This window comes from Promicromonospora sp. AC04 (genome assembly GCF_003058225.1).
In the GTDB taxonomy this organism is placed as follows: domain Bacteria; phylum Actinomycetota; class Actinomycetes; order Actinomycetales; family Cellulomonadaceae; genus Promicromonospora.
Window position 1 is genome coordinate 1 of record NZ_QBUG01000017.1, and the last position, 57,671, is coordinate 57,671.

Annotated in this window: 42 protein-coding genes and 2 pseudogenes (1 of these 44 running past the window's edge); 25 read left to right on the forward strand and 19 right to left on the reverse strand. The window is 66.5% G+C overall.

Annotated elements, in window-relative coordinates:
- The 3 genes and pseudogenes from C8K30_RS31540 to C8K30_RS30560 all read left to right on the forward strand — a co-directional run.
- A pseudogene (locus C8K30_RS31540) lies at positions 1 to 480 on the forward strand (hypothetical protein); the annotation flags it as partial.
- Positions 481 to 562: 82 nt separating this feature from the next.
- Positions 563 to 1,192, forward strand: coding sequence for a hypothetical protein (locus C8K30_RS30555; RefSeq protein ID WP_146197640.1), 630 nt, complete (start codon positions 563 to 565; stop codon positions 1,190 to 1,192).
- Positions 1,193 to 1,528: 336 nt separating this feature from the next.
- Complete coding sequence (locus tag C8K30_RS30560; RefSeq protein ID WP_146197641.1) at positions 1,529 to 2,518, forward strand: DUF6615 family protein; 990 nt, start codon at positions 1,529 to 1,531, stop codon at positions 2,516 to 2,518.
- A 15-nt stretch (positions 2,519 to 2,533) separates the two neighbouring features.
- Here C8K30_RS30560 and C8K30_RS29275 read toward each other — a convergent pair whose 3' ends face one another.
- Both C8K30_RS29275 and C8K30_RS29285 read right to left on the reverse strand, forming a co-directional pair.
- A complete protein-coding gene (locus C8K30_RS29275) occupies positions 2,534 to 3,415 on the reverse strand; it encodes a hypothetical protein (protein ID WP_108496438.1) in 882 nt (293 codons plus the stop codon).
- Positions 3,416 to 4,611: 1,196 nt separating this feature from the next.
- Positions 4,612 to 5,124 carry a hypothetical protein gene (locus tag C8K30_RS29285; protein ID WP_146197642.1) on the reverse strand — a complete coding sequence of 171 codons (513 nt, stop codon included), beginning with the start codon at positions 5,122 to 5,124 and terminating at the stop codon, positions 4,612 to 4,614.
- Between the two features lie 134 nt (positions 5,125 to 5,258).
- Between C8K30_RS29285 and C8K30_RS29290 the strand changes: the two genes are divergently transcribed.
- The 3 genes from C8K30_RS29290 (at position 5,259) to C8K30_RS29300 (ending at position 12,946) form a co-directional block, all read left to right on the forward strand.
- On the forward strand, positions 5,259 to 6,602 hold the full coding sequence (locus C8K30_RS29290) for a hypothetical protein (RefSeq protein WP_146197643.1): 1,344 nt from the start codon (positions 5,259 to 5,261) through the stop codon (positions 6,600 to 6,602).
- A gap of 146 nt (positions 6,603 to 6,748) precedes the next feature.
- Complete coding sequence (locus tag C8K30_RS29295) at positions 6,749 to 7,741, forward strand: endonuclease/exonuclease/phosphatase family protein (RefSeq protein ID WP_199230760.1); 993 nt, start codon at positions 6,749 to 6,751, stop codon at positions 7,739 to 7,741.
- Between the two features lie 252 nt (positions 7,742 to 7,993).
- The gene (locus tag C8K30_RS29300) at positions 7,994 to 12,946 is read left to right on the forward strand and encodes a hypothetical protein (protein WP_146197644.1); all 4,953 of its coding nucleotides are present in this window, start codon (positions 7,994 to 7,996) and stop codon (positions 12,944 to 12,946) included.
- Between the two features lie 714 nt (positions 12,947 to 13,660).
- On the opposite strand, the gene C8K30_RS29305 is transcribed toward C8K30_RS29300, so the two are convergent.
- Positions 13,661 to 14,353, reverse strand: coding sequence for a hypothetical protein (locus tag C8K30_RS29305; RefSeq protein WP_108496442.1), 693 nt, complete (start codon positions 14,351 to 14,353; stop codon positions 13,661 to 13,663).
- A 609-nt stretch (positions 14,354 to 14,962) separates the two neighbouring features.
- On the opposite strand from C8K30_RS29305, the gene C8K30_RS29315 reads away from it, so the two are divergent.
- Complete coding sequence (locus tag C8K30_RS29315; RefSeq protein WP_108496444.1) at positions 14,963 to 17,539, forward strand: DEAD/DEAH box helicase; 2,577 nt, start codon at positions 14,963 to 14,965, stop codon at positions 17,537 to 17,539.
- Positions 17,540 to 17,627: 88 nt separating this feature from the next.
- Here C8K30_RS29315 and C8K30_RS29320 read toward each other — a convergent pair whose 3' ends face one another.
- Both C8K30_RS29320 and C8K30_RS29325 read right to left on the reverse strand, forming a co-directional pair.
- Positions 17,628 to 18,125: a hypothetical protein gene (locus C8K30_RS29320; RefSeq protein WP_108496445.1), complete on the reverse strand. Its 498-nt coding sequence runs from the start codon at positions 18,123 to 18,125 to the stop codon at positions 17,628 to 17,630.
- A gap of 404 nt (positions 18,126 to 18,529) precedes the next feature.
- Positions 18,530 to 20,224, reverse strand: a complete 1,695-nt coding sequence (locus tag C8K30_RS29325) for a hypothetical protein (protein WP_146197645.1) — start codon at positions 20,222 to 20,224, stop codon at positions 18,530 to 18,532.
- Between the two features lie 270 nt (positions 20,225 to 20,494).
- On the opposite strand from C8K30_RS29325, the gene C8K30_RS29330 reads away from it, so the two are divergent.
- Positions 20,495 to 21,421 (forward strand): restriction endonuclease, encoded by a 927-nt coding sequence (locus C8K30_RS29330; protein WP_108496447.1) that lies wholly within the window; start codon positions 20,495 to 20,497, stop codon positions 21,419 to 21,421.
- A gap of 634 nt (positions 21,422 to 22,055) precedes the next feature.
- On the opposite strand, the gene C8K30_RS29335 is transcribed toward C8K30_RS29330, so the two are convergent.
- Together C8K30_RS29335 and C8K30_RS31545 are read right to left on the reverse strand one after the other, a co-directional pair.
- Positions 22,056 to 23,291 (reverse strand): IS481 family transposase, encoded by a 1,236-nt coding sequence (locus tag C8K30_RS29335; RefSeq protein WP_255415800.1) that lies wholly within the window; start codon positions 23,289 to 23,291, stop codon positions 22,056 to 22,058.
- 49 nt (positions 23,292 to 23,340) lie between these two features.
- The gene (locus tag C8K30_RS31545; protein WP_233257557.1) at positions 23,341 to 23,874 is read right to left on the reverse strand and encodes a tyrosine-type recombinase/integrase; all 534 of its coding nucleotides are present in this window, start codon (positions 23,872 to 23,874) and stop codon (positions 23,341 to 23,343) included.
- Here C8K30_RS31545 and C8K30_RS31090 point away from each other — a divergent pair.
- Both C8K30_RS31090 and C8K30_RS29345 read left to right on the forward strand, forming a co-directional pair.
- Complete coding sequence (locus C8K30_RS31090; RefSeq protein WP_199230761.1) at positions 23,836 to 24,180, forward strand: NUDIX domain-containing protein; 345 nt, start codon at positions 23,836 to 23,838, stop codon at positions 24,178 to 24,180. The genes C8K30_RS31545 and C8K30_RS31090 overlap by 39 nt on opposite strands.
- Positions 24,173 to 24,583, forward strand: a complete 411-nt coding sequence (locus C8K30_RS29345; RefSeq protein WP_108496449.1) for an NUDIX hydrolase — start codon at positions 24,173 to 24,175, stop codon at positions 24,581 to 24,583. Before C8K30_RS31090 ends, C8K30_RS29345 begins: the two co-directional genes overlap by 8 nt.
- Positions 24,584 to 24,820: 237 nt before the next feature.
- Here C8K30_RS29345 and C8K30_RS29350 read toward each other — a convergent pair whose 3' ends face one another.
- Positions 24,821 to 25,354, reverse strand: coding sequence for a hypothetical protein (locus tag C8K30_RS29350; RefSeq protein ID WP_146197646.1), 534 nt, complete (start codon positions 25,352 to 25,354; stop codon positions 24,821 to 24,823).
- Positions 25,355 to 25,487: 133 nt separating this feature from the next.
- Between C8K30_RS29350 and C8K30_RS30565 the strand changes: the two genes are divergently transcribed.
- The gene (locus tag C8K30_RS30565; protein ID WP_146197647.1) at positions 25,488 to 26,009 is read left to right on the forward strand and encodes a hypothetical protein; all 522 of its coding nucleotides are present in this window, start codon (positions 25,488 to 25,490) and stop codon (positions 26,007 to 26,009) included.
- Between the two features lie 1,140 nt (positions 26,010 to 27,149).
- Here C8K30_RS30565 and C8K30_RS29360 read toward each other — a convergent pair.
- Positions 27,150 to 29,597, reverse strand: a complete 2,448-nt coding sequence (locus C8K30_RS29360; RefSeq protein ID WP_369941689.1) for a P-loop NTPase fold protein — start codon at positions 29,595 to 29,597, stop codon at positions 27,150 to 27,152.
- Here C8K30_RS29360 and C8K30_RS29375 point away from each other — a divergent pair.
- Positions 29,583 to 30,754 (forward strand): IS3 family transposase gene (locus C8K30_RS29375; protein ID WP_369941692.1). Its coding sequence is split into 2 segments (ribosomal slippage): positions 29,583 to 29,861 and positions 29,864 to 30,754, totalling 1,170 coding nucleotides; the frame shifts between segments, so codons are not numbered across the junction. The genes C8K30_RS29360 and C8K30_RS29375 overlap by 15 nt on opposite strands.
- A gap of 13 nt (positions 30,755 to 30,767) precedes the next feature.
- Here the strand turns inward: C8K30_RS29375 and C8K30_RS29380 are convergent.
- Both C8K30_RS29380 and C8K30_RS29385 read right to left on the reverse strand, forming a co-directional pair.
- On the reverse strand, positions 30,768 to 32,255 hold the full coding sequence (locus C8K30_RS29380; RefSeq protein ID WP_108496453.1) for a WD40 repeat domain-containing protein: 1,488 nt from the start codon (positions 32,253 to 32,255) through the stop codon (positions 30,768 to 30,770).
- 564 nt (positions 32,256 to 32,819) lie between these two features.
- Entirely contained in the window at positions 32,820 to 35,468 is a 2,649-nt protein-coding gene (locus C8K30_RS29385) for a tetratricopeptide repeat protein (RefSeq protein ID WP_158281165.1), read from the reverse strand.
- A 365-nt stretch (positions 35,469 to 35,833) separates the two neighbouring features.
- Between C8K30_RS29385 and C8K30_RS29390 the strand changes: the two genes are divergently transcribed.
- Together C8K30_RS29390 and C8K30_RS30570 are read left to right on the forward strand one after the other, a co-directional pair.
- Positions 35,834 to 42,604 carry a DNRLRE domain-containing protein gene (locus C8K30_RS29390; RefSeq protein ID WP_146197649.1) on the forward strand — a complete coding sequence of 2,257 codons (6,771 nt, stop codon included), beginning with the start codon at positions 35,834 to 35,836 and terminating at the stop codon, positions 42,602 to 42,604.
- Positions 42,601 to 43,038: a hypothetical protein gene (locus C8K30_RS30570; protein WP_146197650.1), complete on the forward strand. Its 438-nt coding sequence runs from the start codon at positions 42,601 to 42,603 to the stop codon at positions 43,036 to 43,038. Before C8K30_RS29390 ends, C8K30_RS30570 begins: the two co-directional genes overlap by 4 nt.
- A 75-nt stretch (positions 43,039 to 43,113) precedes the next feature.
- On the opposite strand, the gene C8K30_RS29395 is transcribed toward C8K30_RS30570, so the two are convergent.
- Both C8K30_RS29395 and C8K30_RS29400 read right to left on the reverse strand, forming a co-directional pair.
- A complete protein-coding gene (locus C8K30_RS29395) occupies positions 43,114 to 43,470 on the reverse strand; it encodes an alpha-galactosidase (RefSeq protein WP_233257561.1) in 357 nt (118 codons plus the stop codon).
- Positions 43,471 to 43,997: 527 nt separating this feature from the next.
- Positions 43,998 to 44,624 carry a TetR family transcriptional regulator gene (locus tag C8K30_RS29400; protein WP_108496457.1) on the reverse strand — a complete coding sequence of 209 codons (627 nt, stop codon included), beginning with the start codon at positions 44,622 to 44,624 and terminating at the stop codon, positions 43,998 to 44,000.
- Between the two features lie 110 nt (positions 44,625 to 44,734).
- On the opposite strand from C8K30_RS29400, the gene C8K30_RS29405 reads away from it, so the two are divergent.
- From C8K30_RS29405 to C8K30_RS29450, 10 genes are all read left to right on the forward strand, one after another.
- On the forward strand, positions 44,735 to 45,313 hold the full coding sequence (locus C8K30_RS29405; RefSeq protein WP_108496481.1) for a biotin transporter BioY: 579 nt from the start codon (positions 44,735 to 44,737) through the stop codon (positions 45,311 to 45,313).
- A complete protein-coding gene (locus C8K30_RS29410; RefSeq protein ID WP_369941696.1) occupies positions 45,310 to 46,428 on the forward strand; it encodes an AMP-binding protein in 1,119 nt (372 codons plus the stop codon). Before C8K30_RS29405 ends, C8K30_RS29410 begins: the two co-directional genes overlap by 4 nt.
- The gene (locus C8K30_RS29415) at positions 46,421 to 47,548 is read left to right on the forward strand and encodes a thiolase family protein (protein WP_108496458.1); all 1,128 of its coding nucleotides are present in this window, start codon (positions 46,421 to 46,423) and stop codon (positions 47,546 to 47,548) included. The genes C8K30_RS29410 and C8K30_RS29415 overlap by 8 nt, the downstream gene beginning before the upstream one ends.
- A complete protein-coding gene (locus C8K30_RS29420; protein ID WP_108496459.1) occupies positions 47,545 to 48,231 on the forward strand; it encodes an energy-coupling factor ABC transporter ATP-binding protein in 687 nt (228 codons plus the stop codon). The genes C8K30_RS29415 and C8K30_RS29420 overlap by 4 nt, the downstream gene beginning before the upstream one ends.
- Entirely contained in the window at positions 48,225 to 48,821 is a 597-nt protein-coding gene (locus C8K30_RS29425; RefSeq protein ID WP_108496460.1) for an energy-coupling factor transporter transmembrane protein EcfT, read from the forward strand. Before C8K30_RS29420 ends, C8K30_RS29425 begins: the two co-directional genes overlap by 7 nt.
- The gene (locus C8K30_RS29430) at positions 48,818 to 49,132 is read left to right on the forward strand and encodes a CHY zinc finger protein (protein ID WP_108496461.1); all 315 of its coding nucleotides are present in this window, start codon (positions 48,818 to 48,820) and stop codon (positions 49,130 to 49,132) included. The genes C8K30_RS29425 and C8K30_RS29430 overlap by 4 nt, the downstream gene beginning before the upstream one ends.
- A gap of 70 nt (positions 49,133 to 49,202) precedes the next feature.
- Positions 49,203 to 49,739, forward strand: coding sequence for a TetR/AcrR family transcriptional regulator (locus C8K30_RS29435; protein ID WP_158281167.1), 537 nt, complete (start codon positions 49,203 to 49,205; stop codon positions 49,737 to 49,739).
- Positions 49,736 to 50,134 carry a multidrug efflux SMR transporter gene (locus C8K30_RS29440; protein WP_108496463.1) on the forward strand — a complete coding sequence of 133 codons (399 nt, stop codon included), beginning with the start codon at positions 49,736 to 49,738 and terminating at the stop codon, positions 50,132 to 50,134. Before C8K30_RS29435 ends, C8K30_RS29440 begins: the two co-directional genes overlap by 4 nt.
- Positions 50,131 to 50,457, forward strand: coding sequence for a multidrug efflux SMR transporter (locus C8K30_RS29445; RefSeq protein ID WP_108496464.1), 327 nt, complete (start codon positions 50,131 to 50,133; stop codon positions 50,455 to 50,457). Before C8K30_RS29440 ends, C8K30_RS29445 begins: the two co-directional genes overlap by 4 nt.
- A gap of 189 nt (positions 50,458 to 50,646) precedes the next feature.
- Positions 50,647 to 51,840: an AI-2E family transporter gene (locus C8K30_RS29450; protein WP_108496465.1), complete on the forward strand. Its 1,194-nt coding sequence runs from the start codon at positions 50,647 to 50,649 to the stop codon at positions 51,838 to 51,840.
- A gap of 95 nt (positions 51,841 to 51,935) precedes the next feature.
- On the opposite strand, the gene C8K30_RS29455 is transcribed toward C8K30_RS29450, so the two are convergent.
- From C8K30_RS29455 to C8K30_RS31555, 4 genes and pseudogenes are all read right to left on the reverse strand, one after another.
- Positions 51,936 to 52,583 (reverse strand): TetR/AcrR family transcriptional regulator, encoded by a 648-nt coding sequence (locus C8K30_RS29455; RefSeq protein WP_199230762.1) that lies wholly within the window; start codon positions 52,581 to 52,583, stop codon positions 51,936 to 51,938.
- A gap of 20 nt (positions 52,584 to 52,603) precedes the next feature.
- Positions 52,604 to 52,747, reverse strand: a complete 144-nt coding sequence (locus C8K30_RS30855) for a hypothetical protein (protein ID WP_158281168.1) — start codon at positions 52,745 to 52,747, stop codon at positions 52,604 to 52,606.
- 164 nt (positions 52,748 to 52,911) lie between these two features.
- Positions 52,912 to 53,631 carry a GTP pyrophosphokinase family protein gene (locus C8K30_RS31550; RefSeq protein ID WP_108496483.1) on the reverse strand — a complete coding sequence of 240 codons (720 nt, stop codon included), beginning with the start codon at positions 53,629 to 53,631 and terminating at the stop codon, positions 52,912 to 52,914.
- Between the two features lie 540 nt (positions 53,632 to 54,171).
- Positions 54,172 to 54,354: pseudogene (locus C8K30_RS31555) on the reverse strand (TetR family transcriptional regulator); the annotation flags it as partial.
- Positions 54,355 to 54,502: 148 nt separating this feature from the next.
- Between C8K30_RS31555 and C8K30_RS29470 the strand changes: the two are divergent.
- Complete coding sequence (locus C8K30_RS29470) at positions 54,503 to 55,789, forward strand: FAD-dependent monooxygenase (protein WP_108496466.1); 1,287 nt, start codon at positions 54,503 to 54,505, stop codon at positions 55,787 to 55,789.
- Positions 55,790 to 55,850: 61 nt separating this feature from the next.
- Here the strand turns inward: C8K30_RS29470 and C8K30_RS29475 are convergent, their stop codons facing one another.
- The gene (locus C8K30_RS29475) at positions 55,851 to 56,570 is read right to left on the reverse strand and encodes a M15 family metallopeptidase (RefSeq protein ID WP_108496467.1); all 720 of its coding nucleotides are present in this window, start codon (positions 56,568 to 56,570) and stop codon (positions 55,851 to 55,853) included.
- A gap of 86 nt (positions 56,571 to 56,656) precedes the next feature.
- Positions 56,657 to 57,671 carry the 3' portion of a CapA family protein gene (locus C8K30_RS29480; RefSeq protein ID WP_108496468.1) on the reverse strand. Its footprint extends 80 nt past the window's final position, so only the last 1,015 of its 1,095 coding nucleotides appear in the window; its start codon lies beyond the right edge, outside the window — the gene reads right to left on this strand; the stop codon is at positions 56,657 to 56,659.

Consider the following 57,671-nt stretch of genomic DNA (forward strand, 5'->3'; position numbering starts at 1 on the left):
CAGGGGCTCGGGTCGAACGGGGCTCCTTCGTTGCGGTCGGCATGCCTCCGGGCCCCCGCGCCCCTTCAGGTGCAGATAAGGTTGAAGGTCAAGCGCCGCGAGACCGTCGACGTCATCTGCGGCGCGGTGATCGGCACACGCTCAGGCCCGCAGGAAGTCATCGCTGGCCTCACGATCGACGGCGAGCTGCGGATCGTGGGACGGACAACGCTCCTGTCACCGTCGGCCCGCCGGACTCTGGCTCCGTGGCTCGCTCCACCAGCAGGGAAGCATCCGTGGCCGGCCCAGGTGCCCCGGACGGCGCTAGCGCATTTCCATGCGACCGGGAGGGACGTTGTCGAACTGACTCTCGTCGAGCCGATCGTAGTCGAGGTGAGGGCCGATGTGGGGTGGGACGGACAGAGCTTTCGGCACCTCCTGCGCTTCCTCCGGGTACGTCCAGACCTGCGTGTGGATGACGTCTCGATGCCCGCGGGCTGATCGCTGGTCTTCCGCCGCCCGCTAGGACGACTCTGTCGCGGAACCTGTTCCCTCGTGTCATTGACTCGCCTATGGTGCCGATATGACCAGTCTGGCGCAGTCGTTAGATGGGGCAAGCGGAAGCCTGACACCGGCAATCGTGATCTCGACCTGTGCTCTACTCTTCACCGTCGGGTCGTTCTGGTGGTTATACGTACGCCCCGGCCGGCTCCGCATGGTTGAGATCCGAGTCTTCTCCGCGTTCGTTCACGTTGATGAATCGGCGCTGCGAATCCCCGTGACTCTGTACAACAGCGGGCCGAAACCACTGGTCGTCGTCGACCTGCGTCTCCAGATGTCCAGCGCAGGACACACGGCAACTGCGGCGACGAAGCTCTTTCGCACGACTATCAAGCCTTCATCGGGTGACGTCGAGGATTTCCCTCACCCCTACGTCGTGCCCGGGCGCTCTGTTGTGACCAAGTTTGTCGACTTCGCAGCCGATCCATCGGTCATGACGACTGGAGAACCTGCAACTGTCGGATTGCTCGTTTTGATTTCAGGTCGCGGATGGCGAAAGGTGGGGGGCAGCGAAATCAGGACCGACGTGATCAGTTCGCCGGACGCATACATCAGCTACTCCAACGACCCCGCGCATTGGCCGACCGGCCAGCTTGACAAGGCTCGCTCAGCCTTGGTCTCCGTCCGATCGCGCATCACGCCAACAGAGTGAGGGCTCGCCCTTCGCGGGATCAGGCCTTATCGGCCCGAAGCCGACTCTGCAGGCATCAAATACGCCAGTTGTCCGCCCTGATACCGAGGTTCGCAGTGTCGAGCTCCCGAACCTTCAGCCTTGGGTCCAGATGGCGGACAGCTGCCGTAGATCGGATCCATCGGGACCCTTCGCGAGCCGACAAGTTCGCGCTGGTGCCGGGCCAGTTGCTCGCCCGTTCGCGTCGCCGCGCGGCTAGTACCGGCTCGAACGGGACGCCGACGGTTGGGAGGGACGGGCGGGGTGAACTCTGTCAAGACCTGCCCCATCTGGCCTGGGACGGCTCAGTATAGTGATATGTCCCCGCGATCGACGCATGACGCGATGCCCCCACGACAAGACCGACATGACTTCCTAGCGGCGCTGATTGAGCAAGCGATCACACTTGGCGTGCAGATCGCGGATGGTGACGCAGCCGGAATCTCGCAGGGAGAGACGACGATCACCGAGACCGCCCTCCTAAATTTGCACAGACGGCTGGGTGGGCAGCTAAAGACCAACAAGATGAACCAGAACCAAGAAGGTGAAAATGGGGCCGACTGGATCTGGTGTACTGGGGACGAAAACGGGTGGTTCTCGTTTTATGTCCAGGCGAAGAAACTGAAGGATGACGGGTACGACATTGGCTACAGGACCGATAAGTCGCGACTGAGGCAAGTGGACAAGTTGATCCTCGCGGCACGAGCCGCTGGCGTCATGCCGGTATACGTGCTCTACAACCCGGCAAGCGACATCGAGTCGTACAGCACACGAGCGTGCGCTCAAGTCCTCACGCGTCCGGCCTCTTCGATCACCTATGTCGCGGCAGTGGCTGCCAGCGGTCTACTGACACGTCAGCGCACACGCACCGTGCGCCTTGAAGACATGAGGCAGCACACGCACCCATGGTCGTGCCTGGCATGGTGCTTCGACGAGCCCGACAGTTGGTTGCGTGCGCTCACGGATGACCCGCGAATTCCGCCATCGCCGTTCGGGTTGCCCAGCGCGTTCTTCGCGCCGGGGGTGCCAGGTGCCATGGCGAGGCTCGCCGCATCGCCGGCGCTTGACAGACGGGGACGTCCAGAATCGGTGTTCGATGATGAGTATGTGGGTCAGCTCGTACGCGATCTGGTCGGAGGCGCATTCACTGAACAGCCACCTCTATGGGTGACGTCTCCAGGGGCTGCGCTGGAGCGGTGGCAATCGACACTGAGCGACCCGGCAAGCCAGACCCTCGAGGAAGGCGACGACTGGGAGGCTTATATGCCTTCGGTCGTGGTGAGTCAGCGATTCAGATCTCTTGAATAGCGGGACTGTCGCCCTTCAGTCGTGCGGCCCCGGCGCGGGAGCTTGCAGAGCGGCGCGTGGTTCGATGCGGAGCGCCTGCCCAGCAGCGAGTTGGAGAGCTAAATCGTCAGCCTGAAGGTGCCCGAGCGAAGTGATGCCGAACCCCGCACCAGTGAGTGCGGAGATTGCCCTCCTAGCCACCGTGTGGCGTTCGGCCTCCTCAGCGGCGGCTGCGGAGCCGAGGGAGAGCCACACACGTCCGTCGAACCCTACGGAGACTTGGACCGGCCCTGCAGGTGTGCAAGAGACTTCGGCGTCGGTGAGGACCTGTGCGGCGGCATCACGATGGTCGGCGGTGTCCTTCGTGTCGATAGCGCGCGCGGCCATGTAGATCGAATTGGCCAGCTCAGCAGCAGCCTCCCCAGCGGCGGTGACGTTGACTTGGTAGGGCCCCATGGAGACAGCGTCGGTGGTGACGTCGTAACGGAAACCCCAGAAGACGCGAGCCACATCGCGCCGTTCGTCACCAGCCTCGACCTGCTGGCTCTGCGGACCGTAGCCCAGGCCACGCGACCAGCTCTCGAAGTGGACCAGCCCGTTTCGGATTCGCGCGATGTTCGGCAGAGCCAGTTCGAATCGCTTGCGTGCCTGTCCCAGCGCCCGTCCGACCTCCGGGTGCATGCCGAGATCAGCCAGCGCCTCCTGCTCCAACGTCTCCGCCGTCAGCAACTGCGCCAGCGCGAGACACAAATGCCTCGCGTCGATCTGCCGGGAGTCGAACCCGCTGACTACTTCACCGCCAGCATGGATGCGCCCAACGCACAGCTCGACATCACGCAGTGCCCACTGAGCCTCCGATACGGCGATCGCGTAGGGGTTGTCTGCCGGTGACCAGCCGTCGACTGCGGTCTCGTCCATGATTACTATCCTCGTCCCCAAGACACCACCACGCTGGGCATTTCTACAGAGTTCGGCAGCCCCCTGAGCTGGCCTGCGGTCGGTACTGTCTCCCACGCTCATAGCGCTGTGTCGCGGTCGATGTCGTCTGCGTCGCGGTAATTGGCACCCCGTCGGCCCTTGAGCAGGTGGTGATGGGCCTTTCGATCCAGGGGCTGCGCGTCCCCGGGGGCGTGGCCTGTTGTCCCTGGCAGCTCGCCGATCTCTGGCTTCGTGGCTTGTCCCGCACGCGCGGAGCGTGCATGGCTGCAACGGCTGCCTGCGTCAATGCTGGGATGGTTCAGTTCCTCGCGGGGTGACGTCGACCTGATGCTGGTCGAGCCGTTCGTCGTCGAGGTGAGCGTCGACAACGGGTGGATGGCACCGCGTCCCGGCGTCTCGCGCGGCATAGGAAAATCGACGGTTCCGAATAACGGACGGTGCCAGGTGTCCGTCCTGACACCGAGGTCAGCAGTGTCAAGCCGCCAGGCCGCTGGGCGCGGTGAGTTCAGCCGACGAAACCTGACGCCGCCGCACCGCGCATGCTCCGGGCCCACACCCCTGAAGATGCGTCTGCAGTGATAGACGCTCCGGGCATCATCGAGAAGTGATCGTGGCGCGGCGGCCTCATGCCGCACCACGACCACGTCGTCCGGACATCGGACGTGTTGCCGGCGGCGTTCGGCATCGACGAGGACGTTGACACGCTTGCGTTCGGCGCGGGGCCAGGTCTCCTTGGTGACGAGGGTCCTGACGAGGACGATGTCGGCGGCGCCGAGGCAAGCCGGGACGCGCTGGGCCAGCCGAACGTGACACAAACGTGCCGCGTTGAGCGGCGCGAACCCGCTAAGGGCCGCGGCGGGCTGGCACCCGAGCGACGCGCCGGACGTGCGCGTGGCGGTGCGGAACTGCTCGGCCAGGAGCGATCCCTGGGTTCGAGCATGGCGTGTCGCCGACCCGTTGCCGGTCCTGCCCACAGCCGAGGCGTGGCCGCCGCACTAACAAAGCACTCCTGCTCACGACACGTCCAGCCGATGCTTCACCGTGAGCAGGTCACGGAAGCATCGCCGCTGACCTCTCGCGGGGCCCCTCACTAGGCATGACCTCACCACTGTGACTTATCGGACCATTGCCAGGTTCCGGACGCTCTGTCGTGACAGGTCAACCACGATGACGCCTCACCAAGGCTGTGGACCGTCGCCGTAGGGGTCGCTCTTCAGCTCGTGCAGCAGCCCATCTGTGGTGCGCCGCCACCAGGTACCTGCAGCGTCGCGGAACGTGAACTCCAACTGGACATCAGCGTCGGAGTCGAAACCAACGTCACGGGCCGGACCGACCTCGCGCGGCTTGTCGGTCGGCGTCAGTAGTCCCCAGGGCGCCAGCCGCCCTGGCCAGGCGCCCTTCGGCATGACGGTGACGAGGCTATACACCGGTGCGGTCGAAGCGTTGTGGAGCCGGTATCCGGCGAGCAGTCGTGTGTTGACGTCGTCGAAGTGGACCTCCAGCCAGGCGTTGACCAGCGCTGCCTGAGAAATGCGTCGTTCGGCTCGTTGCTCAGCCCGATCACGGCGGCCGCGCCAGAACTCCACGCCGCCGAACGTCAGTGCCACGACTACCGCGGCTGCCGTGGCCAGTGCGGTGAGCCACTCGACCAGCGTGGCAGGGTCATCGGCCATCATGGGTAGAAGCACGCGTGCATCGTAGACACGTCACGACGGCGGTCCTGCTTAGAGGACTACCCCGAGCAAGTTTGCAGTTGGTGCGCGACGGCTCTGCAAGCCCGAGCGTGGTTGAGCACTGGCACGTTCGGGCGCAGAATTCGTTGATGTCGACAAGCGAGCCGGACGACGAGCACGGCAGCGAGCCACTGACGCCGATCTACCCCTTCAACGCGCCGGGAGAGGCGATCTACCTCTACTCGGGACCTATCGGTGGACTGAACGGCAGTGGTCTGAAAGGGACGATTCGCCTGGTCCCATTCCCGTCACCGGAACTTCGCTGGCAAGTGCGTGCCCCGGAAACAGCGGGCCGCCACCCGAGGATTGGTCATGTGGGCGACCGGTTCGAACTGACCGCTGGCCGGATGACGGGGCACAGCACGGTCAGCAGTGCATCGTTCGACTCGGTCACCGGTAGTTCCTCGCACCTTGAGTTCGAGTCCGGCGACCTGCTGGAAAATGCCCTCGTGCACTGGATGAATCTGCCGAACTATCTCGGCAACGAGACGCTGCAATACACCAATAGTGACGGCAGTACGTGGTCACGCAGCCGCCTGGCCCTCGAAATCGACGGTTGGAGCATCACGCTCGATGGGCGACCGGATGGCGAATCCCTCTTCAAGGAAGATGTGGGATTGGCGCGTTACGTGCTCACCCACGTCATGGACCTTCGTCGCGCGGACGGCAGCTCGTTCGAGCTCGAAAGCGCGCGGCGGGTGATCGAGGCGCTGCGCCTGTCGCTGTCGTTCGCGGCCGGGCGCTGGGTCGCACCGACGCTCTCCGATGGGTTCGATACGACTGGCGGGAAGGCATGGCGCTCGTGGTCGAGTCCGATCTGCGCACCATACGAGCGGATCGGTTCACCGGTCATCAGCCCGATTGTCTTCGGCGATTTGGAGGCGTTTCTCGAGGTCAGTGTTCGGAAGCTCCTCGACGCTGATGCTGCCAACACGACCCGTTTTCAGATGCAGTTCGCTACTCAGACGTCCAACCTGGGCTTTGTCGAGAACCGGATCTTCTCTGCGTTTCCCGCGATCGAGAACCTTAGCTGGGAGACGTTCGTGCTCGGCGGAGTGGTCTCAAAGGCTGAGTTCGAGAAAACGAAGGTGTGGCCGACCGCGCGTCGTCTTCGAGAGCTCCTCGTCCGCGCGCATATTCCGATCGGCGTGGACGAAAATCGACTACCCGTCTTGCATCAGCTCGCGGCAGATAAGGGAGTTGACGGCCCTGGGGCGGTTACGTGGGTGAGGAACCAGTTGATCCACCCAAAGGATCTGCAAGCCCGTTTGTACACACGGGAGTCCCTGGTTGTGGAGGCGTGGCAGCAAAGCCGTGAGTACGTCTGCATGTTGCTGCTGCACGCCCTTGGCTACACCGGTGGCTACCTGAGCACCATCCCCCCGCACGGATGGCTAGGAGATTCTGCACCGGTGCCCTGGGCGGCGCAGTAGGCCGTGCAGTGCGCCTGCATGCAGACGTGGCTCTGATCCGGGCTTGCGACCGACGTTGAGAGGGTGAACCGACTGGTCAGCAGTATCTGCCCGTCGAGGCGGCGCTCATAGTAGGTGTCAGTAGTTCTCTGCTGGGGGAGGTCGACATGACGGTGGTCACCGCTCCACCAGCGGGTCTGGTTCCCTGTGCGGTCAGCGACGACGTGGACCGGTTACGAGCAGCGCTGGCCGCGCAGGTTCCGGCGAAGGCGAGCAAGAACCTGCTGATCGGGACGTGGAACCTGCGTGCGTTCGGCGATCTCACCCACAAGTGGCAGTCGACCCAGGACGACAGTCCCAAGCGCGACTGGCACGCCCTGGCGTGCATCGCCGAGGTGGTTCAGCGGTTCGACGTGACCGCGGTCCAGGAGACCCGGCGCAACACCACCGCCCTGTTCGCCCTGCTGCACCTGCTCGGCCCGCGCTACAAGGTCATCGCCTCCGACGTCACCGAGGGCGGCCCTGGCAACGGCGAGCGCCTGGCCTACGTGTATGACGCCGAACGCGCCCAGCCTTCCGGCCTGGTGGGGGAGCTGGTGCTTCCCGCGGCGGCGAGCAGCGACGTCGACCAGTTCGCCCGCACGCCCTACGCGGCCGGGTTCGTGCGCGAGGCGACCGAGTTCATCCTGACGACCGTGCACGTGCTGTGGGGCAAGAAGCCCGAGGACCGGATCGGCGAGCTGACTGCCTTCGCCGCATGGATGCGGGGATGGGCCGACCGGCCCGACGACTGGAACCAGAACCTGCTGGTGCTGGGCGACTTCAACCTCGACCGGATGGACGACCCCCTCTTCAAGGCGTTCCTGTCCACGGGGCTGTGGCCGCCTGCCGAGCTCAACGACGTCCCGCGCACGATCTTCGACGACGACAAGGACAATCATCAGTACGACCAGATCGCGTGGTTCAGTGATCCTGCACAGCCGGACGCACCTTCGCTCCTGGAGGGGCTGACCTATACCGGGACACTGCACCGGTTCGTTCGCTCAAACCTGTGGATGCTGTGCTCGAAGCCAGGGCCACGGTGGCGAACAACCGAGAGGCGGCCGTTGAACTCGCCGAAGGCATACTCCACCAGTTCGAATACGGACTCCTCAACGTGATCGCCAGTGCCGACGACGCCTGAGTCGGCGATCTCGCCGAACTCTGAGAACCAGACCGGCAAGGTCCTACAATCGGCTTCCGAGGAGCCGGAGGGCATGACAGCAGACAATGCGGGACGGGTGGGCGCCGCCAGTCCGTACGCGAGTGGCGGGGGCGGGACGCGTTTGGAGCACCGCCTCGGGGCGGTCCTTCTCGCTCGTCTCCTTACCGGTGGGCCGGTACACGAGTTGGGGGAGAGGCCGCCGAGTCGGGTGGCGTTCCAGCAGTCGCCCGCCGCACACCTTGATGATCTGGTGGCTACGGCAGCCGGCGCCGACGGCGTTTCGTCGCTCCGGCTTGAGATCGCGGTCCGGCGCACACCGAGGTTCATCCGAAGCGACAAGAAGACGACAGACCTCGTCGCGTCGCTCGTTGCAGCTGACATTGCCGCTGAAAACGAGCCGGACATGGGCGTGGAGCATCGTCTCGCGGTCGCGGTTTCGGGGTACCAGGTGCACGCGCAACAGCTCGCCGAGCTTGCGGGCGTGGCCCGCGCTCAAGCTACGGCCGACGAGTTCTTTGCGCTCGTGCAGACTCCCGGCAGGTTCGCCAGCCGCGGCCGGCTCGAACAGCTTCGCGGCATGGTCGCGAGCGTGCTTCCCGAGATTCCTGGCGCCCTCGGATCCGTCGAGCACCGCTGCTGGAGCCTCCTGCGCCGACTGTGGCTGATGCAGACACAGCTCGAGACTGGGCATGAGGATGCCTGGACGGCGATTATTGATGACCTTCAGCGAGTCGCCATCGGCGGGTTGGTCGAGAACGCTGCCGCGCTGCGCGACCGACTTGAGCAACTCGCTGGCGAGTTCGCCAAGAATGCTGGCGCAGTGGACGCAGCCACTCTGCGCCAGTACCTGCACGGGCAAATTGCTCCGAACACGCACGTGCCCCCGCAGGGGTGGACGCGTCTCGTTGACATGGACCGGCGCACTCGGTCTGCCGTCGCACGTTCCGCAATAGGGCGGGAGGCGAAGACGCTGCGCCTGCCACGCAATGCGATCCGCGAGTCGATACGAGCAGCGGTCGTCGCTGCCGAGGACCTCGTCGTGATGGGCGAATCCGGCGTTGGCAAGAGCGCGCTCGTCATGGACACGATCGAGCAGCTCGGCAAGGACCGTCAGGCACTCGCGCTCAACCTCAGGCACTTGCCGTCCTCGTACGGTGACCTCCTCGCCGTCCTGCTGAACCCGCTCGACGAGCTTCTGGCAGAGCTGACAGCTCCGGAACGCATGCTCATCATCGACAGCGCGGAGGCCGCGGCGGAGGGCCACGGCGATGTCTACCTGCACCTCATCAGCTCTGCACGCGATGCAGGTATGAAGGTTGTCGCGGTGACAACGAGCGAGGCTGCTGCCGCAGTCATCGAGCTCATGAACCGATCCGGCGACGCTCCACGCGAGCTACTCGTGGCCGGGCTCGATGACGAGGACCTGCGCGAGGCAGCTCAGACGTTCCCGGCTCTGCAGCGGCTCGTCGACGACGCCCGCGCCCGCGAGTTGCTCCGTCGGCCGATCGTCATCGACCTCCTCTGCCGGTCGGGAGACCCTGGGCTGCCGCTCAGTGAGGCGCAGGCGCTCGAGCACATCTGGTATCACTTGGTGCGCAACGAGAACCGTCGCGATGAGGGAGCGCCGGACGCGCGCGAGCAGGTCATGCTGCGGCTGGCGGACCACGCCGTCCGCCCCGGCGACGTCGACAGCCTTCTAGCACGGCTCGATCACGCTGCTGTTGACGGTCTTCGACGTAGCGGACTTCTGCTGCCGGCGAGCCGCCTGCCCTGGGAGCGGGTGCCAGCGTTTAAGCACGACCTCGTCCGCGCTTATGCCGTCGCCCGAATGCTGTTAGCCGACCGCGACCCGGCGGCCGCACTGACTGCGCGTGGAGTGCCCCGGTGGACGCTGTCAGCGGCTCGGCTTGCATGCGAGATCCTGCTCACGGCTCCGGACGACCCGGGATACCCGCAGCATGGCCGACTCAAGGCTCTGGAGACGTCCTTCGACGCGCTGGTAGCGGACGGACATGGTCAACGATGGTCGGATGTCCCGGTGGAAGCCGCCCTCATGCTGCCCGACGCCGGCGACGTGCTCCACGACTCATGGCCGACACTCGTGGGCGACGACGGCCTCGGCGTCGCCCGGTTGATTCGTGTCATGCGCACCCGCCACCAACGGGACGGCGTCGTTGACACCGTCGTCGCCGAGCCCGTTGTTTCACAGTTGCTCGAGCCCGGCCTGCCGGGTCGCGTCGCCAAGGACGCCATGGCGCTTGAGGCGGACTGGCTACGCGCGCACGTACTCCGCCGGAGCGGCGCGGGCCAGGCGACGCGCATCAAGCTCCGCGACGAGATCCTGCGGCAATGCGCACGTCGCGAGCGCAAGGTCAACGAGCAAGTAGCCGCCCGACAAGCCGCGCTCGCCGCGCGGACGCCCGAGGAGATCGCTGCCGCCGAGGAGGACCGCTCCCGCTGGCTTTCGGTGTTCTCGTCGGGCCGATCGTCGGGCCGCCGGCGCCGCCGAACTCCTGCTCGGCACCGCCCATACCTATGGATCGACGATGCGCAGATCGAGCACCTGGCACTTCTCGGCCCCGACCTCAGCGCCGAGGGAGAAGCCATCTTGCGCCGCATCGCGGAGGACGACCCATACAAGCTCCAAGACGCTGTCGAAGCCCTCGGTGGTGGGTCGGCACTCGCTGCGTACGACCCGACGCTCCTGCTCGACCTCGTCGAGGCGTACTACATCGAACACGAGGACGAGGACGAGGATGGGCTCGGTTTGTCCGGTGGACTGCCCGACGACGGCATCCGAGATCACCGCTACCGGCCCGGCCCACTCGCGTCGTACCAGCACGGTCCGTTCGTGGCGATGTTCCGTTCGGACTATCCAGGCGGCCTCGCAGTGCTCAACCGGATTCTCGACCATGCAGCTCGGTTCCGCGTTCGTCGATCTTCCACGCATTGGTCTGGAGCGGGTGTTGACGGCTCGGCGGTGACGGGCGAGGTCCTCTCGGTAACGGGCGAGCCGCGCGAGTACGTGGGCGACGGGCACGTTTGGCTGTGGTATCGCGGCACCGGCGTCGGCCCGTACCCGTGTATGAGCGCTCTGCAGGCTCTTGAGTTCGTCACCGAAGAATTCATCGATGCCGGAGCTCTGCCTACTGCGCTCACCGACATGATGATGGCCGACGCCAACAGCCTCGCCATGCCCGCCCTCGTACTCGCTGTCCTCGTCCGGCACCTGGAGGACGTCGGCGACGCGATCGACCCCTACCTTGCCGAGCCCACGGCCTGGGAACTCGAGTTCTCCCGCGCTACCAACGAAGAAGTGGGCGACCTTGCCGCCCGAGTTCCTGAATTGGCGCATCTTGAACGCCGCAGCTGGTCGCTACGAGTGGTCAGCATGATGCTCGCGCTGACAGCCGACGGCGAACGTGTCCAACAGCTTAAGAACGTCGGGGACCAGCTCCTGACGAACGCCCGCCAGCAACTCGATCACAACGGACCGGGCAGCCGCGAGCATCTCGCCATTGTGGAGACCTGGGCCGCGGGACTCGACCGGAACGCATACGACGCTCGACATGAGCACGACCACGTCGTTTTCCAGCAGACGACAAGCCCGGACGTCGAACAGGTCCTCGCGGACACGAACACCGAATTGCGCCGCAGCAACGAAGCCGCGGGCCTGGTCGTCCGCCACTCACTCGTCCGAGACAACGGATCGCCTGCCCCTGACCTCGCTCCGGACGTGCTCCGCGCTGACCTTGCGCTCGCGCGAGACCTCTTCGATAGCCCGCCGCGGGCGGATAGCTTCTCCTCGGACGGCCCTGCAGCTGTCGCGGCAACGGCAATCGAACTGCACCTGACATCGCGGGCAACGGTTCCTCCAGACGACCTTGCCTGGTCCGCGACAACGCTCCTACAAGTCGCGATACGGGCCACTGATCGGTCGCCGGACGCGAGCGACGACTCGATCTTCGATCAAGGTGCCGACAGGTCCGCTGCCCGTGCACTTCCGTTCCTGCTGCTCCCCGCGGCCAGAGAACTTCGGCTCGCTCTGTCCTTCGAGGGCCACGACGGCACAGACGCACTGATCACCCTCAGTCGTGGCCTCGCGGTTGACGGCAACCACCAGACGCGGCTCGCCTTCGCGCGAGCGCTCGACGCCGTCTGGGCTTCGCCATGCGACACCGACCACCTCGACGGTCGCTGCCACCATCGCGCCGCATACGATCTCGTCGTCGAATCCGCCTCCGTGTCGATCTTCGGCCCATGGGACCAGAAGCTGCAGCGCCGCACACAAACCAGGCTCGATCCACCGCATGTGGAGACGCTGGACGAGGTTCCAGGGGAGAATATCTATGTCCGACGATTGAACCCGGCGCTGCGCGCAACTGGAGCCGCCGCTACCACTGCTGCGTGCTGCAGTGGGGACGCGCGCCTCGCCCTACACGTGTGCCTCGGAGCGCATCAGCGGGGCATGCTCGCCAGTGAGCACGGCTACCACCATAGCGATAGCGATTCCCTCGTGGCGGCTCGTGCTGCACTGTGGCAAGCATCCAGCGGCGACGACGAAACCACGCTCCGGTACGTCCGCAACTACCTCTTGGACGCGAGGCTCCTCGCTGAAGGGCTCCGCGCGCTCGCTGCCGCCGCCGCCGAGCGATCGGTTGCCGGCGAGCACGCAAGACGACTCTGGCCGCAGATCATGGACCTCGTCCTCGACGAGGCGGACGACCACCCTCGGTTGTTCGCCGAGCGCAGCTGGGGCGCCTACGCCCGAGCAGATCTGATCCCCACCTCTTTCGCTGGTGGGCGCTACCTCACGAGTGAACTTGCTGGTGATCCGTACGCCTGGCGTGACTTGCTGGCCTGGCAGCCCCAGGTAGACCGGTGGGTCGAGGCCGCCGGTTCGCAGCAAATGAGCCTTGATCACCTCGTCATCGCAGCCCGGGAACTCGACGTCCACGGCCAGATCGAACGCGGCCTGCCTTGGATCGAAGCGACAGTCGCCGCCGCAGGTCCTGACTGCGCGTGGACGTACACGCTCCCCGAATGGCTCCACGAGCGCCGCCCCGACCTCACCCAAGCCGCGGACATCGCACGCTGGCAGCGCATCGTCGACATGCTCGTCGTCGCCGGCGATACCCGCGTCGCAGACCTCGCCGACTAAGCAAGACTGGTTCAACCGGTCAACGTTGCCCGAGTCCGGCTCTGCAGTGCGCGCGGAGCTCGAGTGCAATCGATGTGGAGGAGAACCTGTACCGCCCATGCCATGACGGCCCGCTGCACTGGCCGTGCGGGGCGCGCCGCTTAGTTAGTGTGATGTGACCAGGCGTACGCCGGTCTGTCGTTCTAGCGTTGAGTCATGACAACACGCTCGTCCATCGTGGTTCTGTTGGTGTGGTGGATCGCGGCAAACTTGGTTTCGATCTTGGCGTGAACGGCTCCTCGCAGGTAGCTGCAGCAATCCCGTACGGACGTCGCGATCGAAGCCGCACAGGTTCGGTCGAGCCGGTAAACTCACAACGAGTTCCGAGCCGCCAGGACTGAAGGCTGGACTCTTTCAGCAGGAGTGGCACGCAGAAGGCACGATACCGGCGCGTGACCTCAGGATCCGTGGATTTCCAGGCACTACAGCTTCTTGGACGAGAACTGGGACTTCTGATCCGAGCGTGGCAGAAATTCGTGCTCGATCTACGAACGGGTCGCGGCAACTCGAGCAGTCGCATCATCCGGCCGGACCGGCAAGTCCAGTACGTCAACGGCGGCGTTCGCCGCCACGTGACCGAGGCAGTGGGCGGTGGCGCCTTGATTGGGGACAAGAGTGCTTGACGGAGGTTGAACAGGACCCCCCACACCGGTGACACTCTTCGGGCGAACTAGTTCACAGGTTCGGGCCTCCCACGCTCGGAGCCCCGGGTGGCTCGAACTCGAACGCGGGCTCAGCCTTCGACCCCGGGGTGGCCGCGGGCTGTCTTGCCGATAGATGCCGATGTGTGGGACTTGTTGGTGCAGTGGCCTTGGCTCCGGCGGCGGCGTAGGTGCAGGGCACAACTGCACCGTGGTGCATGCCGGTGCAGGAGACATCACCGACAATACGGTTCTCGCGCGCCAGGGTGCGCCGGCTGGCGGCCTCTACAGCATCGATCGAGGAGCTGTCGAGCGCTTCGTAGTGCTGGGTGCGGTCGGTGACCGGCGGCATGTCGGGAAACGCGGACTCCCACATCCGGAAGTAGAGGCCGGCAGCGGTCGAGCTCAAGGGAGCGACCAGGCTGGCTTCGCAGCACGCGCAACATACCTCGGCCGCCGTACCGGGGCGGGTGTCCTTACCGGTCGCCAGCCTGTCTAGGAGCTCCCGGTAGTGCGAGCGGCTCACGAATTCAGTGGCCATCAACCGATGCGTGGGTCTTAGGAGTCCGAACCCGTGATACAGAAGGTCACCTTGGGTCGGATGCCGGGCGATGGCGGCGTCGATCTCGCTCTCGGCCCACTCGATCTGTTCCAGCGTGGTGCCGACGAGGTCGGTGGACTCCTGCAGGATCGTGGACAGTGGATCGTTCTGACGCGCTTTGACCATGACGGTCGACCTCTCTGGGCAGCGCCAGGACGGTGACTGTGGTCGTCCCGTCCTCAGCGCAGTCGGGCTTTGTCATCCCAGAGGTGTCCGTCCTGTGCCACCGAACTGATCCACGCTTCGGCAGGCAGGGCCGGTCGTGCTGACATCTGTGTGCCATCGCGGCATCGGGGCTGTTGCACGGAAAGTGACAACTGGCTTGTGGTGCCTTGTGGCTCACGTGGAAGGATGTTTACCGGGCCCGCATCCCACCCCAAAGAGTTCCGCGACGATGCCGTAGCGGTGGCCCGCCGTGGCCAGGCTCCGATCAGTCAGATCACGAAAGGCCACGGGCTCAGCGAGTCGTGCCTGCGTAACTGGCTGCGCGCTGCTGATGTCGAGGACGGCGCCCGGCCTGGTGTGACCTCGGCCGAGCCGCGCGAAGCCTGATGGAACTGGTCCGATGGCGGTCAACGGCAGGTTGAATTCACCCCGCATGTCGCGTCACGAATTACGTGCGCCGGCATCTCTCTTGGCGAGTCCTTCGCCGTTCAACGCCGTGATCACGGGTCTCACCATCGCCTGGCGTGAACAGGCGACTAGGTTTCCGACGAAGCAGATTGACACCGACTGATGCCGTTTGTAGGCAAGTCCAAGAAGGTCCATCAGCAATTCGATACGCCTGAGGAGCTGTACCTTCGCGGAGCGCTCCCGCGCACGGCGGACGCTGTCAGCTCGATGTGGATCCACCAGGGCGACGTGCTGCGGGCGTACGCGGAAGGGCACCACGACACTCCGGACCTCGCGCTGGAGCTCCCGACCGGGACGGGTAAGACGCTGCCCGGACTCCTGATTGCGGAGTGGATTCGGCGCAAGGCGCAGGGGCCTGTGCTATTTGCCGCTCCGACCAGGCAGCTCGCTCACCAGGTGCTTTCGACGGCGGCGACCGAAGGTGTGCCGGCCCGCCTCTTGGTGGGTAGCCATCATGGCTGGAGCGCCGCCGACGAGAGTGACGTCGACGGAGGCGAAGCGATTGCTATCACGACGTACAGCTCGATCTTCAACAGCAGCCCAAAGTTGCCGGTGCCCCGCCTCATCGTGCTTGACGACGCGCACGCGGGTGAGCAGTTCGTTGGTGAGAAGTACGGTGTAACGATCCGTCGTTACGAGGCGGAAGCAGCGTATCTCGCCGTTCTCGACGCGCTCCGACCGTTCCTCTCCGGACTGCAATTCCAGCGACTCCAAGGACAGCCCGACCCGGGAGCACACCACCAAGTGCGTCTGATCTTGCCTGCCATTGAGCCCGCGGCCTTGGCGACGCTCGATGCTGCACTGTCCCAGCTTGGTGAGCCGTACAAGTTCCAGCTCGCCATGGTCCGTACGGGGCTGGCTGCGTGCTGCGTCTACCTTTCCTACGGTGGCATTCAGATCCGCCCGATGGTCCCGCCAACCTTCGAGAACAGGGTGTTCTCCCACGCCGTACAACGCATCTACCTCTCCGCGACGCTGGGCGCCGGCGGCGAGCTTGAACGAGCGTTCGGTCGCTCCGACATCTTGCGCATGCCGTTGCCGACCAAGACGCCCCCACGCTCTGGTCGTCGCTTATTCGTGTTCCCGGATCTCGTTAAGGGCGGCGACGCCGTCGGCCTCACCAAGGACATCATCGGCATCACCAACAAGGCTCTCGTGCTCAGCCAGGCTTCGTCCCAAGAGACTGAGGAGGCCGCTCGCCTCCTAGCCGGTGCGAACATTCCGGTCCTTGGAAAGAGTGCTGTCCAGAACGGGCTCCGAACGTTCGCCAAGGCGAAGACGGGCCTGCTGGGGCTCGCCAACCGTTACGACGGCATGGATCTGCCCGGCGACGCCTGCCGGATCGTAGTGCTCGGTGGCAAGCCTGATGCAGTCAGCCTGCAGGAGAAGTTTCTGAGCGAGCGTGCACAGGCAAGCGCTGCCCTCTCCGAACGCCTCAGGACCCGGATCGTGCAGGGCGCCGGGCGCTGCACTCGTGGCCCCAACGACTACGCGGTCGTCGTTGTGCTGGGATCGGACATCACCCGCTATTTTTCACGGTCCGAGAACACGAGCGCGCTTGAACCCGAACTGCAGGCCGAGGTGCACTTCGGCTGGGAGAACAGCAGGGGGCAGGACGCGTCCGACATTCTCGACAACGTTCGCACTTTCTTGGATCACGAAACCGATTGGCGCGAGAACGGTGAGCCGCTCGTGGTCGAGTTCCGCGAGGAGGTGGAGAAAACCGACCCGCCCGGGGCTGTCGCTCTCGGGCAAATGGCGAAGCTGGAGGTCGCCGCCTGGCGGCTCGCTTTCGCCGAGGACTGGATCGCCGCAAGCCAGCAGTTGGAGGATGCTGCCCGCGTCGTCGGCAAGGGCGGCGAGGCGACTCGCGGATACCGCGGCCTACTGCTGCACATCGCTGGGACATGGCTCCACCTTGGTGCCAAGGGAGAGGCCCATCGGGCGCGCGCCCGCCAGTTGCTCCGTGACGCCGAGAAGGCGTCGACCCGTGGCACCTGGCTCAAAGAAATGACAGAGCTTCCCGGTGCGGAGGAGGTGACACCAACGGGCGCCGACGCCGTGGCGATCAACACGCTCGTGGCGACTCTCGGCGGGCAGTTCAGACCGAACAAAATCAAGGCCGACCTGGAGCAGATGCGCGAAGGCTTGAGCCAAGATGCTGCGGGCCCGTACGAAGCGGCGCTCACCACGCTCGGCACGTACCTGGGGGCTGTGGCGGCCAAGCCACCCGGTCAGGGACGCTGTGACTCGGCATGGCGATGGGACACGGCCATGTGGCTGACCATCGAAGCAAAGTCTGAGGAGCACTCTGACGGCCTTCTGCCGCTCAAGGACATCCGCCAGGCCAACACTCAGCTCGACCAGCTGGCAACCGATCAAGGCACAGAACACGCCCCGGCAGGTAGCCCAACCATCCTCGTATCAGACCGTCTGACTGTCGCTCCCGAACACGCTCCAGTAGCGAACCCCAACGTCTACCTCGCGTCCACAGAGGTGGTGAGCCAGATCGCCGGCGACGTGGAGGCTGTCTGGGCCGACCTCCTCGCGGCAGCCGCGAAGCAAGGTTCCCTCCCCGTCCTTCGGCGTCACGTACAGAACGTCCTCACCGAGAACGGATGTCTTCCCTTACAGGTGCTCGACCGGCTCATGCAGGACCGCCTTCGGCCTGGCGGGTGAGCGTATGGTGCTGGTGGTGTGATTGCCGGGCGTGCCATTTATTCGGCAGTTGAGCAGGAGGCGCAGGGCCATCCGCAACTGATTGCATTCAGCCGAGCGGTTCCTCGATGGAATCAGTGCGCCGGGCCGTCCACACGACAAGTTGTGGAACACCATTCTCGTCCCACTTGATTACAGGACGGGGCCGACCATTGAACATTCCCATTTGCGCGATATCCCAGCCCGCTTGACCGTACTGGGTCAAGATAAGTTCGAGATCCTCGCGGGACATTGTCACTTGTGGCACCGTGCCGTGCACTTCTGCGTCGACCTGCCTGTCGGAATGCTGCTTCTCGCTCCCCATCCCCTCGGCTGTTCCGGGCGCCTCTCCAACGCGAGCCAGCACATGCTGCGCTCCGGGTGTCGATTCCGCAGGCAAGGTGGCTTCAAATGGGCCGGCCTTGAGCGACTTGATTCGGTCGATCAGTCTCGCGAGCGCCGGCTGCTGCGACCTCATGAACAGCAGACCGAGGACTATGGCGGCTGCTGGCCAAGCGAGCGTGACCAGCGACGAGACGAGGGATGCGACGAACTCAAGCGGACTCACCCGTCCAGGGTGACACCGAGGTCGCACCTCTGTCCTGAGGAGCTGCGTCGCCGTGAGTACGTTGATCGCAATGCGAGCACGGCTAGGTCCACCTCCTGAAGTCGGGTGGCTCGCGGCGAAGGGCCACGCGGCATGGATCGCCCGGCGTGAGTGGTTCCGCACACACAGCAGCAGCAGTCCCGTACCAGCGCCGTGATCGACGCCGCAGAGCTCCCGTCGAGCCGTAAACCGGCTACGAGCTCTGAGCCCGAGGACTGCGGGCGAGACTCCTTTTCAGCAGGAGTGGCACGCAGGAAGCACGGCGTCGGCGCGTGGCCTCCGGATCCGCGGAATTCCAGGCGGTCTACTCGGGTGAGAACTGGGACATCTGGACTCATCCAGTCGTGCGAGGACGGCCGATGCACCTAAGCCTTTGCGCGATCGGCCGCTTCCACAAGTGCTGTGATGTGCTGAAGAGCAGCGGCGAGCCGCCCAGTAACGGTCAGGAACGCCTTTTGTGGCGGCATCCCATCAATCCCAAGATTCTGTCGCGCAGCGGCCGCACCCGAGCCGCCCAGGTGCGCGATTCCGCCTGCGGAACGGAACCCTTGGAGAGCTATGAACGCCTCGACAGAATTCTCCGCGTCTCCCAGTTCGACAAGGAACCGGCGCAGGAGAGACAGCGAACGTTCATTCGGTTGGGCGCCGCCCAAGTACTTCTTCAGGGGTTTGGGGTCGATTCCATCGACTAGCGCCTTGGTCAAGATGATCGTAGGCGCGGCAATAGCTGACGGGTCGCTCGTCGTCGGGCCAAGCAGCTCTTCAAATTCTCTGCTGGTCTGGGTATCGAGGTAGCGCCATACGGGAGCACCGAGTAGCACGGCAGTTGCTTCGGCCGCCCGGGTCCGGGCGCGGCGGAGCTCGCCGACTGGGTCGGGCGACGACGCCCACTGGTTCAAGAAGTCTCGACGGAACCGACCCTCATCCATTGCTCCTTCGGGCTGAACGTTGTGAGCCAACCAGTGGGACTGCTCAGCCTCGGTCAGTCGGCCGAGATCGCCGAGATAGACCTCGACGAGGCCAACTGTGTTCGTCCCGATGTCCAGCCCCCACAGATCGAGGCACGAGATCCGGTTGGTGGTCACGCTGTAACGAGCCGGTTCCCCCGCGTAGCGACCCAACACCTCGCGGGCGAAGTACACAGGCGTCATGCTGTGCTGGCGCGAACTATCCCCATAGTCGCCAAGCTGGTTCGGATCACATGTGTGCCGCAGCACTTCGCCAGTATTGCTGTCGATGCCATAGACGAACTCGACGTATCGTTTCGGCTCGTCTCGCTCATCGATCCGGCGAACGCGCGAGGTCCGAGCGCCTTCGACCACGTACTTACCCATGACGGTCGAGAACGACGGATGTTCCTCCATGCTCGCCTCGTGCATGGCGAACCAATCGAAGTTCAGCCAAGGTTTCTTGCAGCTTGAATCCACTCGGGCAAACGGGGCATGGTCAGTCTTAATCGTGTAGTCCTTCTGGACGAGCAACTCCCGATGAGCGTCTGCAAGGTACGTGCGCAACTCCAGTGCGGCGACCTCTACCTTCCATGCGTCCATCGCAAGACGCACCCGGATCAACTCGACGTCCCGACCAGCGGCGTTCAGATATGACCATCCGTCGTCTGTCGGGAAGGCGTCCCAGTACCAGAGGAACGTTGGAGTGATCTCGAACGTGGGCTCAACGAGCCTGTGATGCTCACGAACGGCCGAGAAGAACGCTAGCGCACCCCCGTCGTCGCTTTGACGCGCTGTCAAGCCGTCCGAGAATGTCCCGTCGGCCCAGACTTCGACTTGCCCTACGTCATGGTGGCCAGACCAACCAGTCGAACTGAGTACTCGTTCTCGCGCTGCGGGATCGATGAGCAGGCTGTGTGTTCCGCCGTACATGTCGTCGCGGTGGAAGTGTTCCTCGATCGTGAGCCAGCCTGTCGGGGCAGCCTCGATACGACTCAGTTCAGTCTCTGGCCAGAAGCCGTGCGGGTAGTCGCCATCTGGCCGCGACCAGAGATCTGCCAACGTAGGTGGGCCTTCGTAGAACTCGTAGCCGGGAATCGATGGGATGTGCACAACGAAAGTATGCGGCGTCGGCGCTTGGCCTCGCCGCTGGCGACGGCATGAAACGAAGGATCACCCCGACTGACAGCACTGGCCAACTCGGGACCTCGCCTCCTCTTCGCACTACCTGGGTTCCCAGGCCGTTTTCGTCGGTGCTCTCACGGGCATCGGAGCGACGTCCGGAGAAGCGCGGCAGTGTGGCTTCGGTGCTGTTGCGGAACTGGCAGACGCTGGTCCGGTTGTGCTGGGCTAGATCGTTGCCGCGAACCGTAAAATCGACGCATGAAGCGCATCTCGCTCGACGGCTACCAGGCGCTCTGCGATGTGCTGGCGACAGCGACCTGGTACAAGCCAGATTTCGAGCGGTTTGTGAGAGCACTCTTCCGCGATCAGCCCACAGTGCTCGCCGGCCTCAACTTCTCAGCCACGAAGCGCGAAGTCGCCGGCGAGCTTGTTGACCAACTCATCCAAAGGGACCTGGAACTGCAGGCCGCCACACTCCGGATCATGAGCGAGCTCGCGGGCAAGACCAGGTTCCCCGACATCGAGCGAATGAAGAAGCCCGACCGGGAGCAGCGTCTGCGCGAAGCGAGGGAGGCAGTCGCCCGGCTGGCCGAGGTCATGGCCCCGCAGGTCCACGAGGTGGAGGAGAAGGAGCGCCTTCGTGTCGCCCAGGAAGCCCGACTCGCGAAGGCCACGGCGCTGCGACAGTTCGAGGATCACATCTCCGGGCTCCAGCGCCGGTTCCAGGCCCTGCATCAGGCCGCGAACCAGCAAGCGCGTGGCTACGAACTCGAGAAGCTCCTCGCAGACCTGTTCCAACTCTTCGACATGGAGCCGCGACTCTCCTACAGCACGGCGACCGAGCAGATTGACGGCTCGCTCAGCTTCGACACCGACGACTACATCGTCGAGGCGAAGTGGCATGCGGGACCAGTTGGCCGACCAGCGGCGGATGTCTTCGACGCGAAGGTTCGTCGTAAGGGGAAGAACGCTCTGGGTCTCTTCGTCGCCGTGAACGGCTTCACGAGCGACACTCGCGAGGTCTACAGGGTCGGTACATCGTTCCTGACGATGGACGGCATGGACCTGCACCTCGTCCTCGACGGCAGGATCAGGCTGGATGAACTCATGCGGGCGAAGCGTCGACACGCGAACGAGACGGGATCGTGCTACTTCCCCGCTACGGACCTGCTTGGTGCGGGATAGGCAATCTGCTCCGTCGCCTGTGCGCGAAAATTCTGCAGACGGGTCGTGCGACGGCGGACTCTGTCGAGACATGTGTTCGGGGGAGCGCGGCCGGCGCCAGCGTCGTTGCGAGGGAGTGGTCAGCTCCGCCACGATTCGAGCCTCACAACAAAGAACACAACAGGTTGAGTCCAGACGGTTCCTCCGACCCCAGGCACGTCCACCAAGCGTCAGCTCGCATCATCCCTGCCTGGGTTGTCTCCCGAGAATCCAAGGTAGGTCCCGCTGACTCCAGACCTTTCCGTAGTGGGAAATCTCGGGCACACCGAGTTCCCAGAGGTTGCGGTTCAAGTCGATCCACGCATCGTCCACGCAACCGCGCGTAGAAGCCCGAATCCTCAGTCAGTCCACGCGGTTGTCGACCGACAACGCCTGCGGTTGACCGTCATCGCCTGCTGCGCGAGGATGGCTCACGAGAGACGAGAATCCGCAGCATTCTGCGGTTCCAACCCTCTTAGCAGTGCTATCGCACCAACCTGCCGTGATGCCTCCGGAGGGCTAGAAAGATTCGAACCGACCTGAGAAGGTCGGGGGTTCGAATCCCCCTAGCTCCACCCCTGTGATGACGCGGGACATCGTTCATAGATGTCTCGCGTCATCGTTCATATTGAGAGCCCGGCCATCGGCCGGGCTCTCGTTCGTTGTTGCGCCAGTAGGTGCGGTCGGGATCGATGGTGTTGGTGGCCAGGATCTGGCCGGTGCCGTGCTCGATGACGGTGGTGTGGGTCGAGTCGACGAGGATGACGACCTTCTTGTGGCGGTGGGCTGCGCCGATGCCGAGGTGGTGCATGCGTCCGGCTCTGCGTAGGGAGATCTTGCCGTTGGTCCCGACGTGGTCGAACCGGACGCGGTAGTGCGGGTCGGTGATGTGGTCGGGCAGGGCTTTGGGGCGGGCGTGGTAGGCCTGGTGGGGTGTCTTGCGGTCCAGTGCCCGGTGGGGGCGGGCGGTGTTGTAGAGCTGGCGGAAGGTGTCGAGCTGGGCTTGCAGGGTGGCCGGGTCGGGTGCCGGGGGCTGGCCGGTGAGCCAGAGCTTGAGGGTCTGGTGGAAGCGTTCGATCTTGCCCTGGGTCTGCGGGTGGCCTGGGTGGCCGTTCTTCTGTCGGATGCCCAGTCCGGCCAGGAGGTACTCGAACGCGTTGCGGCCGCCGGTGAAGCGTGAGGTGTAGACCAGGCCGTTGTCGGTCAGGGTCGAGGCAGGCGGCCCGTAGGTGTTGATCGTGGTGGTGAACGTGTTCACCACGTCGGTGCCGGTCACGGGGGTGTGGGCGGTGCAGGACAGCAGGTAGCGGGAGTGGTCGTCGAGCCAGTTCAGGATCTCGACGTCGGTGCCGTCGGCCAGGTGCCAGTGGGTGAAGTCGGACTGCCAGGTCTCGTTGGGTTGTTCGGCGGCGAACCGGCGCAGGCTGGAACGCGGGCGTTTGCGTGGTTCGGGCGGGACCAGTCGGGCGTCGGTCAGGATCCGGCGGATCGTGGAGATCGCGGGCGGGTCGGTGCCCTCGGCGTGCAGGTGCCAGGCGATCGTGGCCGGGCCGGCGTCCAGGCCGTCGATCGTGAGCTTCTCGCGTAGCTCGATGATCCGGGTGCGGACGGGTTCGGGTGTGGTGCGGGGGTTGGACTTCGGGCGGCGCGAACGCGGCTCGAGACCGTCCAGTCCGTCGGCTTCGTAGCGTTGCACGAGGGTGTGCACCCACCGCCAGGAGACGTCGAACCGGCGGGCCGCTTCGGCTTTGGTCAGGCCCTGCTGGACGACGGACAGCACGATGACTTTGGCCTTCGACATGCCCGATCGTCCCGGTCCGTGGCTGTGCGGCTCGGGCTGACCCGCCGATATGAACGATGTCTCGACTCATCTATGAACGATGTCGTGAACCAGCACACCCCTAGCTCCACCCCCTAGCTCCACAGACGTAAACCCCGCTTGACCAGGGCAAACGCTCCGGTCGAGCGGGGTTTCTCCGTTGCCTAAGAGGCGTCTTCCGCGTCGTCGGTTCCCCGAGGTTCCCCCGACCGTCGTTCAGGCGATCCAGACCCGCGACATCGGCTCCGGTCCCGAGGAAATGTAGGTACCTGTTCGTCGTCGCGGCGGATTCGCGGCCGCACCGCGCCTGTACCGTCGCCAGGTCGACGCGACGGGCGAGCCAGAGGCACGCGGCGGTGTGGCGGAGGTCGTGTAGCCGGTGCCCGCGTCCCGTCGTCTCCCAGTCGAGCGTGCGCAGGACTGCCGACCTGTGGAGCATCGCGTCACGCGTCGTCGTGAGCAGCAGCTCCTCCGGCGCCTTGCCGTGGGCGAGGTCCCGCACGATAGGCAGTACGCGGTTCGCCAGCGGCACGCGGCGGGACCGACCGCCCTTCGGCCGCTCCAACGGGACAACCTCGTGCTCCTGGTCCAGCGCCGCGACGGCGGCGCGCTCCACTGGCAGTTCCCTGCTGGCATCGTGAAACCCGGAGCGTCGCCGGCCGATGCCGCAGTACGCGAGACCTACGCCGAGACCGCCGTCCACTGCTCCGTCCGCGAGCAGATCGGAGCCCGCGTACACCCGCACACGGGCGTCCACTGCGAGTATCTCCACTGTGACTATCTCGCCGGTGAGGCGGAGAATCGCGACGTCGTCGAGAACGCCAGCGTCGCGTGGGTGGCCGTAACGGACCTCGGCAAGTTCATACCGGAGAGCACCATCTACCCGCCGATCCTCGAAGTACTGCGAGGCACGCATGTCTGAGGCAGCAACCGAAGAGAAGCCCGCCATCGCAGCGGCGATCATCGTCCAGGACGGGAAGCTGCTCCTGGTCCAGCGTCGCGTCTCCGAGGGCTCGCTCTCGTGGCAGTTCCCCGCCGGGGCCGTCGAGCCGGGGGAGACGTTCGAGCAGGCGGCCGTCCGGGAGACAGCCGAAGAGGCCGGGCTCACCGTCGAGGCTGTGAAGGTGCTGGGGGAGCGGTTGCACCCGAACACGGGTCGCCTCATGGGCTACGTCGCGTGCGACGTCGTCAGCGGCGAGGCGTACGTCGCAGACGCCGAAGAACTCGCAGACATCGTGTGGGCGACACCGGACAAGTTCACCGACTACGTGCCCTACGGCTTTGCGCCGGCGGTGCAGGACTGCCTCACGGCGACGCTGGCCTGACGCGGTAGCGGTAGTGCGGTCGGCGTCTATCCGCCGAGAGCCAAAACCCGGGTTTCGGGCCAAAACAGGGGTCTGGCTCGAAGGCCGCTACTCCGCTACCCCCAGGGGAGGATCGTTGAGATCTAGCGGCCCCCGGGGGTAGCGGATGCGGTAGCGCCCCCGCTACCGGTAGCAGGGCTCTCCGCTACTTGCGCTACCGCGTTGGCGTGCTCCCGACGTCGCCCGGCGGGTGTGCACTCACTCCGAAACTGTGGCTTTCCGTGCGGCTGTCATCGCGCCATCCATGACCTCCAGCGCACTCTTCTTCCACTTCCCCTTGAACGTTCCGTGTCCCGATTGAGCCCCAGGGCGGAACTGGCCCGGCGTGACGTTGTACCTGAGGCACGCCGCTGCAAGTTCGGTGGCGTTCCAGACAAAAGTGACGCTGTCTCCTGGCTCAACGGACGCCGGCAACGTGACGGTGGGGAAGTGGGAGTCGGCTCTCATGATGAAAGGGCCACCTGGAACACGGAAGTGGAAATTACTGATCACCGTCTTGCCTGAGCGCCCAACGTTCGTCGCCTCTGTGGCGATGAAGTACTGCTTGCCCAGAGGCGCGGCGTCCAGCAGGAAGAACGACGTGACCGATACCTGCAGTCGCGCGCTGTCACGATGGCGGACCCAGATAGTCCAGCCGAACGTTGCCAGCGACACGGCCAGGGCAATCAGCGCTGCCCAGTTGTCCCACCAGGAGCCGACGAGTTCCACTCTCACGATGTCACCGAAAGGCATGGCCACACGCTAGGACGGGCAGCGAGCCCTGGCGGTTCGTCGAGGGGTGAGATTGCCCCAAGCGTAGGGTGAAGTCCTTCGTGCGTTCCGACGGGGCCGGTTGTGGACGCACCGTTCGATCTAAAATTGGCTCATGACGGCGACGGTCACCAAGGGAACATGGTCCCCACTCCCCGGGTCGCTTCCGACCAGCCCAGAGCCCGACAGGGTCTACGTGCTCCCGACCCGGTGGCCGGGCGACGATGTAGCGAGCGGACGCCCCAGCTACGTCGACTACGTGCGCTATCTGCCAAAAGAGGCTCGCGCGGCTGATCTTCCCGTGGAGTTCTCCCTTCCGCCGGGATCGCGCAACTATCTGCAGGAGTTCAGTGCTGATGCGGAGACGTGGGCGCTAGCTCTTGCGGCTGCGACGCTGGTGAACGATTGGATCATCTTCACCGTCGGAATCTTCATCGAGATGCGCGCCAAGGCGCAGGGCTGGACGTCGAGCGAGGCACAGGGCTTGCCGCTGAAAGTCTCCATCGTGAAGATTGAAAACTCTTCAGAGTCCTCGGAGACCTGGGAGTTCGAGGGGTCTGGAGAGGACGTGCTGGAGGCCTTGCGTATTCGCAACCAGTCCCAGCGCGACGCCGGGGAGCTCGGCAGTGGCGAGTGAACCGGCACGTTTCCGTGGCGCCATTATGGAGGTGGGACCCATCCCGCCATCGGGCGGACCGTTCCGTAAGCGCTATCTCGATAGGAACGGACGGGAGTCTCTTCGGGTGGCCGAGGAAGAATATGCGACCGTTCGTGAGCTTCTCGGTAGTAGGGCGGCCTCAATGCCAATGGTGCATGCGCCATTGGTGGGTAGTTCTTTCGAGGTGCGCAGGGCGATCCAGAACAAAAAGCGATCGGCCTGGAACACGTTTCGGAACGCGATCGATTCCGCGACACGCGACGAGATTGAGCCCCACATTAGGCGATCTGAGTCGGCCGCTGTTGCCGCGCTGAATTATCTTGAGGACCATGAGCTCGCGGATGTCGCCCACAACGCGATTCACCGGTCGGCATTTATTCGACGTGGTCTCTTCGGGTGTCCGATCACGCTTCGCGACGACGCGCTTTGGACCGAGTGCGCGTTCGAGATGTCTCATATTCGATTGGGCCTGTCTGCTGGCCTTCTGAGCGAGTTCGAGTGCTCGGTCTGCGGGCAGCCTGTCGAGGACTGCGACCACACGATGGGGGAGACTTACGACAAGGTCGTTGTCCAGGATGAAGCAGGAAAATGCTCCCACTGTGGCTCAACCGACTGCGAACACGCCGTCGGCGCGGTCTACCCAATCAGGGCGTACGCGGATGCAAGAATTGTCCGTACCCATGAGGTCTCCATCGTTAACCGACCCCGGTATCCACAGTCCCGATTTACTGCCGTAACGATTGAGCAGAGCCAACTAGGTGATGCCAGATTTCGCGTCGCAGCCCAGCTTGGTCGACTAAATTGCGACCAATGCCTCGGCCCATGTGGGGGATTCAGTGTGGCGCCACCGCAGAACACGGGCGTCACTGCTCGCTGATCGGGTGTTGGCGGGTCGGCTCTTCATCCCAGCGACCTGCGCCGGTCGCGCAGGTTCCCCATAGGTTCCCCGAGAGCGCACTGCCAGGATTTCTGCACACTCGATGCATTGAGAAACCGGCTACGAATCGAGGGGCAAGCAGCCGAGCACGCGTTCGCAATGAGAAGGCCGGGAATTCGAATCCCTCCATCGATGCTTCGTTCACCGGACGTCCAGGCCTGACGATGTCGTGGTAGCCGACCTCAGTTTCTCCACAGGTATTCGGTGTGGAAGCTGAACCGGGACACTTCCCGTGCCCAGGGAACATACGGCGCCACGGTGTCGGGGGCACGGGCAGGCAGGCCGTGGGTTTGAAGGGCAGCGTCGACCACCTTGCAGAGCCGGCTCCAGGCGCTGCACTCGTGGCAGTCGGGGTGTCGGTCGCCGCCATGGCGCCCTGCCACTGATATGACCAGATCGCGAAACAGCGCCTCGCCGGGAGCCATTTCGAGGGCGCGGAAGAGCTCAGCAGCTTGTGCTGGCGTCCCGACGACGAGCGCGAGCAGTAGTCCGGCTGGCAGGTGTTCGCCCTCTTCGTCGGTGAACCGGGCGTGTTCGGGGAGATGTGTGCCGAGACGGATGAGCTGGTAGAGGTTGAGCAGCTTCTTCACCGTACGCGGCGTGGACAGTACGGCGGTCAAGGTTGCAAGGTAGCGGGCCTCGTACCAGGTCAGGGCAAGGCTGCGGGTGCGCCGGGACTGGTTAATGGGCGTAAAGATGTTGCGCTCAAGGGATTCGCCACCGGGTAGGTCGTCTTCGAGTGCTGGGAACGTCTCCGCGCGGCCGCTGGCGGATGCTTCACTTGGGCCAAATAGTGCCTCTGAGGTGGCCGATATCGTTTCTGGTGAAGCCTCGGTGGGTGCGGGGTGAGCCTGAGTATCGACGAACTTCCGCGTCAGGCTCGCTGAGGACACAAGACCGCGGTCGACCAGAGTCTTGATTAGATAATCGCCCGCGATTTCGTCGGTGAGAGGCGGCAGGGCGAACGGGATCTGGAAGACCTTGTCGAGGTAGTCGAGTGGTTCTCCTACCGCTAGACCGATGCGGTCGTGCACCGTGGTTCCGGCAAATGTTGTTGTCTCGTGATATGCCAGAGACTTGCGCAGCCAACGTGGGTCGACACTCACGAGTACCACGAACAGGTCCGAAGACTGTAGGAGGGCGACGGCCTGCAGCACCTCGACCACCCGGTCTGGTGTGCAGCGATCCAGGTCGTCGATGTGCAGGACCACCCGGTCCACGTAGAGGTCGGCACCGACTACCTCAGCACGCTCTCTTTCGCTGAGTTCTTGCACATAGGTGCTGGCAGCTTGGAGGCGTTCGGCGAGTTGGGCGAGGGTGTCCTCAATATGGCCGACCACACCGCGGTAGGACTCAAGCTGCTCTTGACGGGCGTTGTCCTCGAGCAGACCCAGGAGAGCAGATAGTGCGTCGCGAGCCTTGAGAGTGGCGAGGTCTGCCTCGGCACGAGCCAGCCGAATATGTGCTGCTTCTTGGACAAAGCCAAGAAGCAGTTCGTTCTTTTGAACGATCCTGCCCAGGGAGTCGAGTTCGCGGGTGTATTTGCGGATCACGTACCAAGCACCAACGAATGTAGCACTGCCCAGCGTGATGCCCAGGCCAGTAAGCCACGCGGTGGCTTGGGGAACTATTGCGGGCGTCACAATCGCGACAACGACCTCTAAGAGCAGGAGAAGAAATAGTCCTGTGACGGCAACGGTCAGACGGGCACCATAGAACCGTACGGCGGGAAGGAACTGTCGTAGTCCGTGAAAATAGCGGACTATCGTGTCGGCTCGCTGCAGGATGTGCGACCTTGGCTTCGCGTCTGCGGTTTCGACAGCGCCGACCTGCTCCGCGGCTCGTCGACGGCGTGCCACCTTTTCCTCGGCAGTCTTTATCCGGGCCCGCAGGGTCGAAGGTGTCTCAGTTCCGGTCCCTTTGGCATTGTGTTTTGCCCGCGCTCCTGTCGTTGGTGGAGTTCGCAGTTGCCGGAAGACCTGAGTGACCAGGCCGATGAGCACGGACGTGTCGCTATAGTGCCAAGCGTTGAATTCCACAACACGTGCGGCACGGACGAAGTGTGGGTTGCTCCCGCTCAGGCTCGAGATGGTGGCGGCGAGCTGGCGCATGAAGCTCGACTTCCCGCCGCCCCAGGGCGCCAGGAGTGCGATCGCCAACGGCGGGACGGTCGTCATGGCAGTGATCAGGCGGGCCAAGGCCGAGACGTGGGATGCGAAATTCAGGTCGTCGTGCAGCGCGGGACCATCGGACAGGACCGCCGCGTGCTGGTCCACGACCACGCCGGGGTCGAACGTGCCGCCAGCCTGGACTCCAGTTTGGGGGTCCCACAGCCGGATCGTGCCGTCATAGCTACCGCTTGCTACGACCGAGCCATCGGCCTCGCCGGGTCCGATGGCGACTGCTGTCACAGTTCCCCAGTGTCCTTCGAGAATCCATCGTGACTCGCCACGAGTGAGATCCCACACCCGCACGCTGCCGTCTTCGCTGCCTGATACCAGATGCCCGTCGGGTAGTACCGCCAACGCATGGATTGGGCCGGGGGGGGGACTGCTGCACCGATAGGTGACAACTGACTTGTGGTGCCGACAGGCGTCACTGGAAGGATGTTCACCGTGCCCGCACCCCACCCCAAAGAGTTCCGTGATGACGTCGTGGCCGTCGCCCGGCGTGGCCAGGCCCCGATCCGCCAGATCGCGAAGGACTTCGGCATCTCGGAGTCCTGCCTGCGCAACTGGCTGCACGCTGCTGACGTCGAGGAAGGCACCAAGCCCGGTGTGACCTCGGCCGAGTCGGCCGAGCTGCGTGAGCTGCGGCGTCGTAACCGGCTGCTGGAACAGGAGAACGAGGTCCTGCGCCGCGCCGCTGCTTACCTGTCTCAGGCGCAGCTGCCGGGAAAAGGCTCTACCCGCTCGTGACAGAGCTCGCCGTGGCGGGGATACCCGTGACGGTGACGTGCCGGGTCCTCAAGCTCGCCAGACAGCCTTACTACCGGTGGCTACGCCACCCGGTGACCGATGCTGAGATCGTGCAGGCGTATCGGGCGAACGCGTTGTTCGACGCTCACCGCGACGACCCTGAGTTCGGGCACCGTCTGCTGGTCGACGAAGCACGCCAGGCCGGCCAGAGCATGGCGGACCGGACCGCGTGGCGGATCTGCGCCGGCAACGGGTGGTGGAGCGTGTTCGGCAAGAAACGTGGGAAGAACGGCAAGCGACCCGGCCCGCCCGCGCACGACGACCTGGTCCAGCGGGACTTTACTGCCGGGGCGCCGAACCGGTTGTGGCTCACGGATATCACCGAGCACCGCACTGACCAGGGAAAGGTCTATCTGTGCGCGATCAAGGACGTGTACTCGGGCCGGATCGTGGGCTACTCGATCAGCGACCGGATGAAGTCTTCCCTGGCCGTGACCGCGCTCAGTTCCGCGGTTGCCAGGCGTGGCATCAGTGGCGCAGACGTGGCCGGTTGTGTGGTCCATTCCGACCGCGGATCGCAGTTCAGGTCCCGGAAGTTTCTCGCTGAGCTGCGCCGTCATGACTTGGTCGGCTCGATGGGGCAGGTCGCCTCGGCCGGCGACAATGCCGCGATGGAGTCGTTCTTCGCGTTGCTGCAGAAGAACGTCCTGGACCGGCGCCGCTGGACCACTCGCGAGGAGCTGCGGATCGCGATCGTGACCTGGATCGAACGGACCTACCACCGCCGCCGACGCCAGGCCCGCCTCGGACGTTTGACGCCCATCGAGTACGAAGCCACCATGACCACTCAGGTCGCACTCGCCGCCTGAGAAACCCTGTCACCTATCGGTGCAGCAGTCCCGGGTGGCCAGTCAGGTCTTGCGATATGTTCGTGGTGAGGTCCCACACCCGCACCGTGCGGTCCCAACCGCCGGAGACGATCCGTCCGTCGGGCAGCACTGTCAGGGCTCCGATCCAGCCGGTGTGACCGCTCAGCGCTCGGGAGCTTCCGCTGGTCGGGTCCCACACCCGCAAACGGTCGCCACTCGCCGAAACGATCCGCCCGTCAGGCAGTACCGCAATGGCGTCAACCGGCGCGGTGTGGCCTGTCAGGTCCCGTGAGGCGCCCATGGTCAGGTCCCAGACCCTCAGTATGCGGTCCTGACCGGCGGAGACCACGCGCCCATCAGGCATGACCGCCACAGCGAAGACTGGTCCTGCGTGCCCGGTCAGGTCTTGAGAAGTACCGGTTGTCAGGTCCCACACTCGCACTGCGCCGTCGTCGCTGCCAGAGACGACGCGCCCATCGGGCATGACCGCCACGGCGCGTACCCAGTCGGTGTGGCCGGTCAGGACTTGGGACGTGCCGGTCGTGAGGTCCCACACCCGTACCGTGTGATCCCAGCCACCCGAGAGGATGCGTCCTTCTGGCAGTACCGCGACCGTGAGGACTGGGCTGGTGTGGCCGGTCAGGTGTTGGGAGGTGCCGGTGGTGAGGTCCACGATGCGAATCGCCTCGTCGTCGCCGGAGAGGACACGCCCGTCGGGCAGCACCGTTAAAGCGTGAACCCAGCCAGTGTGGTTGGCCAGGTCCCGGGAGGTGCCGGTCGTCAGGTTCCAGACTCGCACCGTGCCGTCGTCGTAGCCGGAGACGATGCGTCCGTCGGGCAGCACCGCCACCGCGAGGACGGAGGTGGTGTGGCTGCTCAGGAGGTCGGACGTTCTTGCGGCGAGGTCCCAGATTCGGACTGTCCCATCGTGGCTCCCGGAAACGATGCGTCCGTCGGGCAGCGCTGCCAATGTGTTGATCCGGTCCGTGTGACCGGAAAGCTCCTGGGTGGCGCCAGTGGTGAGGTCCCAGGTACGCACCGAACCGTCTGCGCTGGCGGAGGAAACCCGCCCGTCGGGTAGCACCGCTACTGCGTAGACCTCGGCTGTGTGGCCGGTAAACGTCTCGGATCCATGCGTGGTGAGATCCCAGACGCGCACCGTGCCGTCGTCGCCACCGGAGACGATGCGTCCGTCGGGCAGTATCGCCAATGTGTTGACCCAGTCTGTATGGCCGGTCAGGTCTTCCGAAGCGCCAGTGGTGAGATCCCAGACGCGCACCGTGCCGTCAGATCCGCCGGAAGTGACTCGACCGTCAGGCAGCACGGCCACTGCCTTCACCAAGCCCTCATGGCCGAGCAGGACTCCGAGCTGCTCGCGCGTGCCCAGGTCCCAGACGCGCACCGTGCCGTCCCTGCCACCGGAGACAAGGCGCCCGTCCGTCATTGCGGCTACTGCAAGCACAGGTCCGGGATGTCCCAGGAATGGTCGCTGACCGGCCATGTCGCCTCCTGAAGAGGGCCAGGCCAACAGGTTAATCTGTCGAATTCCACATCGAACAGGACGAAACGCGCTAGAAACGGGTGATTACTCGCTCGCTACGTTCGCCGCATGCGCGATCGCGGGCCGGTGCGGCGTGCCGCAAGCGGCCCTGCGGCCCTTCCAGCTCGAGCGGTACGGGTGCCGCCGAGGTCACCGCATACGACGGCACTGCAGCGCCCGCTGATGCCATGAGTGCCAGCGCGGTACCCGCGCCGACAAGCCTGTGCCGCAATCGCATGACGACCACCCCGTCCTGGACGTGACCTGGAGAGATTCCTCAGGTTCTCTGGGCTGCCCCTCCATGTTCGGGCGGCACCGGCGCTGAGAATGCCACAACAACGACACCGGCGCTGCATAAAAACTGCAACACAGCCACCGTCTGTCTCCCAGGGTTCGACAGAATTCTGGGCGCGACTACTGGTATCAGATTCGCCAGGTGGTAAAGACCACCTGTCGTGAACCGCTACTCGTGCCGGGGTTGGTCTCGCAAGCGTGATCGGGGGTTGTCCGACCCGTCTGTCGCCTTTATGCGTCGTGCCCGGTCGGTCGGCGGTCGTGAGCGTTCGGGTGGCCGCTGGTCTCCAGCCTGTATTGCAGGGCTGCGACCGCCAGCCGACGGGCTTGCGCGTTCTGGGGTTGCCCGTTGGCGTCCAGGGCGTCGGCGACGGTGGTCAGGACGCTGATCAGTGACCGCGCGACCGGGAGGAGGTTCTTGGGTGGGGTGTCGGTGGTGTGCCAGTCGACCAGTCGTGCTGCCTCGCTGGCGAGGGAGAGGGCGTCGACAGGCTGGTTGAGGGTCAGGCGGAGCGCGGCGTACCCGGCCAGTGACTCGGCCAGAGCGGTGAACGTGCCCGGGCTGGCGTGCTCGGTGACCAGGAGGCGTTCGATCGAGATGGCTTCGCGGTAGGCGGCCACGGCCTGGTCGGGGTGACCGGCGTCGCGATGGGCGTGCGCGGTCTGACGCAGGGAGCGCGCCAGGTCGGGGGTGTGTCGTTCGGGGTTGGCTTCGGCCAGGCGGCGGCGGATCTGCACCGATTCCTGTCCGGGCTCGATGGCGTCGTGGGGCTGCTGGTTGTTCAGGAGGCAGGAGCTGAGCTCGGTCAGGGCCCGGGCGAGGAAGACGAGGTCGCCGTCGGGGTTCTCGCGGGCCAGGATCCTGCGGATCTCGACCGTCTGGCGGATCGCGGGTAGCGCGTGGTCGGGGTGGCCGAGCAGGTTCTGGGCGATGGCGAGGTTCATTAGGGACCGGGCCAGGTGGGGCCGGGTGCGTTCGGGTTCGATCACCAGGAGGTGTTCGTTGATCGTGACCGATTCCTGCAGTGGGGCGATGGCTTGGTCGGGCAGGCCGGCTTCGTGGTAGCGGGTGCCCAGGTCGCACAGGGTGCGCGCGAGGTGGGGGAGGTGGTTGCGGCGGTCGGTGCGGGCCAGCTGTTGCTCGATCTGGACGGCTTCCAGGGTGGGGGACAGGGCGTCGTGGGCTCTGCCGAGCTCGGACAGTACGACCCCGAGGTATCGCAGGGATGCCGCCAGCTGCGGGCTGTGCCCGGCCTGGTCGTCACCGGCGAGTTGTCGGCGTAGGTCGACGGCCTCGGTCAGAGCCTGGATCGCCTGGGTGTGCCGGCCGAGGCGGTACTGGCGCATTCCGATGTCGTGCAGTACCCAGGACCGTGCCGGGGTGTCGGCGGGGTCGATCAGGCCCAGGATGCTGTGCAGCAGGGACAGGTCGGACCGGGTCAGTACCTCGGACGGGTAGGGGATGACCGCGGAGACCGACTGCAGTAGCTCCAGGTCGTCGGGTAGCGCGGTGATGGCGTGGTCCAGTAGGTGCAGTGCGCGGTCGCGGACGTCCTGGTCGGAGAAGTGGTCGGCGACGGCGCGGGCCAGGACCGCGATGGCGTGCCGGGCGCTGCGCCCGTCCAGGTCGTCCAGCAGGACGCCGGCCAGGGCCGGAGCGTGGGTGAGCTCGGTGACCAGGTGCAGCTCGGCCAGGCGGTCCGGCTGCAGGGTCCCGATCCAGTGCTCGGTGTCGCGCGGCGGGTACAGGTCGCGCAACCAGCCCAGCACTCTGGGCGTGCCGGCACGAGGGTCGACCCGGGCCAGCAGGGCGACGGCTTCGGGTTCGTCGGCCGGAGGGGTGAGATACACGGCGGCGACGATACGGCGCAGCAGGTCGACCGTGAGGCCGTCGGGGCCGTGCAGGAGCCCGGCGTGCTCGGCCGTCCCGATCCAGTGCCGTTGCTCATGCTCGAGCAGGTCCGCCAGGACATCGAACACGTCCACCGCGAGCGGCGCTTCACCGGGCTGGGTGGGCTGTGCGCGAAGGACCGCGACCAGGCTCGCCGCGTGCAGGTCCAGGATCCGCCCGTGACCGCGTTCGCTGAGGCGTACCTCTGGTGCGGGGATCCCGAGCTGCTGGGCGAACGCGGCCGCGGCATCCTCGACTATCTGGTCGTCGGTGACGTCGGTGTCGACCCGGACTGGCAGGTCGGTGCCGTCGTAGGCGCTCTGGATCATCTCGCGCACCTGCGGGCCGCCGGCCTTGAGGCGCTGCCACCACTCCCCGGCGCTGCGCGCGATCAGCAGGACCCGCACACCGGCTGGTTCGGCGGCGACCTGGCGGACGAGGTCGTCGAGCTCGTGCCGGGTGTCGGCGTAGTCCACGATGAGCAGGACGGGGCGGTTGGTCGAGCTGCGGACCCGGGCCAGGACCGTGGCTTCCTGTTCTTCCCCGACAGCCACGCACTCCCAGCCGTCGCGGGCCATCAGCTCCTTGAGCTCGGCGGCCAGGCGGCTCTTGCCGACCCCGCCGGGTCCCGTGACCAGCCGGAGTGGCACGCCCTCGCCCTCGCACCAGCGGACCAGCGCCTGCAACTCATCGGTCCTGCCCTGGAATGGGACGACCTGACGGTCCGGGGACAACAGGCTGGACGGTCCGCCTTCGCGGCGCAGCAGCGCCGAGGACTCCAGGACCGCCAGACGGGCCGACGTCCGGGCCCGGCGGGCCTCCCACCATCGTGCCACCAACGGCGCCGCTGGCGACGCGCAAGCCACGGCGAAGCCGAGCAGGACCAGCCACGGCACGCTCTCGCCGGCCAGCGCGAACACGCCCGCCGCGATCGCCACACCCGTGGCCGCGACCAGCCACCACCACGGCCGTGGTCGCAAAGCCCCCATGAGATATGTGTACGGCACACCATCACAAAACACAACGAAAGCGACACGGCAGAGTCTCAAATTCACCACGAAACATCCATGACTTTGCATGATCAGATCCTGGCCCGAGCCGTCCGTGCACCGTCGGGAACCGACGGCCCATCGCCGTGGCTCCCTTCGCGATACCGGGCGCTCAGGAGACGGTGACCGTTTTCTCACCCGGTGGTTCACCCGGGTGCGGCTTGTGCGGGCTTTGCCGCGCTTATTAGGTTCCTACCACCAGCGCGATCCGTGTGACACCGGCTCCTGCCTGGTCCTCGCCGCACCGGTGGCGAGGTTTCAAGTGGCCCGGCCATGGTGTCGGGTCCTCGTGGGAGTCGCGCTCAATGGCTGTTCTCGTACCTTTATTTGGCGTGCCCGGATCCTGGAAGCGCTCCGCAGCGGGTGTCGGTGTCGCCGCGGCCATCGCGGTCGGCACCACGGGTGTCGGGCTGATCGCCGCGCCCGCATCCATCGCGGATGAGCCCGAGCCCGTGTCGTGTTCGGTGGAGCGCACGGCCGCCGATGGCGTGTCCGCGATGCTGACGGCGAAGCTGTCGGGCTGCCGGATCGAGGACCTGTCGCAGCGTACGGAGACCTCCAGCACGTTCGCTCGCCCGGACGGTGACTGGGACGTCACCTACGCGATGTCCCCGGTCTGGGTCCGCACCGGCGGTGACGGAACCTCGGCCGAGGACTGGGCGGCGCTGGACGCCGACCTGCGATCGGGCGCCGAGGGCGGTTTCGCACCGGTGGCGCACCCGGCAGGCATCTGGGTCTCAGGGGCGCAGACAGCCGGCCAGGACGGCGTGTCTGTGGTGGCCTCCTTGGCCGACCCGACGACCCAGGCCACCTCCGAGGTGACCTGGCCCGGTGACCTGCCGGCACCCGAGGTCACAGGTCCACGAGCCCGATACATCGACGTGGAGCCCGGCGTCGACATGGTCGTGGACGTGACCGGAGCCGGGATCGAGCAGTACTTCGTGCTCCACGACATACCCGCGGACGCGAGCCAGGTCGAGCTGCCCGTGGGCGTGCAGTCCCAGGACGCGACCGTGGTCGACACCAGCGCGGACGCCGAGGCCGCGGGCCTGGCGGACCTGGTCGCCGCCGAGGGCGAACAGGACGAGACCGTGGTGGCCCGGATCGGCAATCCGCTGGCATGGGACGCCACCTACGACAACCAGCTGGCACACCCCGTGCTGGCCGACTACAACCCGGCGGACGAGGCCCCGCTCTGGGCAGGGACGATCAGCGAGCTCGAAGCGGCCGACGCTGCGCCCGAGGCCGAGGAGCCCGGGCTGCTGGAACAGATGGGCGCCGCGGTCGCTGAGGCCGTCGGCGCCGAGCCCGAGCCGGTGGACCTCGGCGAGGTCGCGGAAGCACCCGCACAGGTCGACGTCGCCCCGAGCGGCGAGAGCGCCGACATCACCCTCGGGCTGAGCGACGACTTCGCACAGGCGGCCGCGGCCGGGCCGGTGGTGGTCGACCCAAGCGTGTCGTTGGCGCTGCCGTGGGACACCTACGTCCAATCAGACTCGAGCGTGGACAAGTCGACGGAGACCGAGCTGCGGCTGGGCACGTTCGACGGCGGGACGACCAAGGCCCGCACGTTCATGAACGTCGACACCTCCAAGATCATCGGCAAGTCGGTCCGGTCGGCGACGCTGAAGATGTGGGAGCACCACTCCTACTCGTGCACGCCCGCGCAGTGGCAGGCATGGTCGGCCAACCCCGTGCCGGGTGCGATCACCTGGGCCACGCAGCCCACCATCAACAACCAGTACGGGACCAGCACCGAGACCAAGGGGCACTCGGCACCGTGTGCGGACGGGTGGGTCACGATGGACCTGACCTCCCTGGCGCGGGCGTGGACGAACAACACCCAGACCGAGCGGGGCATGGCCTTGCGGGCGGCATCGGAGACCGACTCCTACGGGTGGAAGCGGTTCAACTCGACCAACGCCTCCACTGGAAAGCCGACGATCACCGTCACGCTGAACACGGCCCCGAGCCTGCCGTCCTCGGCGTCAATGACGTCGGGGCACTTCAACTGGTACCCGTCGAGCACAGCTACCGATCGGCAGCTGTTCGTGAAGGTCACCAAGCCTCAGATCAGCGCGGTTGTTTCCGACCCAGACGGGGACTCGGTGCGTCTTGGGCTGGACATCCTGGAGGGCTCGGCGCTCGTCTGGGACTCCAAACCCGGCGCGTACGTGGCCTCGGGGGGCAGATCGGTGTTTGCACCGACATCGAACACTGAGCCCCTGGTCCACGGGCATACCTATTCGGCACGGGCGCGGGCCAATGACGGTCTGCTCATTTCGGCAGACAAGGCACTCTGGACGTTTGCCGTCGACACGGCCAAGCCCGCCACCCCGGCCGTGACCGCGTCGGGGTACACGGCGGGGGAGTGGAAGGACACCAAACCGTCCTCGAACACCTTCACGTTCACCGACAGCAGCACCGACGTGGTCAGGTTCGAGTACTCGCTCGACGGCGGCACGTGGATCTCGGTTGCGGCGACGGGCACCACTTCGAAGACCGCGACCCTGACGTGGAACCCGGCCAACGGTGCGCACACGCTGAAGGTCCGTGCCATCGACAAGGCCGCCTGGGCCTCGGCGGACAAGACGTTCACGTTCGGCGCCGGCGGCGCGTCGATCACTGCTCCGACCTCGGCCGGCCTGAAGTCCACCTCCACCGTGCCGGTCAAGGCCACCGCACCTGCCCCTGCGTCGGGGTCCGTGTCTGCTCAGGTGCTGTGGCGGGTGGGCGGCGGCGCCGAACCCGCGGATTTCTCCGCCACGAACGGGTCCCGCACCGGGTGGACCGCCATCGAAGGCACGGTTCCGGTCACGACGTCAGGCTCGACCGTCACGGTGAGCTCCACCCTGGATGCGGCTGGGATCGCGACAGAATTGGAGCGTGAACGCAAGGCCACGATGCTGAACGTGCAGGTCTGCTTCACCTACACCAGCCCCGCGACCACGCGATGCTCATGGACCGGCACGGCGAAGTCCCACGCGACGGCGACCTACGTCCCGCACGCCTTCGGCGACGACTTTCCCACGGCGGAGGCCGGGCCGGGGCAGGTCGCGCTGTGGACGGGCGAGTTTGCGGTCCATGATTCGGACTTCGAGAACGCTGACCTGGCAATTGGGCGCTCGTTTGCGACGTATGACGAGCCCGGCTCGAGATCTGGAGTGTTTGGTTCCGGCTGGAGTGCGTCGTTCGTAGGAGACCTGGCGGGGACGTCGAGCATGGCCGTGAGCGATAACACGACCTTCGACGGGACGGTCTCGTTCACCGATCGATACGACGTGCCGATGGTGTACAAGCAACCTGGTACAGCACGCGCAGAACGCAAGCCCGGTGTTTACGTCGCAGCTGACGATGCGACGGCAGAGCTTGGCGTTCGCGTCGAGGTCAGCGAACCCGACGCGGAAGGGCATGGAACGCACCTGACGTGGACCGAAGGCGACGGGACGCAGACAGATTGGTCCTGGAGTGACGGGTCCTGGCGTGCGGTCTCCGTCAAGGGCGTCGACCACCCAGGAACAATGAGGTTCGACTACGACGGGAACGGTCGGCTAACCCGAATGTTGGCGCCCGTGCCAGAGACCGATGGGGCACCGATCTCCTGCAATGCGGGTGCGGAACAACGCGGCTGTCGCGTGCTGTCGATCGAGTACGGCACAACGAACTCAGGCACGGATGCGACACCAGGTGACCGCGTCGGGCAGGTCAAGCAGGTGTCCTACACCGCCTGGAACGCGGCCACTTCAGCGATGAAGACCACAGTGGTCTCGAAGTACGTCTACAACGGCACCGGCCTGCTGGTGAAGGTCACCGACCCCAGGTCGAACCTGGCCACGTCCTACACTTACTCGGGTACCTCAAGCGCTGGGGTACCACTTCTGACGGGGGTCACCCCGGCAGGGCTCTCCGGATGGACGTTCCAGTATGGGTCCACAACCCAGGACTCCAATGCCCTGCTCACTGTGACCCGTGACGGCCCTACCACCGGTGCTGCGAGCATCCGGACCAACCGTTACGTGTACGGGATCAACCCCGCCACGGCGACGGCGGGGCTCCCGGGGATGACCGCGGCAGACACCGCGATATGGGGCCAGGAGACTGCTCCGGTCTATGGCGCGGCAGTCTTCGATCAGGACAAGGCCGCTGACGTGCCCGGGTCGGCGCCAGGAAGTGTCACTGCCGCGATGTGGCCGTTCGCCGATGTGGTCTACACCGACGCTGAGGGCCGGCCAATCAACACGGCTGCCTACGGTGCTGCGGCCTGGCAGGTGACACATGCGAAGTACGACGACGCGGGGCGCGTAGTTCGGGCACTGGACGCCGAGGCGATCGATCAGATTCGCGCCGACACGGCAGCTGGGGACGACGTCGACCCCAACCTCTACGCGACACTGACCGAGTACAACCAGGAGATCACCTCGACAGCCGACGCGACCGGGCCTGCGGACGATGAACATCCCGAGGGCACAACCGTGCCGCCGGGCACTGTCCTGATTCCTGAGGGAACCGTGGTCGCCGACATGTGGTACCCAGCCACTGAGATCACAGATCCCGTCACGGGCGATATCACGCTGGCGCGAGCACATGTGCACACGTCCTATGACCAGGGCGCCCCGAACAACGGAGTAAACCCGACAACCGGCCTCGGCTATGCCTTGCCTACCATCAACACCCTCCTGTCCGAGCCGGTAGGGGCAGAGAACGCGAACTCGTTGGTCTTGAGCGAGTCTCGCAAGGGATACGACCCGATCGATGGCACCGACCCGCTGGGCGACTCCTCCGGCTGGGTCCTGGGTGAGCCAACGACAACGACGACGGAGACGGGCGCCACGGACATCGTCACAAGGGTCAAGTTCAACGGGCAGGGCCAGGAGGTCGAGCGCCGCCTGCCCAAGTCCGCAGGGGCGGACGCTGGCACGACACTGACCGGGTACTACACCGCCGCCGCGCAGACCGGCACGTTCGCCGCGTGCGGCGGAAAGCCCGAGTGGGACGGCCTGGCCTGCCAGACCCGGCCGGCCGAGACCGCGCCGACCGTGCCTGTGACGACCAACGAGTACGGCTACCTCTACGACGTGACCAAGACGATCGAGTCCAAGGCAGGAGCCACCCGCACCACGGCCCAGAAATACCTGGCCGACGGACGCGTGGACACGGCGACCGTCACCACCACCGGACTCGCGACGTCCGCGACCGTGCCGACCACGATGACGGTGTACGACAACACGACCGGGCTGGCGACCGCAACTGTCTCGCTGAACGGTGCCGGGACAGAGACTGAGCGCATCAGTACCGGATACGACAAGTGGGGTCGCCAGGTGTCCTACACCGATACCGACGGGCAGACCACCACCAGCGCTTACGACAACGCCGGGAACCTGGCGACGGTCACCGACCCGGTTGGAGTCACCACCTACACCACCGACAGCGCGACCGAGCACCGCGGCCTGGTCACCGGGGTCAACCTGGACGGCAAGGGGCAGATCAACGCCACCTACGACGCCGCTGGCCAGGTCGTCTCCCAGGAGATGCCCGGCCAGGTCACCCAGACCCGCACCTATGACCAGGTTGGGCAGCTGAGCGGGATGTCTTACACCACCACCGACAGCGGAGGCGAGGCTCTCACGCTCGGTGCATGGTCCCTTCGGCGTGACCTTCTCGGACGGGTCCTGACCCAGGACACGAATCTCGGCACCGGCGCGGACGGCGCCCAGGGCAGGTCCTTGCAGTACGGCTATGACAAGGCCCTGCGCCTGACCGGTGTGAGCGACACGCTCGGTGGGTGCACCACGACGAGGGCCTACGGGTTCGATCTCAACGGCAACCGCACCAGCCAGAACACTGTGGTGCCGACCCTGGACGCGGGCACTGAGCAGTGCACCCAGACCACGACGACCACGGCCAAGACATGGACCCATGACGCGGCTGGCCGGATCACGAACGGGGCCACCATCGGAGGGATCATCGGCCAGGCGTACACCTACGACCAGCTCGGCCGGCAAACGCTGATCCCTGCCGTCGACACTCCCGCCGGTGCCTCCGGCGGGGACATCCAGCTCGACTACTACGACACCGACGCCGCCCACACAGTCACCCAGAACGGCACCACTACCACCTTCGCGCTCGACCCCGCCGGTCGGCGCGCCACCGAGACCCGCGAAGGTACAGGCGACATCACGACGATCGAACGACACTATGGTGACGGGTCCGACAACCCGGCCTGGGCTACCGAGACCGACGGCGCCGTAGAGACCACCACCTGGTACGGCGGCTCGACCACTGGCGACCTCGCCGTCACGATCACCAACGACCAAGACACCGACCTCGTCCTGACCGACCCCCACGGCGACACAGCACTAACGCTGCCTGTTGTCACTGGGACCGAGCGGGTCGCTACGGCTGCACCGACATACGACGAGTACGGCAACGCGATCACGGCTGCGGCGACTGGCTCCGGTGAACCGCTCGGCTACGGTTGGCTCGGCGCTCACGAGCGTGCCGCCACCGATACCGGCCTAACCCTCATGGGCGCACGCCTCTACAACCCCACCACTGGGCAGTTCACCTCGGTCGACCCAGTCGTGGGCGGTAATACCACTGCCTACACCTACCCGCAGGATCCGGTCAGTCAGACTGATCTCTCTGGAATGATGTCAGGGACGGAAATCCTTCGCCATGTCGGCGAACTGTGGGCATGCATATCCCTGGGCGGCCGAAACTGCGTGATTGTCGTCCAGATATCTGCAACGGCTATATGGGCTGTTCGTAACATATCTACGCGGTATGGAAAACAAAACGCCATTCGACACTTCCTCTGGAGCAGCATGCTGACCATGGCCTTCGGGGCCAGGAAGGCCAAGGGAATCACCGACTCCCACGAGTGGCGCGAGATGGGAAATGACTCTCGTGTGGACCAGTACAATAACTGGTGGGGGAGGGTCGTCGCGTCGTTGTATCAGACATCCGTACGTTCTTGGTGGGTTCGCAACTACTATCCCACAAGAATATACTGGACGAACGTCATGATCCGGCTGGCCAATTGGTACTGGCCCCGAGGCTACCTGGCAGGCAAATGAAAAACACTTCGCGCAAGCGACAAGCTTCGATAGCTGCAATTCTGTCCGCTGTTCTGATTGCCCTCTTTGTAACAGGCTGCGCGTGGGATCGCAGCGACGAATGCGCTGACGCGATCACCGAGCATGGCGTCCTGTTGATGGATGAGGCGGAGAACGTCGCAGGTGCACAGGGCGCACCCGAAGTGAGCTGCGATGACACCGGTGGTCCGCCGGCCTATGCCGTGTTCGACCTGCAACCGCACCTGGAAGTCGGGTTCAACGAAGCCCTCGCCCTACAAGGGTGGGGATGCGCTGAGAAGGCTGACGACGAGGAACTTCCAGGCTTGGTGTGCTCCAAGACCGAAGGCGGCGTTTCATTGGAACTGGATACTGTTGAGTTCTTGAACGGGAAGGTGGAGGTGTGGGTATATGCAGATCCTCCTTGGACTGAATAGATTTGTCTTGGGCGGCCCGAGGTCTCTTCAGGTGGCGTCATCGAATCAGGGCTTCTTGCTTTCTCACCCATCGATTCACCCGGGAATCATTGTGGGCGTCATACCTGGCAATAGCCCGCTCAATTCGCTGTCCGAGACGCGAGAGGTTCCGGCGATGTCCCAACCTGAAGTGTCGCTGCACCTTCCGCTGGTCTCGACCGGAGAGATTGGCCGGGCGGATACGAATACCCCTGGATCAAGAAGATTGTCGAGTTGCTCCAGGTCCGGATGCCGGGCCTTGAGCGCCGCGAGCAGCCGGTAGACCGCCTCGGTGTGGCGGTGTACGTTCGCACCGCCGGCGGCATCCACGGCCTCGATGAGGTCGCCGTTCTGGTCCCACTTGATGTAGTCGAGGCGGTGCTCGGCATTGAGCGCTGAGATCGCCGCCAGCACGACTGGAGCAGGTGGACAACGACGTGACGATGGGCTCAACAGTCTCCTCGCCCTGGTCGCAGCCAGTCAATCTGAACAAGAGTCTCCCCATTGAGCACGGCGGGCCTGGTGGAGGCTATCTTCAAGGAGTGCGCGACGTTCGTCGTGTACATCGACGAGCAGTCCTACCCGGGTAGCTCGCCGCGTTGGCCGTCCTCGGTTAGCGACTTCGAAGCTCAAACCGGTCCAAGTCCCAGGGGAGTCCCATCCGCCCACGGCGGGAGATGAAACCCCAGGTCAGAGCCGATATGCACAGTTCAACGTCTGAGGATCCTCCGCGTCTCCCGCTGACTTTCTGATCAGCGGGAGACGCGGTTTGATCTGCGGTTTCGCCTCGGGGCCTGAGGGACTTCGGCGGACAGGAGTCGGCCCTCCCCGGCCGTTCGTTCCCCCACAGTGATTGCACAGTACGAGGCGTGGCCGAGCTCAGGTCCGCACCCATCGGCGGTCTTGCTGCCAACGAAGCAGCGATCCGTGGGCGCCCGGCCCTAACGCTGCTGGGCCCTGTGCTGCGCTATCGACACCTCGAGGCCGTGCGCGATCATTGTCAGCGCCTCGGTGAAGTCGCCGCCGGGGGAGTCCGCACGCACGCCCTCCGTGCTCGAGGCGACCGGTTCTTCCAGCAGCCCGAGCCTGCTCGCGGCCAGACGTTGCTGCTCGTGGAACGTGAAGCCCATGACGAAGTGCATGACGGCCTCGGCGGCCACCTCGGCCAGGGCGTCGGGCACATCGTGCAGGCGAGCGACCTTAAGCAGCGTGGGCCGAACCGGTGAGCTCGCCAGCCCCAGGGCGAGCGAGCTCGACACCAGCTCTGACGCGTCCCGGTGCGCGAGCAGGCACTCGCGCATCCGCGCGCCCACCGTGCGTACGGCCTCGTGCATGGAGATGTTGCCGAGCGGATCCTCGCCCATCGGCGCGAGGATCCGGTTGCTGACCGCGGCGAGAAGCGTCTGCTTGTTCGGGAAGTGCCAGTACAGGGCGCTCGGCTGGACGCCGAGGGCGGTCGCCAGGTGCCGCATCGTCAGATAGGGCAGGCCTTGCTCGTCCAGGAGGTGGAGGGCCATGTCGGCAACGTCGTCGCGACTTCGTCGTAGCGAGGTTCCCGAAGCTGCCATGCTGCCACTATAGTCACCTGAACATCGTTCAGGTGAACGGTGTTCAGGTAGGAGGTGAGCAGGTGTCCATCGAACACGGTGTGCGGCGTCGGGCGCTCGACGCGACCGACATGGCGCGCGTGGCTGTCTTCGTCGCGATAGTCGCGGCACTCGGTCTGCCAGGTAGCTTCAGCGTCCTCGGCGCTGTACCGATCACCGCGCAGACGTTCGGCGTCATGCTTGCAGGTGCGGTCCTCGGGCCCCGCCTGGGTGCGCTGGCCATGGTCGTGCTGCTCGCCCTCGTCGCGGTCGGTCTACCGCTGCTCGCCGGGGGGCGTGGCGGCATCAGCGTGTTCGTCGGGCCGTCGGCGGGTTACCTGATCGGATGGATCGCCGGGGCATTCGTGACGGGCCTGATCGTGCACTCCTCGGCCCGGAAGCCGGCGATCTGGAGAACGGCGATCGGGACGGTCGTCGGCGGAATCATCGTCGTCTACGCGTTCGGCATCCCCGTGCAGAGCGTGATCACGCGCCTCCCCATCGAGGAGACCGTGCTCACCAGCCTCGTGTTCCTCCCCGGAGACCTGGTGAAGGCGACGCTCGCCACCCTGACCGTCACAGCTCTGCTGCGTGCGTACCCGCGTGCGTTCCGGCGCACGTGGCTCCCGTCGCGACGGCAGGACGGCTCGACCACGGAAACGACGCGATGACCTCGCGCGTCGTGGTGCTGCGGGGTTCGCCCGACGAGCTCGTCGACCGCATCCGAACCGTGCGTGCCCGCGGAGACGTCCCGCTCATCGGTGACGACCGATGGCCCGCGGCGCAGTGGTCCGCGGTACACGAGGTGACCGAAGCCGGCCCGGTCCCGGCCGGCGCGGCCTGGGCGGCTCTGACCTCCGGTACGAGCGGCACGCCGCGCGTCGTGCTGCGGACCGCCGCATCGTGGGAGCGGTCCTTCGCCGCGGTCTCGAAGCTGCTGACCGACCGGACGGCCTCGGACGAGCTGATCATGCTGCCGGCCCCGCCGTCGTCCTCGCTGACGCTGTTCTCCCTCGCCCACGCACTCGGCGGCGGCCCACGGCCCGTCTTTCCCGGCGGGCGCGCTGGCGCGGAGGCGACCCTGTTCCACGGCACACCACAGGCGCTGCGGACGATGCTCGAAACCCGAGCTCTCCCGCGGCTGCGGACCGCCCTCGTCGGTGGCTCCCACCTCGACGCGAGGTTGCGCGCGGACGCGGAGTCCCGTGGCGTCCGGGTCGTCTCGTACTACGGAGCGGCGGAGCTCTCGTTCGTCGCGCTCGACGAGGGCCGTGGTCTGCGAGAGTTTCCCGGGGTGGAGACCGCCGTGCGGGACGGCGAGCTGTGGGTCCGCTCGCCGTACACCGCTCTCGGCTACCTCGGTCGGCCCGGTCCGCTGCGCACCGACGAGGCCTGGGCGACGGTCGGTGACCTCGCGACCGTCGATGACGGGGTACTGACCTTGCGCGGGCGCGGAGACCAGGCCATCCTCACCGCGTCGGCCACCGTCATCCCCGACGAGGTCGAAGCGGGCCTCCGCATGCTCCCGGGAGTCGCCGACGCCATCGTCTTCGGGATTCCCAAGGGCCGGATCGGGTCCCTCGTCGCCGCGATGATCGAGGTGGAGACGGACGCCCCGCCACCCACCGCACGCCGGCTCCGCTCGATGTCCGCGACCCGGTTGGCCCCCGCCCACCGGCCCCGCGTGTGGTTTGCCGGACGGCTGCCACGCACCGCGTCCGGAAAGCCGGCACGGGCAGAGGTCCGGCGCCTGGTCGCCTCCGGCGAGGTGACACGACTTGCCTGACGAACCAGTCGTCGTCGCCGCGCGACGCACACCGATCGGCACCCGCAGCCGTGCCTTCGCCGAGCTCAGAGCCGAACAGCTCGCCGGACCCGTCATCCAGGCCGCCCTGGTCGACGCGGAAGCAGCCACGGGGTCGACGCTCACGGTCGCCGACGTCGTGCTCGGAAACTGCATGGGGCCGGGAGGCAACCCCGCCCGGGTCGCGGCGCTCGCCGCCGGGCTCGGCGTCGGTGTGCCGGGCGCGACCGTGGACCGCCAGTGCGGCAGCGGCCTGGCCGCCGTCCTCGACGCGGTGGCGGCGATCCGCGCCGGAGACGACCGCCCGCGCATCGCGGGCGGCGTCGAGAGTGCGTCGACCGCCCCGACCAGATCCGTCGACGGCGTGCCCTACGACCGGGCGCCGTTCGCGCCGGCGGGCTGGCCCGACCCGGACATGGTCCGAGCGGCCGAGAACCTGGCCCGGGCCGACGCCATCACCCGGGAACGGCAGGATGCTCACGCGGCACGCAGCCACCAGCGGGCACGTGCGGCCCGCGACACCGGGCGATTCGACGCCGAGCTCGTTCCCCTGGCAGACGTGCACTCCGACGACTCGACCGGCGTGGCCGAACCCCTGCTGACGCGCCTGCGTCCCCTGTTCCCCGGCGGCACCGTCACCGCGGGGACATCGACGCGAATCAGCGACGGCGCCGCGGCGGTCGTCGTCGTTCCGAACCGGCTGAGGGGCCGGGCCGCCGGCCTCGTGGTCCGCGGGCACGCGATCGTCGGCTGCGACCCCGCCCTGCCTGGAATCGGCGCGGCCCCGGCCGTGCTCGCGGCGCTCGCCTCCGCCGGTGTCGAGGTCGGCGACGTCGCCGCGGTCGAGATCGTCGAGGCGTTCGCGGCGCAGTCGCTGGCGGTACTAGACCGAATCGGTCTCGAGGACGACGATCCGCGGGTCTGCGCCGACGGCGGAGCACTCGCACTGGGCCATCCGTGGGGCGCCAGCGGCGCGGTCAGCATGGTGCGGCTGTTCAGCCGCCTGGTCCGCTCCGGAGCGCCTGCCGGAACCATCGGGGTCGCCGGGGCCTCGGTCGGCGGCGGGATGGGTGTCGCGGCCGTGGTCGAGGTGCTGCGGTGAGCTACCTCGAGCTGGACGACGTCCACGTGCGCCTGGGTGACGCCGAGGTCTTGCGCGACGTCACGTGCTCGCTGGACGAGCGCACCATCGCCGTCATCGGTGAGAACGGTTCGGGCAAGTCCACGCTCGCGCGGCTGGTCGGCGGGCTCACCCACGCTGCGAGCGGCACGATCCGCGTCCTGGGTCTTGACCCGGCCCGTGAGGCAGCCCAGCTGCGACGTCGCGTCGCCGTCGTCTTCAGCAACCCGGACACCCAGATCGTCATGCCGACAGTGGCGGAGGACGTCGCGTTCTCGTTGCGGTCCGACAAGCTGTCGCGCGACGAGAGGAACCGGCGGGTCGACGAGGCCATGCACCGGTTCGGCCTCGCCGACGTCGCCGGGCATGCCTCACATGACCTGTCCGGTGGGCAGAAGCAGCTGCTCGCGCTGTGCGGCGCCTTCGTCCGCCGTCCCGACCTGGTGATCGCCGATGAGCCGACCGCCTACCTGGACGCGCGCAACGCCCGTCGGGTCGCCGACCACCTCTTCGAGGAGGGGCGGCACAGGCTGCTCCTGGTGACGCACGACCTCGCCCTCGCTCAGCGCTGCGAGAGAGCCGTCCTGGTGAAGGACGGCACGATCGTCGCGGCCGGGACGCCCGCCGCGGTCGTCGCGGAGTACGAGGACGGGCTCCGATGCTGACCCTGTACCGGCCCGGCGACGGCCCTTGGCACCGGTTGTCCGCGGGGCCGAAGGCGCTGGGGCTCATGCTGGTCGTGCTCGGTGTGAGCGTGCTCCCGTCGAGCTGGTGGGGCGCGGTGGTCACCGCGGGGCTCTGTGTGGGCTGCTACGCGGTCCGGGGCGTAGGGATGCGCGACCTCCTCCGGCAGGTCGTCACTATTCGATGGATTCTCCTGGTGACGCTCGCTGGGCAGCTTGTGTTCCTCGGTCCGGAAGACGCCGTCGCGAACACCGTCCGGGTGTGCGTGGCCGTGGTGATCAGCGGACTGCTCACGCTGACCACGCCGGTCAGCGAGCTGCTGGACATGCTGGAGCGGGCGTTGAGGCCTCTGGGATGGCTGCGGCTCGACCCGCAACGTGCCGCTCTCGTGATCGCCGTGACCGTGAGCACCCTGCCCGTGCTCGCGAGACTGGAGCGCGAGGTCCGCGAGGCGCAACGGGCCCGGGGCGGCGGGCGGAGTCTGCGACTCTTCGCGATCCCGTACCTGGTCGTCGCGCTCAAGCATGCGGATGCGCTCGGTGACGCGCTGACGGCACGAGGAGTGAGATGAGCGCGGTGGTGCACGGGCCGACCGTGGACGACCAGACCCGGTGCGTCCACTACCGGACAGAGCTCGACGTGATCGCGATCCGGTTCGCCTGCTGCGGCCGCTACTACCCGTGCCACCTCTGCCACGACAGCACGGCCGACCACGACCCGCGCCCGTGGCCCCAAGGAACGGGCCACGAGCGCGCCGTGCTCTGCGGGGTGTGCTGGACGGAGCTCACCATCGCGGAGTACCGCGGAGCGGGATCCTGCCCGCGGTGCAGCGCCGCATTCAACCCGCGGTGCGCGCTGCACCACCCCATCTACTTCGAGTAGCGGCCGCACGCGTCCAGTGCCGCCTGGACTGATGGCAAACTTTACCGTACGTATGGTATATATATTGCCCATGAGGCCAAGCTCCCGCACCGAGATCCTTGACGCGGCCATGCGCGTGGTCGACGCCGAGGGCGGCGCAGAAATCACCTACGAGTCCGTCGCCCGAGAAGCAGGCCTGACCAAGGCCGGGCTGATGTACCACTTCCCGTCCAAGGACGCGCTGATGATCGGCGTCATCGAGCACGTCATCGCCCGCTGGCAGGCCGAGCTGCGCGAGGCACTCGGCGTCCCGTTCGAGGAGTCGACCCTGGCGCAGCGCGTACGGGCCTTCGTGAGCTTCGCGGGGGAGGGCGGGGTGAAGCAGGGCGACTTCGTGATCTTCGCCGAGGCGGTCAGGCGCCCTCAGCTGTCGGCGCCGTGGCTCGCCTACCTGCGCGACTGGTTCGGCTTCGGCGAAGACGCAGACGTCGCCCCGCTCCTGCTGGCGTGGCTGACCGCGAACGGCCTGTGGATCGCGGAGTCGACGAACATCCTGACCGTGACACCGGCACAACGCGCGGCCGTCCTCGGCCGGCTGACCGACCTGATCGAGGAGATGGCGGCGTGAAGAAGTGGCTCATCCTGTCTGCGGCGATCGTGCTGGAGGTCGCCGCCACACTCTCCCTGCGTGGCGCGATCGACAACCCGTGGTGGTCGATCCTGACGGTCATCGGTTATGCCGGGGCCTTCGTCGCGTTGTCGCTGTTGCTCCGGCTCGGCGCCCCCATCGGCGTCGTCTACGGCATCTGGGCGGCCACCGGAGTGGCCCTCACCGCGGTCATCGCCTCCGTCCTGTTCGGGGAGCCGTTCACGCTCACCATCGGTATCGGGATCGCCCTGGTGATCGCGGGCGTCGTGCTCGTCGAGACGGGGCACGGCACGGCCGCCGTCGAACCCGCTGCCGGATCCACCGAACCCACCGAACGGGCCGAGGCGCCCGAAGCAGCGAAGGAGATCCGATGACGTGGCTCATCCTGGCCGGGGCCATCCTCACCGAGGTCGCCGCCACACTGTCCCTGCGGGCCTCGGACGGCCTACGAAAGAAGCGCTGGATCGCCCCGGTCGCCGTCCTGTACCTCACCGCGTTCTCCCTCCTCACCCTGGCTCTCGCGCACGGGATGCCCGTCGGTATCGCGTACGGGATCTGGGCTGCCTGCGGCGTGGCTCTCACCGCGGTCGGCGCACGCGTCTTCTTCCAGGAGAAGCTCACCTGGCGCATGACTGCCGGGATCGTCCTGATAGCGATCGGGGTCTTCGTCATCGAGCTCGGCGCCCCCGCCCACTGACGACCGCCTGCGACCTCCGCCGCCAGACCCATCACGTAGGAAGGAAGGCCCGTCGACAGGTCTCCGAGTTGCGCAACCACCTGCCGACCGATAGTCCGAGGTAAGCGCGCCGCGTCGCTTCATGTCCGGCGGCGTCACAGGCGCTGACCTCACTCTTCGGGCGTCAGCAGCGAGGGCAAGGGGAATCCCATGTGGTGGAACCGCCGCAAGCCGCCGGTCGAGACCGAGCCTGGGCCGATATCCGAGGCGGGTGGCTCGCAGGAGGAGGTCAACACCACGCCGGTGCACCGCACCGCCTACATCATGGTCGGACTGGGTGGTGCAGTGGTCGCGGCTTTCGGGCTCGCGGCTATCGGCGAGATCTTCGTGTGGTCGTTCTTCGCGCTCGTGCTCACGATCTGCGCCTACCCGCTGCGTGCGCGGCTCGAGGGCTATGGGCTGAAGCGGGGCGTCGCGACGTTTGGTGTCGTGTTCGCGGTGGTACTGCTGCTCGCTGCGTTCTTCGGCGCGTTGTTCGTTTCGTTCGCCCAGTTCCTGACGCTCCTGCCGCAGTACACGGACGAGCTCCGGTCCTGGGCGTCCGACGTCGGTGCCTGGCTCACGAGCATCGGGCTCGGACAGCAGCAGGCCGACGAGGTCTCGTCGTGGTTCGACCCGGACCAGGTGCTGGGATTCATCGGTGGGATCGTGGGCAGCGCGAGCGGGTTCGTGACGGCAGCCGTGATCCTCCTGACGATGGTGATGCTCATGGGCATGGACTCGTCGTTCGCGAGGCCACTGGTGCGCGGGCTCTACCCGAGCCGACCCCGCCTGGCGATCGCGGGCATCGCCTACACGACCGGCGTCCGCCGGTACATGGTGGTCACCACGCTCCTCGGCGTCGCCCAGGGCGTGGTCGACTGGATCGCGCTCACGCTGCTCGGCGTACCGGGCGCGGCGCTCTGGGGTCTGCTCGCGTTCCTGTGCAGCTTCATCCCGAACATCGGGTACTTCATCGCGATCGTGCCGCCGATCGTGTTCGGGGCGCTCGTAGGTGGCTGGCCGCTCGTGATCGCGGTGATCGTGGTGTACGGCATCGTCAACGCCGTGATCCAGTCGTTGGTCCAGCCGCGCGTGGTCGGCAACGCGGTGCAGCTCAGCCAGTCGCTCACGTTCTTCTCGGTACTGTTCTGGGCGGTGGTGCTCGGTCCCATGGGCGCGGTCCTCGCCATCCCGCTCACCCTGCTGGTGCGGATGCTCCTCGTGGACTCGAACCCGGGTATGACCTGGGTCCGACCGGCCCTCGGCGATATCGACGCGGCCAGGAAGATCATGGAGGTCGAGGACGCGGCGGCCAAGGCGGAGCGGCGCAGCCGCCGGAATCCCGACGGCGCCGCCGCGTAGGGCAGGCCTTGATCGCGGCGATCCGGGCGCCGATCACCTGAGTATCGGGCCGCACGGGCTGGGTGTCAGCGCCCGTCCGCTGCGACGGCTCGGGTTCAGGATCGGGCGGGACCGGCGAACCCTGTCTCGGCGGTGCTCGCGCGGACAGCGTCCGCGAGCCGGTGGATGACCTCGGCCGCGGTGAACTGCTGGTGGTCACGGAGCGCTGCGATGCTGATGTCCTCGTTGACGACGCGGACAGCGGCGGTCGCCGCGGCGGCGCACACCCGGACCTGCGGGTTGGTGGTCGTCAGGTCGAGCCGTCGCGCGACGACGGTGACGAGCTGCCGCTCGGCCTCGTCGCAGACCATGAGCCAGGCCGAGCGGATCGCGGGCTCGGTGGCCGCGAGCGCGATCATGCGCAGGGCGCTGAGGTCGTCCTCGATCTGCTCCGGGGACGACGGGTCGTCGGAGAGCTCGGCGAGAAGGAACTCCTCCAGTGAGCTGCCGAGCGGCCAGCGGTCCAGAGCGGCCATGAACCGATAGACGGAGGCGGCGAGGAGCGGTTCGACGCAGCTCTCCTTGGACCGGAAGTACCGCCACACGCTGCGGGGCGAGACGCCGGCTGCCTCGGCGATGTCGTCCCCGCTGGTCGCGGCGACACCGCGCTCCCAGAACAGCGCGGCAGCATGCCGGGAGACCGCCATCCGCGCGCGTGCGAGCCGCGGGGACAGGGGAGCGGTGGGCGGGCCGTCGCTGCTCATGTCGGGTGTCGTCCTCTCCGTCACGCGGCCGCCAGCGGCGGAGTGAGGAGGAGCGGCAGCCCGTACGCGGCCGCGGCGACGAGGACTTTCGTCCAGCCCGGGCGGCGTCCGGTGGCGAGGGCTGTGGTGGGCTCGGTGGTGGGTTCGGTCGAGAGGTTGGACATGGTGCAGCCTTCCCGTGCGATGAGGAGTGCGGCGGCGTCAGGACGCAGCCGACATCCCGAGTGGCAGTTAGTGCCAGTAGGGTGGCACTAACTGCCAGTTATCGCAATCGGCTCTCCTGGCTGATGGGCCGGGAAGGGTGGCGGTGATCGCGTCTCTGGGGACCTCACGGGGATTCCGTTGTACGGCGCGAGAGCTCCCAGAGTCGGTGCAGGAGTGCTTCGTCGAGCTGCGGGGCGGCGGGTTGGTCGCCGTCGTACGAACCCGCCGGCCCGTGGACTTCGGCGTGGAGCTGTTCCATGCGGTGGTCGAGCTGTTCGGCGGCGGCCGCTGCTTCGGTCAGGTCGGTCGCGAGATGGCCGGGGACGGCGCCGTTGTACTTGTAGAAGATCTTGTGTTCGAGGCTGGCCCAGAAGTCCATCGCGACGGTGCGGATCTGGACTTCGACGGTCACGGGGACGGCGCCCGTGGACAGGAAGACGGGGATCTCGATGATCGCGTGCAGGCTCTTGTACCCGTTGGACTTGGGGTGAGCTATGTAGTCCTTGAGATCCACGACGCGGACATCGTCCTGCGAGGTGAGGGCTTCGAGGATCCGGTAGGTGTCGGCGATGAAGCTGCAGGTGATGCGGACCCCGGCGATGTCGGTGATGTTCTCTCGGATGGAGGGCAGCGTGGGCGCGCACTGCTTGCGGGACACCTTCTCCAGGATGCTGTCGGGGGTCTTGATGCGCGAGGCGACGTGTTCGATGGGGTTGTAGCGGTGCAGGTGCCGGAACTCTTCGCGCAGGATGGTGACCTTGGTGAGGACTTCGTCGACGGCGAACTGGTACTCCATCATGAAGCGGGCGAAGTCCTCGCGCATCTGGCGTGCATAGACGAGCATGTCCGGATCGGGCAGTACCGGGGTTGGCGCGGCGTGCGCGGTCGCAGGCCGCACGGTTCCGGCCGGTGCCGGCTCCTCGGACGTGACGGGGGCCCGCCAGACGGCGACAACGGTGTCGATGATCTCGCTGGCGACGTCGTCCCATGACCCCGTCGCCATGGCGGGGTTCTCGGCCAGTGCACGTTCCCGGTCGACGGTGGTCTGGTTGATCAGGTGCCGGGTCATGGCGCCGCGTGCGTCCCGGACGTCGTCGGGCAGTGGAGGCAGACAGCGGCTCATGCCCTCTCGTAGAGCTCGCAGCGTGGGGGCGGTGGTCAGGACGTCGTCCTCGTCGAGATCGTGCAGGGCCGGGTCGGCGGCGACCTGGGCCAGGAATCGCGCGTACCAGGACGGGCTCCCGAGGTTCGCCAGGTGCTCGGTGACCGACCGCACCGCGACCTGGACCCATTCACGCAAGTCGCCAGGGTTCGACACGGCGACGATCCGCCGGGAGCGGATCTGCTCGATCGCAACCGAATGCTTGTGCAAGATCGCGCGGACGAGGTCGGTCTTGGTGCCGAAGTGATAGCTGACAGCGGTGTTGTTGCGCTGCCCTGCGGCCTCGCTGATCTGCCGGTTCGACACCGCGTGCACGCCGCGCTCGGCGAACAGCCGCTCGGCCGTCGCCACGAGCGCGTCGCGCGTGGCAGCGACCTGCTCCTCCCGTCGTCGCGTGGTGGCCATTTCGGTCACCTCGCTCACCTCCTGGTCTCGACCGTCAGTCACGTGACCCAAGACTACGCCAGTGAGTCACCTGATTGACGAGTGCGAAACGGCGGGCTAAATTATTTCAGGCAGCCGACTTACATTCGGCCATGTCGAGAGGAACCACATGTCACTCGCACCCAAGACCACCCGTCGCGTGCTCGTCGTCGGGCTCGGGATCGCTGGGATGTCCACCGCCATCCGGCTGCGGCAGTCCGGCTGGGAACCCGTCATCGTGGAGCGCGCCCCGGCACGGCGTCCCGGCGGGCACTTCATCGCCCTGTTCGGCACCGGTCGTGCCGCCGCCCAGCGACTCGGGGTGCTAGACCTCATCGAGAACCGCACCAACACGGACTCGCACAGCTGGGAGGTCGACCGCAAGGGACACAAGCGCCCCGGCCTCGGCTCAGGATCGATCCCGGGCGCGGCTCCCTGGATCCTGCTGCGCGGCGATGTCGAGGACGGGCTCTACCAGGGTGTGCCCGAGGACCTGGAGATCCGGTACTCGACCCAGCCCGTCGCCTTGGACCAGGACACCGACGGTGTCGACGTCACCCTGCGCGACACCGCAGCCGACCACGAGTACACCGAGCGGTTCGACCTGGTGGTCGGCGCCGACGGCGTACGGTCGGCCGTCCGCCGCCTCGCGTTCGGCCCCGACGCGAACTTCGTGCACCCGCTCGGCTACATGATCGCCACGGCCCTGCTCGACTCCCAGATCACCGGCATCGGCGAAAAGGACAGCCTGGTCCTGGCCGAGCCGGGGCGATCCCTGTGGACCTTTTCGTTCAAGAACCACGAACCGAGCCTGATGTTCTCGTACCGCACCACCGACCCCGCCGCCGAGCTCGCCCGGGGACCTGTCGAGTCCGTCCGGGCCGCATTCGGTCAGCCCGACCCGGGGCCCTTCCTCGGCGAAGCCCTCGAACGGTTCGCGGCGACCGATCACACGGTCTTCGACTCCGCACAGCAGGTCCGGATGCGGCAGTTCCACAACGGTCGGGTCGTCCTGGTGGGCGATTCCGCCTGGTGCATGACCCTCTACTCCGGGTACGGGGCCTCCTGCGGCCTGGCCGGCGGCGAGCTGCTCGGCACCTACCTGGACAAGTACCCCGACGACGTGCCCGCCGCGCTCGTCGCCTGGAACGAGCACATGCACCCGCACGTGTCCTACCAGCACCAGCTCGTCGGCAGGTCCCGCACGCTGTTCACCCCGCACGACCGGCGCGAGCAGGTCATGCGGACGGCGCTCATCCGTACCCTCAACATGCCCGGTGTCAGTGGCCTGGCGCGTCGGCGCATGCAGCACCACCCGACCCTGAGCATCAAGGACCGCGACATCGCGATCCTGCCCGACCTCAGCAGCACGCGGGACCCTTCGGCCGGCCCAGATCGCGCACTGGTCGGCGCCTGACGCGCAGCAGAGAGTGACACCTGTCGGCCGGGTGCTCGGGCGGTGAGCTCGGTCTCGACGGCTATGACAGGTGTGGCAGGCTCGGCGTCGCCGGGCCGTAGACCGCCGCCGGGGCGCCCGTCACGAGCGCCCAGTAGCGGTCCCCGTAGGACCAGTGCCACCACTCGGTGGGGTAGTTGACCAGGTCGGCCGAGCCGAGGGCGCGGGCGAGGATGCCGCGCAGCGCGCGTGCCCGTTCCGGGATGTCCGGCGCGTCGAAGTAGCAGCGGCCGCCGGACATCTCCGGCGTCGCGTCGATGGCGGTGCCCATGTCGAGCGGGCCGTCGAAGTCGGCCAGCGTGAGGTCGACCGCGGCGCCCGCCACGTGCGGTGCGACGGCGATCGGGGCGACGAAGCGGCTTGTCAGGACCTCGAGCTCGTACGGGTCGAGGCCGGGACGTTCGGCGGACACCTCGGCGGCGTACCTGTCGATGATGCTCTGCTGGTCGGCCGGGTGCCGGTGGCCCTCGACCACCTCCAGCCGCAGTCCCTCCGGCAGCAGGTTCTGGGCCCTGCGCAGCCGCTGCGCGACCCCCGCACGGACCAGCGAACGCGCCGGACCGAACGTCTCGTCGAGCTCCACCAGCGGTTCACCGCAGTCCACCACCGGGATCTCCCCGACCCGGGGATCGGCCAGGAGGACGATCTCACCGTCGTCGTGGCCCGGACGAGGGATCGTCGCGACACGCGGCGCCCCGGAGCTCTGTTCCGACGGCGGGACGGTGTGCTGGCCGTGCGTCATGGGTCTCCTGACAGCGATCGGTTCGGGTTGGGCGGGCGGGTGGACAGACCGGCGGCGCCGGACGCGCCGTCGTCCTGGGGTGCTTGCTACTCGTCGTTCAGGACCGGACCAAGGTGAGCGCACTCGCGGAGGCCGTCGAAGTTGTGCCGGGCCAGGTCTGCCTGCCACCCGGTGAGCACCTCCGGCTGGCCCGTGCTGGTCATCACCGTCGGGACGAACTCCGACTGGACCACCTCGCGGCCGCGGACCGTGAGGCGGAGGACGCCGGCCCGGGCGCTGTACGGCTCGTGGAGGCCCTCGCTGTACCAGAGGAAGTTCCCCAGGCCGTACGCGACGTAGGCGCCGTCCATGGTGCCCGCGCCCTGCAGGACGTGGGCGTGCGCGCCCACGATGACGTCCGCTCCGGCGGAGATCAGGCCGGCGGCGAAGTCGAGCTGGCGGCCGGTCGGGCACTGGTCGCCCTCCGCCCCCCAGTGGGGGAGGACCACGACGAGGTCGCTGTCGGCCCGGGCGGCACGCACCGCCGCGTACGCACGCTCGGTGTCGAAGGCCATGGCCATACCGGACCGGTCCGGCGTGGCAGCCCACTCCTCGGCCAGGTCGTCGACCTGGCTGAACGCGAAGATGGCGACGTCGACGCCCTGGACGGTGCGGTGCAGCGGGGTGAACGCCTCGTCGATGTCGTCGCCGGCGCCGACCGTGTCGAGCCCGCCGCTCGCCGTCTTCTCCAGGGTGTCGGCCAGCCCCACCCGGCCGTAGTCCATGGTGTGGTTGTTCGCCAGGCTGACCACGTCGATGCCGGCCTCCGTCATGGCGGGCACCGCCGCGTCCGGCGCGCGGAAGACGTAGTTCTTGACCTCCGCCGTGCCGCGCGAGGTGATCGGCGTCTCGAGGTTGACCAGCGTGAGGTCGCCGTCGGCGAGCTGGTCGGTGACCGGGCCGAACGTGCTGGCCGGATCGTCCAGCAGCTCGGCCACCCGGTCCTCGAAGTGCACGTCACCGGCGAACGTCAGGGTGATCTCGGGCGGGGCGGAGTCGGTCGCCTCGGTGCTGCTCGCCGACGGCGTGGCGCAGCCCGCAGTGGCCAGGAGCGCGGCCGCC

Excerpts from the sequence above, each read along its gene's own strand:
- C8K30_RS30555 (WP_146197640.1), top strand. The coding sequence starts at position 563 with ATGACCAGTCTGGCGCAGTCGTTAGATGGGGCAAGCGGAAGCCTGACA.
- C8K30_RS30560 (WP_146197641.1), top strand. The coding sequence starts at position 1,529 with ATGTCCCCGCGATCGACGCATGACGCGATGCCCCCACGACAAGACCGA.
- C8K30_RS29275 (WP_108496438.1), bottom strand. The coding sequence starts at position 3,415 with ATGGACGAGACCGCAGTCGACGGCTGGTCACCGGCAGACAACCCCTAC.
- C8K30_RS29290 (WP_146197643.1), top strand. The coding sequence starts at position 5,259 with ATGTCGACAAGCGAGCCGGACGACGAGCACGGCAGCGAGCCACTGACG.
- C8K30_RS29295 (WP_199230760.1), top strand. The coding sequence starts at position 6,749 with ATGACGGTGGTCACCGCTCCACCAGCGGGTCTGGTTCCCTGTGCGGTC.
- C8K30_RS29305 (WP_108496442.1), bottom strand. The coding sequence starts at position 14,353 with ATGGTCAAAGCGCGTCAGAACGATCCACTGTCCACGATCCTGCAGGAG.
- C8K30_RS29315 (WP_108496444.1), top strand. The coding sequence starts at position 14,963 with ATGCCGTTTGTAGGCAAGTCCAAGAAGGTCCATCAGCAATTCGATACG.
- C8K30_RS29330 (WP_108496447.1), top strand. The coding sequence starts at position 20,495 with ATGAAGCGCATCTCGCTCGACGGCTACCAGGCGCTCTGCGATGTGCTG.
- C8K30_RS29345 (WP_108496449.1), top strand. The coding sequence starts at position 24,173 with ATGTCTGAGGCAGCAACCGAAGAGAAGCCCGCCATCGCAGCGGCGATC.
- C8K30_RS29350 (WP_146197646.1), bottom strand. The coding sequence starts at position 25,354 with ATGCCTTTCGGTGACATCGTGAGAGTGGAACTCGTCGGCTCCTGGTGG.
- C8K30_RS30565 (WP_146197647.1), top strand. The coding sequence starts at position 25,488 with ATGACGGCGACGGTCACCAAGGGAACATGGTCCCCACTCCCCGGGTCG.
- C8K30_RS29380 (WP_108496453.1), bottom strand. The coding sequence starts at position 32,255 with ATGGCCGGTCAGCGACCATTCCTGGGACATCCCGGACCTGTGCTTGCA.
- C8K30_RS29385 (WP_158281165.1), bottom strand. The coding sequence starts at position 35,468 with ATGGGGGCTTTGCGACCACGGCCGTGGTGGTGGCTGGTCGCGGCCACG.
- C8K30_RS29390 (WP_146197649.1), top strand. The coding sequence starts at position 35,834 with ATGGCTGTTCTCGTACCTTTATTTGGCGTGCCCGGATCCTGGAAGCGC.
- C8K30_RS30570 (WP_146197650.1), top strand. The coding sequence starts at position 42,601 with ATGAAAAACACTTCGCGCAAGCGACAAGCTTCGATAGCTGCAATTCTG.
- C8K30_RS29400 (WP_108496457.1), bottom strand. The coding sequence starts at position 44,624 with ATGGCAGCTTCGGGAACCTCGCTACGACGAAGTCGCGACGACGTTGCC.
- C8K30_RS29405 (WP_108496481.1), top strand. The coding sequence starts at position 44,735 with ATGGCGCGCGTGGCTGTCTTCGTCGCGATAGTCGCGGCACTCGGTCTG.
- C8K30_RS29410 (WP_369941696.1), top strand. The coding sequence starts at position 45,310 with ATGACCTCGCGCGTCGTGGTGCTGCGGGGTTCGCCCGACGAGCTCGTC.
- C8K30_RS29425 (WP_108496460.1), top strand. The coding sequence starts at position 48,225 with ATGCTGACCCTGTACCGGCCCGGCGACGGCCCTTGGCACCGGTTGTCC.
- C8K30_RS29430 (WP_108496461.1), top strand. The coding sequence starts at position 48,818 with ATGAGCGCGGTGGTGCACGGGCCGACCGTGGACGACCAGACCCGGTGC.
- C8K30_RS29435 (WP_158281167.1), top strand. The coding sequence starts at position 49,203 with ATGAGGCCAAGCTCCCGCACCGAGATCCTTGACGCGGCCATGCGCGTG.
- C8K30_RS29445 (WP_108496464.1), top strand. The coding sequence starts at position 50,131 with ATGACGTGGCTCATCCTGGCCGGGGCCATCCTCACCGAGGTCGCCGCC.
- C8K30_RS29450 (WP_108496465.1), top strand. The coding sequence starts at position 50,647 with ATGTGGTGGAACCGCCGCAAGCCGCCGGTCGAGACCGAGCCTGGGCCG.
- C8K30_RS29455 (WP_199230762.1), bottom strand. The coding sequence starts at position 52,583 with ATGAGCAGCGACGGCCCGCCCACCGCTCCCCTGTCCCCGCGGCTCGCA.
- C8K30_RS30855 (WP_158281168.1), bottom strand. The coding sequence starts at position 52,747 with ATGTCCAACCTCTCGACCGAACCCACCACCGAGCCCACCACAGCCCTC.
- C8K30_RS31550 (WP_108496483.1), bottom strand. The coding sequence starts at position 53,631 with ATGCTCGTCTATGCACGCCAGATGCGCGAGGACTTCGCCCGCTTCATG.
- C8K30_RS29470 (WP_108496466.1), top strand. The coding sequence starts at position 54,503 with ATGTCACTCGCACCCAAGACCACCCGTCGCGTGCTCGTCGTCGGGCTC.
- C8K30_RS29475 (WP_108496467.1), bottom strand. The coding sequence starts at position 56,570 with ATGACGCACGGCCAGCACACCGTCCCGCCGTCGGAACAGAGCTCCGGG.